Source organism: Streptomyces africanus, assembly GCF_030816955.1.
Taxonomy (GTDB): domain Bacteria; phylum Actinomycetota; class Actinomycetes; order Streptomycetales; family Streptomycetaceae; genus Streptomyces; species Streptomyces africanus.
Genome location: NZ_JAUSYP010000001.1, coordinates 1,645,084 through 1,700,945, shown reverse-complemented (window position 1 = coordinate 1,700,945; position 55,862 = coordinate 1,645,084). Strand labels below are relative to the sequence as shown.

Annotated in this window: 52 protein-coding genes, 1 tRNA gene and 3 pseudogenes (2 of these 56 only partly in view); 27 read left to right on the top strand and 29 right to left on the bottom strand. The window is 72.0% G+C overall.

All coding sequences use genetic code 11. From position 1 onward, the window contains the following. From QF034_RS08010 to QF034_RS08000, 3 genes are all read left to right on the top strand, one after another. Positions 1-283, top strand: the final stretch of a protein-coding gene (locus tag QF034_RS08010) for an aldehyde dehydrogenase family protein (RefSeq protein WP_307174259.1). It extends 1,106 nt beyond the left edge of the window; the window shows 283 of its 1,389 coding nt (coding positions 1,107-1,389); its start codon lies off the left edge, out of view; the stop codon is at positions 281-283. 20 nt (positions 284-303) lie between these two features. Continuing rightward, on the top strand, positions 304-1,386 hold the full coding sequence (locus QF034_RS08005; protein ID WP_307174258.1) for a Zn-dependent alcohol dehydrogenase: 1,083 nt from the start codon (positions 304-306) through the stop codon (positions 1,384-1,386). Between the two features lie 193 nt (positions 1,387-1,579). Beyond that, a complete protein-coding gene (locus QF034_RS08000; protein ID WP_307174257.1) occupies positions 1,580-2,950 on the top strand; it encodes an MFS transporter in 1,371 nt (456 codons plus the stop codon). Here QF034_RS08000 and QF034_RS07995 read toward each other — a convergent pair. The 3 genes from QF034_RS07995 to QF034_RS07985 form a co-directional block, all read right to left on the bottom strand. Continuing rightward, the gene (locus QF034_RS07995) at positions 2,939-3,913 is read right to left on the bottom strand and encodes a DMT family transporter (RefSeq protein ID WP_307174256.1); all 975 of its coding nucleotides are present in this window, start codon (positions 3,911-3,913) and stop codon (positions 2,939-2,941) included. The genes QF034_RS08000 and QF034_RS07995 overlap by 12 nt on opposite strands. A gap of 377 nt (positions 3,914-4,290) precedes the next feature. Further along, on the bottom strand, positions 4,291-5,001 hold the full coding sequence (locus QF034_RS07990) for an ArsR/SmtB family transcription factor (RefSeq protein WP_307174255.1): 711 nt from the start codon (positions 4,999-5,001) through the stop codon (positions 4,291-4,293). A 58-nt stretch (positions 5,002-5,059) separates the two neighbouring features. Then, positions 5,060-5,701, bottom strand: coding sequence for a TetR/AcrR family transcriptional regulator (locus tag QF034_RS07985; protein ID WP_150479957.1), 642 nt, complete (start codon positions 5,699-5,701; stop codon positions 5,060-5,062). A gap of 77 nt (positions 5,702-5,778) precedes the next feature. On the opposite strand from QF034_RS07985, the gene QF034_RS07980 reads away from it, so the two are divergent. The 3 genes from QF034_RS07980 to QF034_RS07970 all read left to right on the top strand — a co-directional run bounded on the left by QF034_RS07980 (position 5,779) and on the right by QF034_RS07970 (position 7,958). Further along, entirely contained in the window at positions 5,779-6,930 is a 1,152-nt protein-coding gene (locus QF034_RS07980; RefSeq protein ID WP_307179830.1) for an acyl-CoA dehydrogenase family protein, read from the top strand. 60 nt (positions 6,931-6,990) lie between these two features. Further along, positions 6,991-7,251, top strand: coding sequence for a YiaA/YiaB family inner membrane protein (locus QF034_RS07975; RefSeq protein WP_086564296.1), 261 nt, complete (start codon positions 6,991-6,993; stop codon positions 7,249-7,251). A gap of 83 nt (positions 7,252-7,334) precedes the next feature. Continuing rightward, entirely contained in the window at positions 7,335-7,958 is a 624-nt protein-coding gene (locus tag QF034_RS07970; protein ID WP_307174254.1) for a TetR/AcrR family transcriptional regulator, read from the top strand. A gap of 10 nt (positions 7,959-7,968) precedes the next feature. Here the strand turns inward: QF034_RS07970 and QF034_RS07965 are convergent, their stop codons facing one another. Continuing rightward, positions 7,969-8,430, bottom strand: a complete 462-nt coding sequence (locus tag QF034_RS07965) for a MaoC family dehydratase (RefSeq protein ID WP_307174253.1) — start codon at positions 8,428-8,430, stop codon at positions 7,969-7,971. Positions 8,431-8,537: 107 nt separating this feature from the next. Between QF034_RS07965 and soxR the strand changes: the two genes are divergently transcribed. Continuing rightward, entirely contained in the window at positions 8,538-9,002 is a 465-nt protein-coding gene (gene soxR / locus QF034_RS07960; RefSeq protein ID WP_086564299.1) for a redox-sensitive transcriptional activator SoxR, read from the top strand. 306 nt (positions 9,003-9,308) lie between these two features. Here the strand turns inward: soxR and QF034_RS07955 are convergent. After that, a pseudogene (locus tag QF034_RS07955) lies at positions 9,309-10,050 on the bottom strand (3-keto-5-aminohexanoate cleavage protein). Between the two features lie 75 nt (positions 10,051-10,125). Continuing rightward, positions 10,126-10,728 (bottom strand): hypothetical protein, encoded by a 603-nt coding sequence (locus QF034_RS07950; RefSeq protein ID WP_243381225.1) that lies wholly within the window; start codon positions 10,726-10,728, stop codon positions 10,126-10,128. A 263-nt stretch (positions 10,729-10,991) separates the two neighbouring features. Between QF034_RS07950 and QF034_RS07945 the strand changes: the two genes are divergently transcribed. Then, positions 10,992-13,790 carry a penicillin acylase family protein gene (locus QF034_RS07945; protein ID WP_307174252.1) on the top strand — a complete coding sequence of 933 codons (2,799 nt, stop codon included), beginning with the start codon at positions 10,992-10,994 and terminating at the stop codon, positions 13,788-13,790. A 19-nt stretch (positions 13,791-13,809) separates the two neighbouring features. Here QF034_RS07945 and QF034_RS07940 read toward each other — a convergent pair whose 3' ends face one another. Both QF034_RS07940 and QF034_RS07935 read right to left on the bottom strand, forming a co-directional pair. After that, positions 13,810-15,126 (bottom strand): serine-threonine protein kinase, encoded by a 1,317-nt coding sequence (locus QF034_RS07940; RefSeq protein ID WP_307174251.1) that lies wholly within the window; start codon positions 15,124-15,126, stop codon positions 13,810-13,812. Positions 15,127-15,232: 106 nt separating this feature from the next. After that, positions 15,233-16,468: an exo-beta-N-acetylmuramidase NamZ family protein gene (locus tag QF034_RS07935; protein ID WP_307174250.1), complete on the bottom strand. Its 1,236-nt coding sequence runs from the start codon at positions 16,466-16,468 to the stop codon at positions 15,233-15,235. Between the two features lie 174 nt (positions 16,469-16,642). Here QF034_RS07935 and QF034_RS07930 point away from each other — a divergent pair, with 174 nt between their 5' ends. The 3 genes from QF034_RS07930 to QF034_RS07920 are packed head-to-tail and all read left to right on the top strand — an operon-like array spanning position 16,643 to position 19,699. Then, positions 16,643-17,416, top strand: a complete 774-nt coding sequence (locus tag QF034_RS07930; protein ID WP_307174249.1) for an SDR family oxidoreductase — start codon at positions 16,643-16,645, stop codon at positions 17,414-17,416. Then, entirely contained in the window at positions 17,413-19,077 is a 1,665-nt protein-coding gene (locus tag QF034_RS07925) for a class I adenylate-forming enzyme family protein (RefSeq protein ID WP_307174248.1), read from the top strand. Before QF034_RS07930 ends, QF034_RS07925 begins: the two co-directional genes overlap by 4 nt. A gap of 28 nt (positions 19,078-19,105) precedes the next feature. Continuing rightward, entirely contained in the window at positions 19,106-19,699 is a 594-nt protein-coding gene (locus QF034_RS07920) for a TetR/AcrR family transcriptional regulator (protein ID WP_306968385.1), read from the top strand. Positions 19,700-20,263: 564 nt separating this feature from the next. Here QF034_RS07920 and QF034_RS07915 read toward each other — a convergent pair. Beyond that, positions 20,264-21,478: an acyl-CoA dehydrogenase family protein gene (locus tag QF034_RS07915; protein WP_307174247.1), complete on the bottom strand. Its 1,215-nt coding sequence runs from the start codon at positions 21,476-21,478 to the stop codon at positions 20,264-20,266. 5 nt (positions 21,479-21,483) lie between these two features. After that, positions 21,484-22,507 (bottom strand): annotated as a pseudogene (locus QF034_RS07910) (phosphotransferase family protein). Between the two features lie 198 nt (positions 22,508-22,705). On the opposite strand from QF034_RS07910, the gene QF034_RS07905 reads away from it, so the two are divergent. Continuing rightward, positions 22,706-23,650, top strand: coding sequence for an NADP-dependent oxidoreductase (locus tag QF034_RS07905; protein ID WP_307174246.1), 945 nt, complete (start codon positions 22,706-22,708; stop codon positions 23,648-23,650). Positions 23,651-24,528: 878 nt separating this feature from the next. Here QF034_RS07905 and QF034_RS07900 read toward each other — a convergent pair. The 4 genes from QF034_RS07900 to QF034_RS07885 all read right to left on the bottom strand — a co-directional run bounded on the left by QF034_RS07900 (position 24,529) and on the right by QF034_RS07885 (position 26,874). Continuing rightward, positions 24,529-24,864 (bottom strand): DUF202 domain-containing protein, encoded by a 336-nt coding sequence (locus QF034_RS07900; RefSeq protein WP_307174245.1) that lies wholly within the window; start codon positions 24,862-24,864, stop codon positions 24,529-24,531. Next, entirely contained in the window at positions 24,861-25,253 is a 393-nt protein-coding gene (locus QF034_RS07895) for a YidH family protein (RefSeq protein ID WP_307174244.1), read from the bottom strand. Before QF034_RS07895 ends, QF034_RS07900 begins: the two co-directional genes overlap by 4 nt. A gap of 91 nt (positions 25,254-25,344) precedes the next feature. Further along, on the bottom strand, positions 25,345-25,860 hold the full coding sequence (locus tag QF034_RS07890; protein WP_307179829.1) for an NUDIX hydrolase: 516 nt from the start codon (positions 25,858-25,860) through the stop codon (positions 25,345-25,347). A 90-nt stretch (positions 25,861-25,950) separates the two neighbouring features. Beyond that, entirely contained in the window at positions 25,951-26,874 is a 924-nt protein-coding gene (locus QF034_RS07885; protein ID WP_307174243.1) for a DMT family transporter, read from the bottom strand. 348 nt (positions 26,875-27,222) lie between these two features. On the opposite strand from QF034_RS07885, the gene QF034_RS07880 reads away from it, so the two are divergent. The 4 genes and pseudogenes from QF034_RS07880 to QF034_RS07865 all read left to right on the top strand — a co-directional run bounded on the left by QF034_RS07880 (position 27,223) and on the right by QF034_RS07865 (position 31,182). Next, entirely contained in the window at positions 27,223-28,173 is a 951-nt protein-coding gene (locus QF034_RS07880) for a hypothetical protein (RefSeq protein WP_307174242.1), read from the top strand. A 37-nt stretch (positions 28,174-28,210) separates the two neighbouring features. Beyond that, positions 28,211-29,747: pseudogene (locus tag QF034_RS07875) on the top strand (APC family permease). A gap of 111 nt (positions 29,748-29,858) precedes the next feature. Continuing rightward, the gene (locus QF034_RS07870; protein ID WP_307174241.1) at positions 29,859-30,584 is read left to right on the top strand and encodes a molybdopterin-dependent oxidoreductase; all 726 of its coding nucleotides are present in this window, start codon (positions 29,859-29,861) and stop codon (positions 30,582-30,584) included. Then, positions 30,568-31,182, top strand: a complete 615-nt coding sequence (locus QF034_RS07865; protein WP_307174240.1) for a cytochrome b/b6 domain-containing protein — start codon at positions 30,568-30,570, stop codon at positions 31,180-31,182. Before QF034_RS07870 ends, QF034_RS07865 begins: the two co-directional genes overlap by 17 nt. A gap of 70 nt (positions 31,183-31,252) precedes the next feature. Here the strand turns inward: QF034_RS07865 and QF034_RS07860 are convergent, their stop codons facing one another. Genes QF034_RS07860 through QF034_RS07845 form a run of 4 tightly spaced genes read right to left on the bottom strand, consistent with a single transcriptional unit; the run spans position 31,253 to position 35,050 of the window. Further along, on the bottom strand, positions 31,253-32,284 hold the full coding sequence (locus QF034_RS07860) for an L-idonate 5-dehydrogenase (protein ID WP_307174239.1): 1,032 nt from the start codon (positions 32,282-32,284) through the stop codon (positions 31,253-31,255). A 20-nt stretch (positions 32,285-32,304) separates the two neighbouring features. Further along, positions 32,305-33,069 (bottom strand): SDR family oxidoreductase, encoded by a 765-nt coding sequence (locus QF034_RS07855; protein WP_307174238.1) that lies wholly within the window; start codon positions 33,067-33,069, stop codon positions 32,305-32,307. A 13-nt stretch (positions 33,070-33,082) separates the two neighbouring features. Next, complete coding sequence (locus QF034_RS07850) at positions 33,083-34,480, bottom strand: GntP family permease (RefSeq protein ID WP_307174237.1); 1,398 nt, start codon at positions 34,478-34,480, stop codon at positions 33,083-33,085. A 51-nt stretch (positions 34,481-34,531) separates the two neighbouring features. Beyond that, positions 34,532-35,050 carry a gluconokinase gene (locus QF034_RS07845; RefSeq protein WP_307174236.1) on the bottom strand — a complete coding sequence of 173 codons (519 nt, stop codon included), beginning with the start codon at positions 35,048-35,050 and terminating at the stop codon, positions 34,532-34,534. 137 nt (positions 35,051-35,187) lie between these two features. On the opposite strand from QF034_RS07845, the gene QF034_RS07840 reads away from it, so the two are divergent. After that, complete coding sequence (locus tag QF034_RS07840) at positions 35,188-35,889, top strand: FadR/GntR family transcriptional regulator (RefSeq protein WP_307174235.1); 702 nt, start codon at positions 35,188-35,190, stop codon at positions 35,887-35,889. A 6-nt stretch (positions 35,890-35,895) separates the two neighbouring features. Here the strand turns inward: QF034_RS07840 and QF034_RS07835 are convergent, their stop codons facing one another. Beyond that, positions 35,896-36,270, bottom strand: coding sequence for a YchJ family protein (locus tag QF034_RS07835; protein WP_307174234.1), 375 nt, complete (start codon positions 36,268-36,270; stop codon positions 35,896-35,898). Positions 36,271-36,332: 62 nt separating this feature from the next. Beyond that, positions 36,333-36,417 (bottom strand) — tRNA-Leu (locus QF034_RS07830). Positions 36,418-36,612: 195 nt separating this feature from the next. Here QF034_RS07830 and QF034_RS07825 point away from each other — a divergent pair. The 3 genes from QF034_RS07825 to QF034_RS07815 all read left to right on the top strand — a co-directional run bounded on the left by QF034_RS07825 (position 36,613) and on the right by QF034_RS07815 (position 39,316). Beyond that, positions 36,613-37,938: a M20/M25/M40 family metallo-hydrolase gene (locus tag QF034_RS07825; protein ID WP_307174232.1), complete on the top strand. Its 1,326-nt coding sequence runs from the start codon at positions 36,613-36,615 to the stop codon at positions 37,936-37,938. 150 nt (positions 37,939-38,088) lie between these two features. Continuing rightward, positions 38,089-38,322, top strand: coding sequence for a chaplin ChpH (gene chpH / locus QF034_RS07820; RefSeq protein WP_086563975.1), 234 nt, complete (start codon positions 38,089-38,091; stop codon positions 38,320-38,322). A 130-nt stretch (positions 38,323-38,452) separates the two neighbouring features. After that, the gene (locus tag QF034_RS07815) at positions 38,453-39,316 is read left to right on the top strand and encodes a chaplin (RefSeq protein WP_307174231.1); all 864 of its coding nucleotides are present in this window, start codon (positions 38,453-38,455) and stop codon (positions 39,314-39,316) included. Between the two features lie 117 nt (positions 39,317-39,433). Here QF034_RS07815 and QF034_RS07810 read toward each other — a convergent pair whose 3' ends face one another. After that, positions 39,434-39,622 carry a DUF5703 family protein gene (locus QF034_RS07810; protein ID WP_010045410.1) on the bottom strand — a complete coding sequence of 63 codons (189 nt, stop codon included), beginning with the start codon at positions 39,620-39,622 and terminating at the stop codon, positions 39,434-39,436. 47 nt (positions 39,623-39,669) lie between these two features. Between QF034_RS07810 and QF034_RS07805 the strand changes: the two genes are divergently transcribed. Further along, positions 39,670-40,362 (top strand): hypothetical protein, encoded by a 693-nt coding sequence (locus tag QF034_RS07805; RefSeq protein WP_307174230.1) that lies wholly within the window; start codon positions 39,670-39,672, stop codon positions 40,360-40,362. 60 nt (positions 40,363-40,422) lie between these two features. Here the strand turns inward: QF034_RS07805 and QF034_RS07800 are convergent, their stop codons facing one another. Both QF034_RS07800 and QF034_RS07795 read right to left on the bottom strand, forming a co-directional pair. Next, positions 40,423-42,702 (bottom strand): helix-hairpin-helix domain-containing protein, encoded by a 2,280-nt coding sequence (locus QF034_RS07800; protein ID WP_307174229.1) that lies wholly within the window; start codon positions 42,700-42,702, stop codon positions 40,423-40,425. Continuing rightward, entirely contained in the window at positions 42,699-43,685 is a 987-nt protein-coding gene (locus QF034_RS07795; RefSeq protein ID WP_306968421.1) for an aldo/keto reductase, read from the bottom strand. The genes QF034_RS07800 and QF034_RS07795 overlap by 4 nt, the downstream gene beginning before the upstream one ends. Before the next feature lie 168 nt (positions 43,686-43,853). On the opposite strand from QF034_RS07795, the gene QF034_RS07790 reads away from it, so the two are divergent. Together QF034_RS07790 and QF034_RS07785 are read left to right on the top strand one after the other, a co-directional pair. After that, positions 43,854-44,909, top strand: coding sequence for an LLM class F420-dependent oxidoreductase (locus QF034_RS07790; protein ID WP_307174228.1), 1,056 nt, complete (start codon positions 43,854-43,856; stop codon positions 44,907-44,909). 285 nt (positions 44,910-45,194) lie between these two features. Continuing rightward, positions 45,195-45,983 carry a ferritin-like domain-containing protein gene (locus QF034_RS07785; RefSeq protein ID WP_307174227.1) on the top strand — a complete coding sequence of 263 codons (789 nt, stop codon included), beginning with the start codon at positions 45,195-45,197 and terminating at the stop codon, positions 45,981-45,983. Between the two features lie 32 nt (positions 45,984-46,015). Here QF034_RS07785 and QF034_RS07780 read toward each other — a convergent pair whose 3' ends face one another. Continuing rightward, positions 46,016-47,011 carry a magnesium and cobalt transport protein CorA gene (locus QF034_RS07780; RefSeq protein ID WP_307174226.1) on the bottom strand — a complete coding sequence of 332 codons (996 nt, stop codon included), beginning with the start codon at positions 47,009-47,011 and terminating at the stop codon, positions 46,016-46,018. Positions 47,012-47,072: 61 nt separating this feature from the next. On the opposite strand from QF034_RS07780, the gene QF034_RS07775 reads away from it, so the two are divergent. The 4 genes from QF034_RS07775 (at position 47,073) to mshC (ending at position 50,546) form a co-directional block, all read left to right on the top strand. Beyond that, positions 47,073-47,759, top strand: a complete 687-nt coding sequence (locus QF034_RS07775) for a histidine phosphatase family protein (RefSeq protein ID WP_307174225.1) — start codon at positions 47,073-47,075, stop codon at positions 47,757-47,759. A 78-nt stretch (positions 47,760-47,837) separates the two neighbouring features. Beyond that, positions 47,838-48,428: a DUF3090 domain-containing protein gene (locus tag QF034_RS07770; protein WP_307174224.1), complete on the top strand. Its 591-nt coding sequence runs from the start codon at positions 47,838-47,840 to the stop codon at positions 48,426-48,428. After that, positions 48,392-49,222, top strand: a complete 831-nt coding sequence (locus QF034_RS07765) for an SCO1664 family protein (RefSeq protein WP_307174223.1) — start codon at positions 48,392-48,394, stop codon at positions 49,220-49,222. Before QF034_RS07770 ends, QF034_RS07765 begins: the two co-directional genes overlap by 37 nt. A 94-nt stretch (positions 49,223-49,316) precedes the next feature. After that, positions 49,317-50,546 carry a cysteine--1-D-myo-inosityl 2-amino-2-deoxy-alpha-D-glucopyranoside ligase gene (mshC, locus tag QF034_RS07760; RefSeq protein WP_307174222.1) on the top strand — a complete coding sequence of 410 codons (1,230 nt, stop codon included), beginning with the start codon at positions 49,317-49,319 and terminating at the stop codon, positions 50,544-50,546. 65 nt (positions 50,547-50,611) lie between these two features. On the opposite strand, the gene QF034_RS07755 is transcribed toward mshC, so the two are convergent. The 5 genes from QF034_RS07755 to QF034_RS07735 form a co-directional block, all read right to left on the bottom strand. Further along, on the bottom strand, positions 50,612-51,595 hold the full coding sequence (locus QF034_RS07755) for a PAC2 family protein (RefSeq protein ID WP_307174221.1): 984 nt from the start codon (positions 51,593-51,595) through the stop codon (positions 50,612-50,614). 157 nt (positions 51,596-51,752) lie between these two features. Then, positions 51,753-52,424, bottom strand: coding sequence for a FadR/GntR family transcriptional regulator (locus QF034_RS07750; RefSeq protein WP_307174220.1), 672 nt, complete (start codon positions 52,422-52,424; stop codon positions 51,753-51,755). 172 nt (positions 52,425-52,596) lie between these two features. After that, on the bottom strand, positions 52,597-54,213 hold the full coding sequence (locus QF034_RS07745; RefSeq protein WP_307174219.1) for a glycerol-3-phosphate dehydrogenase/oxidase: 1,617 nt from the start codon (positions 54,211-54,213) through the stop codon (positions 52,597-52,599). A gap of 8 nt (positions 54,214-54,221) precedes the next feature. Next, the gene (gene glpK / locus QF034_RS07740; RefSeq protein WP_193504432.1) at positions 54,222-55,760 is read right to left on the bottom strand and encodes a glycerol kinase GlpK; all 1,539 of its coding nucleotides are present in this window, start codon (positions 55,758-55,760) and stop codon (positions 54,222-54,224) included. A gap of 84 nt (positions 55,761-55,844) precedes the next feature. Beyond that, positions 55,845-55,862 carry the 3' portion of an MIP/aquaporin family protein gene (locus QF034_RS07735; RefSeq protein ID WP_307174218.1) on the bottom strand. It continues 774 nt past the right edge of the window, so the window shows 18 of its 792 coding nt (coding positions 775-792); its start codon lies beyond the right edge, outside the window; it ends in the stop codon at positions 55,845-55,847.

Genomic DNA, 55,862 nt, shown 5'->3' with positions numbered 1-55,862 from the left:
GATCTTCGGCCCGGTCCTGTCGATCCTGAAGTACGAGGACGAGGAGGACGCCCTGCGGATCGCCAACGGCACGGTGTACGGCCTGGCCGGCGCCGTATGGGCCGGTGACGAGGCCGAGGCGGTGGCCTTCGCGCGCCGGATGGAGACCGGCCAGGTCGACATCAACGGCGGCCGCTTCAACCCCCTCGCCCCCTTCGGCGGCTACAAGCAGTCGGGCGTGGGCCGCGAGCTCGGCGTGCACGGCCTGGCCGAGTACCTCCAGACCAAGTCCCTCCAGTTCTAGTCAGGGGAGTCCCTTCCGTCATGGCTGTCCGTGCCGCCGTCCTGCCCGCCGTCGGCTCCCCGCTGGAGATCACCGGCATCGACCTGCCCGACCCCGGACCCGGACAGGTCCGCGTCCGGCTCGCCGCCGCCGGGGTCTGCCACTCCGACCTGTCCCTGTCCAACGGCACCATGCGCGTGCCCGTCCCCGCCGTCCTCGGCCACGAGGGCGCCGGCACGGTCGTCGCCGTCGGGGAGGGCGTCACCCAGGTCTCGCCCGGCGACGGGGTCGTCCTCAACTGGGCCCCGTCCTGCGGCACCTGCCACGCCTGCTCGCTCGGCGAGGTCTGGCTGTGCGCCAACGCCCTGAGCGGCGCCGCCGACGTCTACGCCCGCACCACCGAGGGCACCGACCTCCACCCCGGCCTGAACGTCGCCGCGTTCGCCGAGGAGACGGTCGTCTCCGTGTCCTGCGTCCTGCCCGTGCCGGACGGCGTCCCGCTCACCGACGCGGCCCTCCTCGGCTGCGCCGTCCTCACCGGCTACGGCGCCGTCCACCACTCGGCCCGCGTCCGGCAGGGCGAGACGGTCGCGGTGTTCGGCGTCGGGGGAGTGGGGCTCGCCGCCCTCCAGGCGGCCCGGATCGCGGGCGCCTCGAAGATCATCGCGGTGGACGTCTCCCCGGCCAAGGAGGAACTGGCCCGGACCGCCGGAGCCACCGACTACCTCGTCGCCTCCGACACCACGGCCAGGGAGATCCGCGGCCTCACCGGCAAGCAGGGCGTCGACGTCGCCGTCGAGTGCGCCGGCCGCGCGGTCACCATCCGCACCGCCTGGGACTCCACCCGGCGCGGCGGCCGCACCACGGTCGTCGGCATCGGCGGCAAGGACCAGCAGGTCACCTTCAACGCCCTGGAGATCTTCCACTGGGGCCGCACCCTCTCCGGCTGCGTCTACGGCAACTCCAACCCCGCTCAGGACCTCCCGGTACTCGCCGGACACGTCCGGGCGGGCCGCCTGGACCTGACCGCCCTGGTGACCGAACGCATCTCCCTGGACGGCATCCCGGCGGCCTTCGAGAACATGCTGGCGGGCAAGGGCGGCCGCGCGCTGGTCGTCTTCTAGCCCGTTCCCACCCGCACCCCGGCCTCCGCGCGAGGCCGGGGTCCGAGGCGTGCCCGCACGCACACTGAGTGCCCCGTACAAGCAAAAGTCCTGGTGTGCGACCCGTTGACGCCCATACCGTCCGGTCAGTACGTTCCCCGGACCATCGAGCCACCCCCCGTTCCGTCCCCGCACCCACCGGAGCGTGCACCATATGGACACGGCCCCTTCCGCTCAGCCGCACACCTCCACCGCGCCCGCCGCGGGCAACCGCCGCCGCGTGGCCACCGCCGCGGCCCTCGCCTCGGCCGTCGAGTGGTACGACTACTTCGTCTTCGGCATCGCCGCCGCCCTCGTCCTCGGCGACCTCTACTTCCCCGCAGGCAGCTCCAGCGCCGGCGTGCTGGCGTCCTTCGCCACGTTCGCCGTCGGCTTCCTCGCCCGCCCCCTCGGCGGCATCGTCGCCGGCCACCTCGGCGACAAGCGCGGCCGCAAGCCGATGCTGGTCCTCGCGCTCACGCTGATGGGCGTGGCCACCACCGGCATCGGCCTGCTGCCGACGTACGACACGATCGGCGTCGCCGCCCCGATCCTGCTGGTCCTGCTCCGCGTCGCGCAGGGCGTCGCCGTCGGCGCCCAGTGGGGCGGCGCGATGCTCCTGGCCACCGAGTACGCCCCGGAGGGCAAGCGCGGCGTCTACGGCAGCGTCGTCCAGCTCGGCGTCCCCATCGGCGTGGTGACCGCCAACACGGTCTTCCTGGTCGCCGGCGCGTTCACCACCGACTCGGCGTTCGCGGCCTGGGGCTGGCGCGTGCCGTTCCTGGTCGGCCTGCTCGTCCTCGCCCTCGCCTGGTACATCCACACCCGCGTCGAGGAGACCCCGGCGTTCCGGGAGGCCGAACGCGCCCTCGCGGAGCGCGAGAAGACCGAGCAGACCTCGCCGCTGCGCACGATCCTGCGCGGCCACCTCGGCACGGTGCTCCTCGCCGGCGGCTCCTTCGCCGTGAACACCGCGACCTTCTACATCCTCATCACCGGCGTCCTCGACTACACGACGCGTGAGCTGGACATGAAGAAGGGCCCGGTGCTGATGGTCTCGCTCTGCGTCAGCCTCACCCAGCTCGTGCTGATCCCGGCCGCCGCCGCGCTCTCCGACCGCGTCGGCCGCATCCGGATCTACGCCTTCGGGGCGGCCGGCATCGCGCTGTGGGCCGTGCCGCTCTTCCTGCTGATCGACACCGGCTCGCTGCTGTGGCTCGCGGTCGGCACGTTCGTCGCCAGTTGCTTCCTGAGCATCATGTACGGCCCCCAGGCCGCCCTGTTCGCGGAGCTGTTCACGCCCGAGATGCGCTACACCGGCGCCTCCCTGGGCTACCAGATCGCGGCCGTCGCGGGCGGCGGTCTCGCCCCCTTCGTCATGGTGCTGCTGCTGGAGGCGACGGGCACGTCGATGGCGGTGTCCGGCTACATCATCGCGCTCTCGGTGATCGCACTGCTCTCGATCAAGGTCCTCGCGGGCCGGGTGCGTTCGGCGGAAGCCGGGGCCGGACCGGAGGCCGCGTCCCCGGCCACGTCAGCGAGCTGAGTCCGAGGCCTGCTCGGGCCGGGGCTCCGGAGCCGCTCCCGGATCCCCGGCCCGAGCCACCGCCCTGGACCGCGACCGCGACCGGGACACCGCGACACCCGCCAGGCACAGCGCACCACCGACCAGGGTGAGCAGCCCCGGCACCTCGCCGAGGAACAGCCAGGACATCAGCACGACCAGCGCGGGCGCCGCGTACGTCGTCGCGCCCATCCGGCTCGCGGTCGTCCGGGACAGCGCGTACGCCCACGTCGTGAAGGCCAGGGCGGTCGGGAAGACGCCCAGGTACACCATGTTGAGCGTCGCGGAGGCCGGCGCCTCGGCGGCCTCCTTCACGAGCTGCCCGGCGAACGGCAGACAGACCACCGCGCCCACCAGGCAGCCGAACGTGGTCACCTGCAACGGACTGGCCGTGCCCAGCGCAGGCTTCTGCGCCACGACACCGGCGGCGTACGTGACCGCCGCCAGCAGGCACAGCACCACCCCGAGAACGGAGGAACCGCCCTCGCCGGACATCGACAGACCCACGGTCACCGCACCGGCGAACGACACCGCCATCCCCGCCAGCAGTCGCGGCGGCATCGGATCGCCGAGCAGCCGGGCACCCAGCAGCGCGATGAGGATCGGCCCGGTGTTCACGACCAGGGCGGCCGTACCCGCGTCGACCTGCTGCTCGCCCCAGTTGAGGGCGACCATGTAGACGCCGAACCACAGCAGGCCCGATATGGCGATCCCACGCCAGGCCGAGCGCGGCGGCCACCCTTCCCGCCGCAGCAGACAGATCACCCCCAGCGTCAGCGACCCGGCCAGCAGCCGCCCGAGTGCCAGCGCGCCCGGCGAGTACGCCTCCCCCGCACTGCGGATCGAGACGAAGGCGGAGGCCCACAGCACGACGGTCACCGCGGCCGCACCGGCGGCCAGCAGCTCGGCCCGGCGGGCGGGGCGGGGAGGGGTGTGGTTCATCATGATCCCGAGGCTAGGAGGGGAAAGGGCAGGCACGCTCGCGAATTTCGGACGGGGCGGGGGTCTGTCGGGTGGGGTGGTCGGGGTCCGTCGGGCAGGTGGTCGAGGTGCGTCGGGTGGGGCAGAGACGCGGTCCGTTGGGCGGGTGGTCGGGGTCCGTTGGGCAGGGTGGTCAGGGCCTGTCGGGCGAGGCGGCCGCGGCCCGTCGGGCGAGGCTTCGGGGTCTGTCCGGTGGGGTGGTCGGTGTCTGTGGGCTGGGTGGTCGGGGCCCGTCGGGTGAGGCGTCGGGGTTCGTGGGGCGAGGCTTCAGGGCCTGTCGGGCGGGGCGGTCCGGGTAGGTCGGGCGGGGCGGTCACGGGTCGTCCGGCGCGGCTGCGAGGTCAGCGCAGTTCCGCGGCCTCCACGCCCAGCAGGTCGAACAGGGCCCGCTCACCGGCCGCGGTCACCTTCACGGCCCGCTCGGAGCCGATGCGCACGCACCACCCGGTGTCCAGGGCGTGCCGGCACAGAGCCGCGCCCGCGACGCCCGCGAGGTGGGGCCGGCGTTCGGTCCAGTCGAGACAGGCACGGGCCAGAGGGCGCCGGCCACGCCGGTCGAGGCCGATTCCGGCCGACTCGAACCACGCCAGCCCGGCGTCGGTGAGCGCGAACCCGGTCTCCTGCTGCAGCAGCCCGCGCGCCGTCAGCGCATCCGTGACCGCGATGCCGAGCCGCCCGGCGAGATGGTCGTAGCAGGTGCGGCCCCGGGCCATCGCCGAACCGGCGCTGGACTCCCGCAGGTTCCGCGGCCGTACGGCCCTGCCCGGCGCGACCTGCGCCGCCAGGTCCTCCACCAACTGCGCGACCCGCGCGTCGGCCAGCCGGACGTACCGGTGCCTGCCCTGCCGCTCCTCGGCGAGCAGCCCGCCCGCGACGAGCCTGCCGAGATGCTCGCTCAGCGTCGACGCGGCGACACCCGCGTGCCGCGCCAGTTCGCTCGCGGTCCAGGCCCGTCCGTCGAGCAGCGCCAGCAGACACGCCGCCCGGGTCTCGTCCGCGAACAGCGCGGCGAGCCGGGCCAGAGCCGTGGCCTGCGGGTCTTTCGTCGTCATGCCCCCAGCATGGAACACGGATACTTCGGCCGCCGCCGAACCGTGTGACCCAGTGTCGCTACGCGGTCCGCCGCACCTGCTCGTACTGCCGTGCCAGCCCGTCCAGCAGGGCCGTCAGCCCGGTCTCGAAGGCCCGCTCGTCGATCTTCTCCTGCTGTTCGGCGAGCCGATGGGCCTGCTGGAGATGGGGGTAGTCGGCGGGGTCGTAGGCGCTCGCGTCGTCCACGAAGCCCCCGGCGAAGGAGCCGAGCGCGGAGCCCATCACGAAGTAGCGCATCAGCGCGCCGATGGACGTGGCCTGCGCCGGCGGCCAGCCCGCCTCGACCATGGCGCCGTAGACGGCGTCCGCGAGCCGCAGTCCGGCCGGGCGGCGGCCGGGACCGCGGGCCAGCACCGGGACGATGTTCGGGTGGTCGCGCAGCGCGGCCCGGTAGGAGACGGCCCAGTCGTGCAGCGCGGTCCGCCAGTCCCGGCCGTCCTGGAACATCGTCAGGTCCACCTGGCCGCTCACCGAGTCGGCGACCGCCTCCAGGATCTCGTCCTTGGTGCGGAAGTGGTTGTAGAGCGAGGGCCCGCTGACCCCGAGTTCGGCGGCGAGCCGGCGGGTGGAGACGGCCGCGAGGCCCTCCGCGTCCACGAGCGCGCGGGCCGTCTCGACGATCCGGTCGGTGCTGAGCAGGGGCTTGCGCGGTCGGGCCATGGCGCACATAGTAGGGCTGCCGATAGAAACTAGCAGTGCTAATTTAAATGTACGGCTTTCAAGTGGAGTGGCTTGTGGTGAACCTGGAGCTCAGCGAGGAGCAGACCGCCGTACGGCAGCTCGCCCGGGACTTCGTCGAGCGCGAGATCGCCCCGAACGCCGTCGCCTGGGACCGCGCCGAGGAAGTCGACCGCGCGATCGTCAAGAAGCTCGGCGAGGTCGGCTTCCTCGGCCTGACGATCGACGAGGAGTACGGCGGCTCGGGCGGTGACCACCTGGCGTACTGCCTGGTCACGGAGGAACTCGGCCGGGGCGACTCGTCCGTGCGCGGGATCGTCTCCGTCTCGCTGGGGCTCGTCGCGAAGACCGTCGCCGCCTGGGGGAGCGAGGAGCAGAAGCGGCGCTGGCTGCCGGGGCTCACCTCCGGCGAGGCGGTCGGCTGCTTCGGCCTGACCGAGCCGGGCACGGGCTCGGACGCGGGCAACCTCGTGACGCGGGCCGTGCGGGACGGGGACGACTACGTCATCAACGGCACCAAGATGTTCATCACCAACGGCACCTGGGCCGACGTCGTCCTGCTCTTCGCCCGCTCCACGGACGCCCCCGGCCACAAGGGCGTGTCCGCCTTCCTGGTCCCCACCGACACGCCCGGCCTGACGCGCCGCACGATCCACGGGAAGCTGGGGCTGCGCGGCCAGGCCACGGCCGAGCTCGTGCTGGAGGACGCGCGGGTGCCCGCCTCGGCGCTGCTGGGGGAGGAGGGCAAGGGCTTCTCGGTCGCCATGTCCGCCCTCGCCAAGGGCCGGATGTCCGTCGCCGCGGGCTGTGTCGGCATAGCCCAGGCCGCGCTGGACGCGGCCGTGCGGTACGCGGGCGAGCGCGAGCAGTTCGGGAAGACCATCGCCCGTCACCAGCTGGTCCAGGAGCTGATCAGCGACATCGCCGTGGACGTCGACGCCGCGCGGCTGCTGACCTGGCGGGTCGCCGACCTGATCGACCGCGGCCGGCCGTTCGCCGTCGAGTCGTCCAAGGCCAAGCTGTTCGCCTCCGAGGCGGCCGTCCGCGCCGCGAACAACGCGCTCCAGGTCTTCGGCGGCTACGGCTACATCGACGAGTACCCCGCGGGCAAGCTGCTGCGGGACGCCCGCGTGATGACCCTCTACGAGGGCACGAGCCAGATCCAGAAACTGGTCATCGGGCGTGCGCTGACGGGGGTTTCGGCGTTCTGAGTACGCCCCTGAGTACTTCAGCGGATGTGGCGCGGGCCACGTCCGCCCGAAGCTTCCCCCATGAGTGAGACACCGGGTAGCAAGCAGAACACGGCCGCCTTCTACGGCCAGGCCGTCGCCTCCTTCGCCGTCGCCATGGCGGCCACCGCGATCGGCATCTACCAGCTGAGCGCCGACGCCTGGGTGCGGGGCTTCCTCGCCATCGCCGTCCTCTACCTGGTCACCTCCTCCTTCACCCTCGCCAAAGTGATCCGGGACCGGCAGGAGGGGGCGGCGGGTGCGGTGCCCTCGCCCTCGTACGGCCCCTTCGAGAAGCACTGAGCGGGCGGGCCGGGCGGTCGCACTAAGCGCTCGCTCACCTTCGGCGGTATGGTGTTGTCCCTGTCGGTGGAGAGGGGCGAGTGATGAGTACGGCGGAGGAGAGGGCCGGCGGCGAGGCGCAGGCGTGGGGCGAGGTCACGCCCGACGCGGCGCGACGGCTGCTGGTCGCCGCGGTGGAGGCCTTCGCCGAGCGCGGGTACCACGCCACGACGACCCGGGACATCGCGGGTCGCGCCGGGATGAGCCCGGCCGCGCTCTACATCCACTACAAGACCAAGGAAGAGCTGCTGCACCGCATCAGCAGGATCGGGCACGAGAAGGCCCTGGAGATCCTGCGGACGGCGGCCCGGCGAGAGGGCACCGCCCGTGAGCGCCTGGCCGGCGCGGTCAGCTCCTTCGTCCGCTGGCACGCCGGCGGACGCACCACCGCCCGGGTCGTCCAGTACGAGCTGGACTCGCTCGGTCCGGACGCCCGCGCCGAGATCCTCGCGCTGCGGCGGCAGTGCGACGCCGAGGTGCGGGCGATCATCGAGGACGGCGTCGCGGCCGGTGAGTTCGACGTGCTGGACGTCAAGGGCACGACCCTGGCCGTGCTCTCGCTCTGCATCGACGTGGCCCGTTGGTTCAACGTCGACGGGCCGTGGACGCCGGACGAGGTCGGCGCGCTGTACGCCGACCTCGTGCTGCGGATGGTGGGGGAGAAGTAGCCCGCCGGGTTCAGAAGTAGTAGCGGGCGACGGACTCGGCGACGCACACGGGCTTGTCGCCGCCCTCGCGTTCCACCGTGAAGGCGACGGTGACCTGGACGCCGCCGGTCACGTCCTCGGCGCCGGCGATGGTGGCGGTGGCGCGCAGCCGGGATCCGACCGGCACGGGTGCGGGGAAACGCACCTTGTTCGTCCCGTAGTTGACGCCCATCTTCACGCCCTCGACGGAGATCAGCTGCGGTCCGAAGAGGGGCAGCAGCGACAGGGTGAGATAGCCGTGGGCGATGGTCGTGCCGAAGGGGCCCGCGGCGGCCTTCTCCGGGTCGACGTGGATCCACTGGTGGTCGCCGGTGGCCTCCGCGAAGAGGTCGATCCGCTTCTGGTCGATGTCGAGCCAGTCGGTGTATCCCAGTTGCTCGCCCACCGCCGACTTCAGGTCGTCGACGGACGTGAAGATCCTCGGCTGTGCCATGTCCCGGCCTCTCGCGTCAGGAAGTCTGCGTGCACTTGAATCTCTAAGCGACTGCTTAGCATGGTCGGCTGCGGGGGCTGTGTCAACGGACTGGGTAGGGTCGCGGGGTGCCCCAGATTTCAGAGAAGATCCACGAGCTCACGGTCGGCCAGCTGGCGGCGCGCAGCGGGGCCGCCGTTTCCGCCCTGCACTTCTACGAGTCGAAAGGCCTGATCAGCAGTCGCCGGACCGCCGGCAACCAGCGCCGCTACGCGCGGGACACGCTGCGCAGGGTCGCCTTCATCCGGGCCGCGCAACGGGTCGGCATCCCGCTGGCGACGATCCGCGAGGCGCTGGCGGAGCTTCCCGAGGAGCGGACGCCGACCCGGGAGGACTGGGCGCACCTGTCGGAGGCCTGGCGCTCGGAACTGGACGAACGCATCAAGCAGCTGAACCGCCTCCGCGACCACCTCACCGACTGCATCGGCTGCGGCTGCCTCTCCCTCGACACGTGCGTCCTCTCCAACCCGGGCGACGTGTTCGGCGAGCGCCGGGCGGGGTCCCGCCTGATGGTGGACAAGGGGCGCGGGTAGCGCCTGCGGCCGGCTTGTGGGTCGGGGCCGCGCCGGGGGGTGTCCGTCCTCGGAACGGCGCGTTGGGGTCGGACACCGACTAGCTCTCCGTTGACGCGCCAACCGCTGCGGGCGGACACCCCCCGACACGTCCCCTTCTCGCCGTCGGCGACTGCGGGCGCGTGGTGGTTTGCTCAGCCGTCCGCAGGCCGCCGCTGCGGGCAGTCGTGCCTCCCCCAGTGCCTCAAGGGCCTGGGAGGTACCCCCAGGGCGGCACGGGTGGGCGCAGCGGCACCCCGCTCCGCCGGGCTGCGGACCCACCCGGCCTCAGCGACGACGCCGAGCACCTCGCTGACCTGCCTCGTACTCCACCGACCCCGCCGCGACCAACTCCGCGTTGGCCCCGGCTCGCCTCCCATCAGGCAGGACCAGCACATCCTCCACCCCGACCCGCGTGGGCCAACCCCAGCTCGCCCGCAAGCCGCAGCACCGGCCACGCACCCCCGTCCTCCCCGTGCAGCAGGACAGGACGCCCATGCGCGGCACCAAGGTCGGACAACAACCCCCGCGCAGCAGCCACCGCACCGGAAGGGTCCGTGTCCGTCACCTCGGCCAAGACCCGCAGCACCCTCGACCCCAGCGGTGAGTCGGCAAACCGCCCCGCACCATCCGTCCCGGACCAGATGCCCGCCTCCACACCCACCCCGAGATCCAGGAGCAGGGCGGCAACCTCCTCCGCACCGGGCTCATGCCAGTTGACCGACGCGTGGTCGGGCAGGACGGTCCAGCTCCGTATCCGCTCCAACCGGGCGGCAGGGTCCGGCTCGGCCCATGCCCCCGTGGTCACACCCACCGGCACCCGCACGCGCGAGCGAATCGCCGACAGCGTCTCCGCGAGCACCCGGGGCGACAACGTGTCCCGCCCGCACGGCGTCTTGGGATGGACATGGATGTCCGTGGCCCCGGCCGCGACGGCCTCCGCGGCGGAGTCGGCCATGGACCCGGGCGTCAGCGGCACCGCCGTACCGTCGGCGGCGGTCCGCGGACCGTTCAGACACACCTGCACCATGTCGACGATGGTGTCAGCACCCACTGACAGTGGGGGTGCGGCATCCCCGGCGCACCCCCCGCGCACCCGCATTCGTCAAGCCGACACCAACAGCCTCGCCCGCCTGGCGTCCGCCAGGGACTCGGGCGTGAGCACCGGACGCGGTACGAGAATTCCGCAGTCCGTGCAGACAGGACCCGCCGAGGGCTCGTGGTCCAGGTCGTACTTCCAGGCGAGTTGCTCCCCGCCGCACACCGGGCACGTCGAGCCCGGTTCGCGCTCCAGCGCGGCGATCAGCCGGCGCAGCACCTCGGCCAGCGGTTCACGGGGATGGACCGCCGGATCGTCGCACCACGCCACGCCGAAACCGCCCCAGGTCAGCCGGTGCCAGTCGTCCACACTGCCCGGCCGGCGCAGTCCGTCGTGCTTCTCCTTCTTGCGGCGCTCGGCGAACTCGACCTCGTAGGCCAGCCAGACCGCCCGCGCCTCCTCCAGTTCGTCCAGTGCGGCCACGAGCCGCACCGGATCGGGGGACCGGTCCTCGGGACCGAACCCGGCCCGGGAACACAGATGGTCCCAGGTCGCCCTGTGCCCGTAAGGGGCGAACCTCTCAAGGCATTTGCGCAGCGAATAGCGCCGCAGTGCCAGATCGCACCGCGGATCGCGGACCTGTCTCGCCAGACTCCGGAAACCGGCCATCGTCCTGCACCTCCGTCACACCTGCACCTAATTCGGTCACTTCGGCGTCGTCGTAAGGACGTCGCCGAATAGACGTATCGACAAGCGAATCGGCTCCATCCGATTTCAAATGGCCTCCATAAGCGGTCCGACGAGGCCTCGAGTCGACTGCCGTGGTCCGTGTGCCTGTTGTGCTGACTCCAAAAAGTGACGCCTGTTCATCTTCAATCCCGGGGATACCGGCGGTAACATCCCGCGCACCCCCGTCGGGAGGAGCCCCCCACATGCCACGGCGTAACCCACGCACCGTCCTCGACAGAATGAGAACTCCCCGCGGAATCCCCGGGTTCCTGAAGACCGCATCGGTATGCGCGCTGATCGCGGGTCTTTTGTCGCCGTTGTCACAGGCGGCCGCCTCGGAGACGGGGACCGCGCAGGCCACGGCGGCGGCGAACGACCACTGCGGCAACCAGTGTTCGGACATCCTCCCGCCCGGCCAGAACGGCAACGCCACCCTGGCCCAGGTCCTCCTGAACCAGGCCTTCGGCACCCAGCCCGAGCACGCCGAGGACCAGCTCGGGCCCTATGCCGACCTCGCCAAGGGGTACACCGGCCTCACCAACGACAAGATCAACAACTTCTTCAACGACGCGTCGTTCGGGGTCCCGGCGGATCAGGTCGCCTCCACCGTCAAACCCGCCGGGCGCGGTGACGTGACGATCGTCCGGGACAAGAAGACCGGTGTGCCGCACATCACCGGTACCACCCGGTACGGCACGGAGTTCGGGGCCGGCTACGCCGCCGCCCAGGACCGGCTGTGGCTGATGGACGTCTTCCGGCACGTCGGACGGGGACAGGTGACCTCCTTCGCGGGCGGGGCGCCCTCCAACCAGGGCCTGGAACAGCAGTTCTGGCGGCACGCGCCCTACAGCGAGGCCGATCTCCAGGCGCAGATCGACAACGCCGTCGCCACCAACGGCGAGCGCGGCAAGCAGGCCCTCGCCGACGCCGACGCCTATCTCGACGGCATCAACGCCTACATCGACGCCTCCGACAGCGGCCGGTACTTCCCCGGTGAGTACGTCCTCACCGGGCACAAGGACTCAGTCACCAACGCCGGGAAGATCGAGCACTTCAAGATCACCGACATGGTCGCGCTCGGGTCCGTCATCGGCGCGCTGTTCGGCTCCGGCGGAGGCGGCGAGGTCAACAACGCGCTCTCCCTGCTCGCCGCCCAGGAGAAGTACGGCGTGGCGGAAGGCACCAAGGTCTGGGAGTCGTTCCGGGAGCGCAACGACCCGGAGGCCGTCCTCACCGTCCACGACGGCAGCTTCCCGTACGCGACCAAGCCGGACGACCCGCAGGGCACGGCCCTGCCGGACGCCGGTTCGGTGAAGCCGGAGCCGCTCGTCCACGACCGCACCGGCAGCGCCGCCACGGCCAGTGCCACCGGCGCGTCCGGCGAGGCGGCCAAGTCGGCCCTGTCGTCCGCCAGACGCGGCATGTCCAACGCCCTCGTGGTGGGCGGCGAGCACACCGCCGGCGGCCACCCGGTCGCCGTGTTCGGCCCGCAGACCGGCTACTTCGCCCCTCAGTTGCTGCTCCTCCAGGAGCTCCAGGGCCCGGGCATCAGCGCCCGCGGCGCCTCCTTCGCGGGCCTGAGCATGTACGTCGAACTCGGCCGCGGCCAGGACTACTCGTGGAGCGCCACCACCTCCGGCCAGGACATCATCGACACGTTCGCCGTCGAACTGTGCCAGGACGACCACCACTACCTGTACCGCGGCACCTGCACGCCGATGGAGAAGATCGAGCAGAAGAACGCCTGGAAGCCGACGGTCGCCGACGGCACCGCGGCCGGCTCGTACACGATGCGCGTGTGGCGCACGAAGTACGGACCCGTCGAGTACCGCGGCACGGTCGGCGGCAAGAAGGTCGCCTACACCACCCTGCGCTCGTCCTTCATGCACGAGGCCGACTCCATCATCGGTTTCCAGATGCTGAACGACCCGGACTACGTGAAGGGCCCGGAGTCGTTCCAGAAGGCGGTGCAGCACATCAACTACACCTTCAACTGGTTCTACGTCGACTCCGAGCACACCGCGTACTACAACAGCGGCGACAACCCGGTGCGCGCCAACGGCGTCGACGCCGAGTTCCCGGTGTGGGCCCGGCCGGCGTACGAGTGGCGCGGCTGGGACCCGGCGGCCAACACGGCCGACTACACCCCGCCCTCCGCCCACCCCAACTCCATCGACCAGGACTACTACATCTCCTGGAACAACAAGCAGGCCAAGGACTACACGACCGCGCCCTGGGGCAACGGCTCCGTGCACCGCGGCAACCTCCTGGAGGACCGGGTGCGGAAGCTGGTCCGGCAGGGCGGGGTGACCAGGGCCTCGCTGGTGAAGGCCATGGCCGACGCGGCCACGGCCGACCTGCGGGCGGAGGACGTCCTGCCCGACCTGCTCAAGGTCGTGAACAGTTCGCCGGTCACCGACCCCACCGCCGCGGCCGCCGTCAGCAAGCTCCAGGCGTGGGTCGCCGCGGGCGGCAAGCGCACGGAGACCTCGGCCGGTTCCAAGAAGTACGCCGACGCCGACGCGATCCGCATCCTGGACGCCTGGTGGCCGCTGCTGGTGAAGGCCGAGTTCGAACCGGGCCTCGGCAGCAAGCTGTTCGAGGCGATGACCGCCAACCTCCCCGTCGACGAGTCACCGTCCGCCTCCCACGGCCCGACCGGGTCGCACGCCGGAAGCTCCTTCCAGTACGGCTGGTGGAGCTACGTCGACAAGGACATCCGAACCGTGCTCGGCGAGCAGGTGCGGGGGCCGCTGGCCCGCGAGTACTGCGGCGGCGGAGACCTCGGCGCCTGCCGTGACACCCTCGTCAGCACCCTGAAGGAGGCGGCCGGCAAGACCGCGGCCCAGGTCTACCCCGGCGACGACCAGTGCTCGGCGGGCGACCAGTGGTGCGCCGACTCGGTCATCCACCGCACCCTCGGCGGCATCAAGCACGGCAAGATCAGCTGGCAGAACCGGCCGACCTACCAGCAGGTCGTGGAGTTCACCTCACACCGGTGACCCAAGCGCAGGCGGCGGGTCAGCGAATGCGGCCCGCCGCCAGCACCAGCCGGGCCAGTTCCTCGTGCAGGATGTCGCTGTGCGCGCCGGCGGGCGGACCACCGCGTCTGACCACCGCCGCCGCGTCGACGTTCACGCATCCCGAGCCGGGCAGCTTCGCCCGCAGGGCCTCGGCGAGGGTGTACGCGCGCGTGCCCGGCACCGCCTGCACCCCGTCGTAGCCCATCGCACCCCACTTGGCGCCCAGGACCCGCCCCATGTCGAGGCCGGCGACGGACCGGCTGTCGCCCGCCATACGGGAGGCGAGCGGATACATCGTGCCCAGGGCCGAGTCGTGCCGGGAGTGGCAGCACACGAGAGGACCGTCGACGCGGTTCTGCTGCCCCTGGAGCACCCCTCCGGCACGCGCGTCGTGCGGCAGCCGGGCCGCGAACGCGTAGTGCGAGAACGCCCCTTGGAGCAGCGTCACCGACTTCACCGAACGCACGCCCTCGGGGAGGCCGCGCAGCGCGAACGACACCAGCCGCGCGCCGAAGCTGTGCCCGACGAGGTGCACGCGCACGTCCGGCGCCGCCTTCGCGAGCTGCCCGACCATCCGCCCGAGACCGCGCTCGCCGACGGTTCCAGCACGCCGCTTCATCGCGTAGTACGTCGCCTGCCGCAGCAGCTCGTGCGCCCCGTCCCAGGGGTTGGGGAGGCCGAATCCCCGCCGCGCGCCGGGCGCGTCGAGCTCCGCCAGCGCCCGCGCGAACTCCGCGCAGGCCGCCGCCGAGGATCCGGCCAGCATCTCCGGCTCGCTCTGCGGCACGCCCTCCGCCACCGTGTCCGCCGCGAACAGCGCCTGCGGCCCGGGTGCCACCACCTCCACCAGCAGCCGCACCAGCCGCCCGAACTCCTCCAGCTCGGCCCCCTCCGGCGGCTGCTGCTCCAGCAACCGGGCGATCTGTTCGACTAGGATCGCCCGGCCCGGGAAGGACTCCAGCAGCGCGTGCCGCGTGTCCTTGTCGAGCACCGGGCGCCTGGGGGCCTCGGCAGCCACGGCCCGGGGAAAGTCCGGGATCGGTTCGTCGGAGAAGCGCATCGCCGGCCAGAGCACCCCGACGTATCCGATCCGGGCCGCCGGAGCCAGCCGCGGAATCGGCGCGAGGAAGCGGTCGTAGAGCCGGGTCGCGCCCGAGCGGTCGTTGTTCCAGCCGTGCGCGAAGACGACCAGGTCGCGCACCTTCCGTTCGGTCGCCCCGGCGAGCAGCCGGTCGAGCCCGTGGCCCGCCGGGTCCCCGTCCGCGTCGAAGGTCAGCTCCCAGTAGGGACTCACACTCATCGCCGGATCCGCCATGACAGGCCCCCTGTTCCCCCGGGTTGCGCCGCGATGTGGCGCATCGTCCTGCCAACGGGGGAGCTTGGCCATACGTCACGGGCGCATGAGGCGCGCGACGCCGTGCTCAGCGGTAGAGGAGGTACTCCCGCCGCACCCTCCGGAACGCCTTCAGCTCCTCCTGCCACCCCGCCACGACCTCGTCGGTGTCCGCGCCCGCGTCGATCATCGTGCGCACGCGCGCGGAGCCGGTGAGTTTGTCGATCCAGTTGTCCGGGCGCCAGGCGAATCCGCTCCAGACCTCCCTGGCGGTCACGAGCAGGGCGATCCCCGTCCGTACGGGATCGAAGACGCCCCGGTCGTGCACATGGACCTGCACACCGCCGATCGTCCTGCCCTGGAACTTGGAGAACGTGGGCGCGAAGTACGCCTCCCTGAAGCGCACGCCGGGCAGGGCGAGTTCGTTCGCGGCGGCGGCCCAGCGCCGGTCGATGCCCTCGGCGCCGAGCAGCTCGAACGGCCGGGTCGTGCCACGCCCCTCCGACAGGTTCGTGCCCTCGAACAGACACGTCCCCGAGTAGACCAGGGCCGTCTCCGGCGTCGGCATGTTCGGGCTGGGCGGCACCCAGGGCAGCCCGGAGGCGTCGTGGAAGTCCGAGCGTTTCCAGCCCGACATCGTGACGGTCTCCAGCGGTACGGGGGCGGTCAGGAACTCCCCGTTGAACAGCCGTGCCAGCTCCGCGACGGTCATTCCGTGGGCCTGGGCGATGGGCTGCCGTCCGACGAACGTGGCGAACTCCTTGTGCAGGACGGGCCCCAGGGCCGCCCGGCCGGTCACCGGGTTGGGCCGGTCCAGGACGACGAATCGCCTGCCCGCGAGCTGGGCGGCCTCCATGCAGTCGTACAGCGTCCAGATGTACGTGTAGAAGCGGGCGCCGACGTCCTGGATGTCGAAGACGACCGTGTCCACGCCGGACGCGGTGAAGATGTCGGCGAGCGGGCGGCCGCTCTTGAGGTACGTGTCGTAGACGGGCAGGCCGGTCGCCGGGTCGGCGTAGCGGCCCTCGGAGCCGCCGGCCTGGGCGGTGCCGCGGAAGCCGTGTTCAGGGCCGAAGACGGCCCTGAGATCCACTCGGGTGTCCGCGTGCATGACGTCGACGATGTGGCGGACGTCGCGGGTTGTGCCGGTGGGGTTGGTGACGATGCCGACCTTTTGGCCGTCGAGCAGGGCGTAGCCGTCGTGGGCGAGTCGTTCGAAGCCGGTGCGGAGTTGCCTGTGGCGTCGGGCGGCTGCTGCGGTTGTCGCGGGCAGCGACACAGCTGCCGTGGCTGTGGCTAACAGACCTCGTCTGGACAGGTGCATGGGTGGCCTCCGTGATCCGTTGTGTGCCGCTTTCGTTGTGGCTGGTCGCGCCCACGCGGCGGAGCCGCATATCGGTACGGCCCCGCGCCCCTTAAGTGCTGCGCCACCCCCTTCCTTGAAACATACCGACCGGTTAGTCTGGCGCCGTTGCTGAGCCGCGTTTTGAGGAGACCGATGGTGGGAGCCTTTCAAGGGGCCGGAGTCGTTGTCACGGGGGCCGGTGGCGGGATCGGGGCCGCGCTGGCCCGGCGGTTCGCCGCCGAGGGGGCCCGGGTCGTCGTCAATGACCTGGATGCCGAGCGGGCCAAGCATGTCGCGGACGAGGTCGGCGGGATCGCCGTGGCCGGGGACGCCTCGGCGATCCTCTCCGACGCCAGGGACGCGCTCGACGGGACCGTCGACGTGTACTGCGCCAACGCCGGTGTCGCGTTCGACGGCATCGATGCCGGTCAGGCGCTGGACGAAAAGGCCTGGGCGACCTCCTGGGACGTGAACGTCATGGCGCATGTCCGGGCCGCTCAGGAGCTGCTGCCCGCCTGGCTGGAGCGGGGCAGCGGCCGGTTCGTGTCCACCGTCTCCGCCGCCGGGCTGCTCACCATGATCGGCGCCGCGCCCTACGCCGTCACCAAGCACGGCGCCCTCGCCTTCGCCGAGTGGCTGTCGCTGACCTACCGCCACCGGGGTGTGAAGGTGCACGCCATCTGCCCGCAGGGCGTCCGCACCGACATGCTGGCCGCCACCGGCAGCGCGGGCGACCTGGTGCTCCAGCCGACCGCGATCGAACCGGAGGCCGTGGCGGACGCCCTGGTCAAGGGCATCGAGGAGGACCGCTTCCTGATCCTGCCGCACCCCGAGGTCGCCGCGTACCACCAGGCCCGGGCCGGGGACCCCGACCGGTGGCTGACCGGCATGAACCGCATCCAGCAGCAGTGGGAGGAGAACCGGTGACCGAGTCCCGTTACGCGGCCAAACCCTGGCTGGACCTGCTGAACGACGCCCAGAAGGGCGCGATAAGCCCCGACGGCTCCCTCGTGCACGCCCTGCGCCGGGCCGTGACCGAGACGCCGGACAGCGACGCCCTGGCCTACTTCGACGGTCGCCTGACCTACCGGGACGTCGACGAGCTCAGCGACTCCGTCGCCGGGCATCTCGCCGCGCGCGGACTGGAGCGCGGCGACCGGGTCGCGGTACTGCTCCAGAACTCCCCGCACTTCGTGCTCGCCTTGCTGGGCGCCTGGAAGGCGGGCGCGATCGTCGTACCCGTCAACCCGATGTACAAGTCGGGTGAGGTGTCCCACGTCCTGCGCGACGGCGAGGTCGCCGCGTTGATCTGCTCGGACCGGGCGTGGGAGTCGTATCTGCGCGCGACGGCGGCGGACTCGCCCGTGCGGATCGTGCTCACCGGGTGCGAGCTGGACTTCCAGACGCGGGGCGACGCCCGCGTGCTGACCTTCGAGCGGCTTCCGCAGGCCCCGGACGCCGACGACCTGGTGACCGTGGCGCGGGCCGGGCACAAGGCGCCCCAGGACCGGGACCCCGAGCCCTCCGACATCGCGCTGATCAGCTACACCTCGGGCACCAGCGGCACGCCCAAGGGCGCCACCAACACGCACGGCAACATCATGTACAACGCCGAGCGGCAGCGGACCGGCCTGGGGCTGCCCGAGCGGCCGGTCTACTTCGCGCTGGCGCCGCTGTTCCACATCACCGGCATGGTCTGCCAGTTCGGCGCCTGCCTGAGCAGTGCGGGCACGCTCGTGCTGGCGTACCGCTTCGAGGCGGGAGTGGTCCTCGACGCGTTCGCCGAGCACCGTCCGCACTACACCGTCGGACCGTCGACGGCGTTCATGGCGCTGGCCGCGCACCCGTCCGTCACCCGCGACCACTTCTCCTCCTTCCGGGTGATCTCCTCCGGCGGCGCCCCGCTGCCGCCCGCGCTGGTGGAGAAGTTCCGGGCCGGCTTCGGGCCGTACATCCGCAACGGCTACGGGCTCACCGAGTGCACCGCGCCGTGCGCCTCCGTGCCGCCCGGTCTGGAGGCGCCCGTCGACCCGGTCTCCGGGACCCTCGCGGTCGGCCTGCCCGGCCCCGACACGGTCGTCCGGATCGTCGACGACAACGGCGACGAGGTGCCGTTCGGCGAGCAGGGCGAGATCGTCGTCCGGGGTCCGCAGGTCGTGCCCGGCTACTGGCGCCGCCCCGACGCCACCGCCCAGACGTTCCCCGGCGGCGAACTGCGCACCGGCGACATCGGCTTCATGGACGAGCGGGGCTGGCTGTACGTCGTGGACCGCAAGAAGGACATGATCAACGCGTCCGGCTTCAAGGTGTGGCCGCGCGAGGTCGAGGACGTGCTCTACACGCACCCGGCGGTGCGCGAGGCCGCCGTCGTGGGCGTGCCGGACGGGTATCGCGGGGAGACCGTCAAGGCGTACATCAGCCTGCGTCCGGACGCCGACACGGACCCGGATGCACTCGCCGCCTACTGCAAGGAGAGACTGGCCGCCTACAAATACCCGCGCCAGGTGGAGATCCTGCCGGACTTGCCGAAGACGGCCAGTGGGAAGATCCTCCGTCGGGAACTGCGTTCCCGGACGCAAGGCAACTGACAGCAGGACGGAAAGGCAGGTGGCGGCAGTGCCCAGGACGACGGACTCGGACGGCACCCCCGTACCTCAGCGGCTCCTGGCCGCCGCCACCCGGCTCTTCGCCGAGCAGGGCTACGACCGCACCTCGGTGCAGGAGATCGTGGAGGCGGCCGGGGTCACCAAGGGGGCGCTGTACCACTACTTCGGCTCCAAGGACGACCTTCTGCACGAGGTGTACGCGCGCGTGCTGCGCATCCAGCAGGAGAGACTGGACGCCGTCGCGGGCGCCGACGAGCCCGTGGAGAAGCGGTTGCGGGCCGCGGCCGCGGACGTGGTGGTGACGACGATCGACAACCTCGACGACGCGATGATCTTCTGGCGGTCCATGCACCATCTGAGCCCCGAGAAGAACAAGCAGGTCCGTGCCGAGCGCCGCCGCTACCACGAGCGCTTCCGCGCGCTGGTCGAGGAGGGCCAGGAGGCGGGCGTCTTCTCCAAGGCGACGCCGGCGGACCTGGTCGTCGACTACCACTTCGGCTCGGTCCACCACCTGTCGACGTGGTACCGCCCCGAGGGCCCGATGAGCCCCCAGCAGGTAGCCGACCACCTGGCGGACTTGCTGCTGCGCGCCCTGCGCCCATAGCTGACTCGGGCTGGTCCCACTCAGCCCGTCCGGCGCTTGAGGACGAGGCCGTCCAGGCCGAAGCGCGGTCCGGGGCGGCAGCCCCGGTGGGGGTGTAGGGGGCGAAGCCTGCGCGGGGGTCCGGGTCCGGGATGGCAGCCCCGGTGGGGGTGCAGGGGGCGAAGCCTGCGCGGGGGTCTGGGTCCGGGATGGCAGCCCCGGTGGGGATGCGGGGGGGGGCGAAGCCTGCGCGGGGGTCTGGGTCCGGGATTGCAGCCCCGGTGGGGGTGTAGGGGGCGAAGCCTGCGCGGGGGTCTGGGTCCGGGGCGGCAGCCCCGGTGGGGGTGTAGGGGGCGAAGCCTGCGCGGGGGTCTGGGTCCGGGATGGCAGCCCCGGTGGGGATGCGGGGGGGCGAAGCCTGCGCGGGGGTCTGGGTCCGGGGCGGCAGCCCCGGTGGGGGTGCAGGGGGCGAAGCCCCCGCGGGGGTCTGGGGGCGCAGCCCCCAGCGGGGTCGAAGGGGCGGAGCCCCTGGGGATGGGACGGGTAGGGGCGGCGGGGGCGAAAACCCTCCGCCGCCCCGCCGCGTCACACGTACCGCTTCAGCTCCCGCCGCGCCAGCGACCGCTGATGCACCTCGTCCGGCCCGTCCGCGATCATCAGCGTCCGCGCCCCCGCGTACAGCTCCGCCAGCGGGAAGTCCTGGCTCACACCCCCCGCACCGTGCAACTGGATCGCCCGGTCGAGAATGTCCACCACCGCCCGGGGCGTAGCGATCTTGATCGACTGGATCTCGGTGTGCGCCCCCTTGTTCCCCACCGTGTCCATCAGCCACGCGGTCTTCAGCACCAGCAGCCGCAACTGCTCCACGGTCACCCTCGCGTCCGCGATCCAGTTGTGCACCACACCCTGCTGGGCCAGCGCCTTCCCGAAGGCCGTCCGGGACACCGCCCGCCGGCACATCAGCTCGATCGCCCGCTCCGCCATCCCGATCAGCCGCATGCAGTGGTGGATCCGGCCGGGTCCGAGCCGGGCCTGCGCGATGGCGAAGCCGCCGCCCTCCTCGCCGATGAGGTTCGACGCCGGCACGCGCGCGTGGTCGAAGATCACCTCGGCATGGCCGCCGTGGTAGTGGTCCTCGTAGCCGAAGACCTGCATCGCGCGCTCGATCGTCACACCCGGCGTGTCACGGGGGACCAGGATCATCGACTGCTGACGGCGGATGTCGGAGCCCTCGGGGTCCGTCTTGCCCATCACGATGAAGATCTTGCAGTCCGGGTGCAACGCCCCGGAGATGTACCACTTGCGGCCGGTGACGACGTACTCGTCGCCGTCCCGCTCGATGTGCGTGGTGATGTTGGTGGCGTCCGAGGAGGCCACCTCCGGCTCGGTCATCGCGAACGCCGAGCGGATCTCGCCGGCCAGCAGCGGCTCCAGCCACTGCTTGCGCTGCTGCTCGTCGCCGAACTGGGTGAGCACCTCCATGTTGCCCGTGTCCGGTGCCGCACAGTTCGTCACCGTCGGGGCCAGCTGCGGGGAGCGCCCCATGATCTCGGCGAGCGGCGCGTACTGGAGGTTGGTGAGCCCGGCGCCGTACTCGGAGTCCGGCAGGAAGAGGTTCCACAGGCCCTGCCTGCGCGCCTCGGCCTTCAGCTCCTCGACCACCGCCGGGGTCTCCCAGGGCGAGGCGAGCCGGGCCCGCTGCTCGTGCGCGACGGACTCCGCCGGATAGACGTACTCGTCCATGAAGGCCAGCAGCTTGCCGCGCAGCTCCTCGGTGCGCGCGTCGAACGCGAAGTCCATGACCGTCAGCCTTCCTGAAGGGTGGTGAGACCGTGCTCGATGAAGACGGGGACCAGGCCGCCGATGCGGTCGAAGCCGCGCCCGACCGTCTGGCCCAGGGTGTAGCGGTAGTGGATGCCCTCCAGGATCACGGCGAGCTTGAACCAGGCGAACGCGGTGTACCAGGAGACCGCGGAGACGTCGCGCCCCGAGCGCGCGGCGTACCGCTCGATCAGTTCCGCCGGGTCCGGGTGCCCCGCCGCCTCGGCCGTCGTGGAGACGGGGGAGTCAGGGGCGTCGAGCGGCAGGCTGTACATCGCCAGCAGGCCCAGGTCGGTGAGCGGGTCGCCCAGGGTGGACATCTCCCAGTCGAGGATCGCCTTGATGCGGTCGTCCTCGCCGATCAGGACGTTGTCCAGCCGGTAGTCGCCGTGCACCACGGCCGGGGCGGGGGAGGAGGGCAGCCGCCGTCCGAGCGTGGCGGTGCAGCTCGTCGATCCCGGCCAGCTCGCGGTTGCGCGAGGCGTCCAGCTGCTTGCCCCAGCGCCGCAGCTGCCGGTCCAGGAAGCCCTCGGGCCGGCCGAAGTCGGCGAGTCCCACCTCGGCCGGGTCCACCGCGTGCAGCTCCACCAGCGTGTCCACCAGGTTCAGCACCGCGCCCCGGGTGCGCTCCGGGCCGAGCGGGGCGAGCTGGTCGGCCGTGCGGTACGGGGTGCCCTCGACGAACTCCATGACGTAGAACGGCGCGCCGAGCACCTCCTCGTCCTCGCACAGCAGCACCGGCCGCGGCACCGGCACGGCGGTCGGGTGCAGCGCGCTGATCACCCGGTGCTCGCGCTTCATGTCGTGCGCGGTGGCCAGGACGTGACCGAGCGGGGGCCGCCGTACGACCCACCGGGAGGTGCCGTCGGAGACGGAGTAGGTGAGGTTCGACCGTCCGCCCTCGATCAGCCGGCCGGACAGTGCGCCGCTCACCAGGCCGGGCCGCTCGCGGTCGAGCAGGCCGCGCAGCCGGTCGAGGTCGAGTCCGGGCGGGTGGTCGGGGCTCATGCGTCGCTCCTACGGGCAGGTGAACAGTTACCGACTCATGATGCCGACCGGTCGGTATGTCGTCCAGAGGGGGGCCGAAACGTGATCGGAGCCACGATAGGCCGACGACTCCCCCCATGGGGCGCCGGGGAGGTTTAGGCCGCTTCGTTCAGGCCATCCGGCTTGCGTGCCGCGCGGCGAGCCCGGAAGGTCGGATTCATGAAGGCGATCAGCTACTCACGGTACGGCGGACCCGAGGTCCTGGCGTTCGGAGAGGTCCGCGATCCCAAGGTCGGCCCGGACTCCGTCCTGGTGAAGGTGCGGGCGGCGGCCGTGAACCCCGTCGACTGGAAGGCCCGCGAGGGCTACCTCGACGGGCTCTTCGAAGCCGCGTTCCCGGTGGTGCCCGGCTGGGACGTCTCGGGCGTCGTCGTACGCCCCGGCGTCGCCGTGGCGGAGTTCGACGTCGGGGACGAGGTCATCGGGTACGTACGCGAGGACTTCCTCTCCCGCGGCACCTTCGCCGAGTACGTGGCCGCGCCCGTGCGCACCCTCGCGCGCAAGCCGCGCAACCTCTCCTTCGAGGAGGCGGCCGGACTGCCGCTGGTCGGGCTCACCGCCTACCAGGTGCTGCTCAAGGTGCTCCAGGTGAAACGGGGCGAGACGGTGCTGGTGCACGCCGCGGCCGGCGGGGTCGGCTCCGTCGCCGTGCAGCTCGCCGCCCACCTCGGCGCCCGGGTGATCGGCACGGCGAGCGAGGCCAACCACGACTTCGTGCGCGGCCTCGGCGGGGATCCGGTGGCGTACGGCGAGGGCCTGGGCGAGCGCGTGCGCGGGCTGGCGCCCGAAGGCGTGGACGCGGTGTTCGACACCGTCGGCGGGGACACGCTGAAGGTCTCGGCCAACCTGCTGGCCCCCGAGGGCCGCCTGGTGTCGATCACCGACGTCGACGTGGTGACCTACGGCGGCCGCTACTACTTCGTCCGCCCCGACGCCGAGGACCTCCGGCGGCTGTCCGAACTGGCGGAACAGGGCGTGGTGAGCGTGCACGTCTCCGAGACGTTCCCCCTGGACCGAGCGGCGGACGCCCACCGGCTGAACGAACAGGGCCGGACGCGCGGCAAGATCGTGGTGACGGTGGACTGGGAGCCGGAGGACACGTAGCCGCGGGCCTGTGCCTTGGCGCGGCGGCCGGCGCCCGGCGCCCGGCGCCCGGCGCTCCGGCGTCATAGTGTCCGACATGCAACGCGCGCTGCCCCGACGGCCGGCGTCCTGGCGCGCGGAGCCCTGCGAGGGGGTGCGTCGTGCGCTCGCGGCGCGCGAATGTCCTGGTGGGTGCGCCTTGGCGTGCGGTGCACCGGCGCGCAGCGTCTGGGCGTCCGATGCCGGCGGGCACTGGCGTGCCGCCCGGCGGGCGACGCCCGGCCGTGCGGCGCCCCACGTCCGGTGGGCGGCGCCCCTTGAGTGCCGCGTACGGTTCCACGACGCCCGCGGGTCGGCGGCCGACGCCCGGGTGGTCGGCGCTTGCGGCTCGCGCGGCGTGCGGCCGCTCCGGCGTCCGTCCCTTTGGCGTCCCGGCGCTCGGCGCCCGGTTCCCCGGCCGGTGCTCGCGGGGTGCAGTACCCGGCGCCCGGGTGCGGTCCCCGGCGGTCGGCCACACGCGGTGCGCGGTCCCCGGCGCCCCGTCCCGGCGGCCGGCCGCACGTAGGGCGCGGCCTCGGCGCTCGGAGTCCCGGCGTCCGGTTCTCCGGCCGGTGCTCGCGGGGTGCAGTACCCGGCGCCCGGGTGCGGTCCCCGGCGGTCGGCCACACGCGGTGCGCGGTCCCCGGCGCCCCGTCCCGGCGGCCGGCCGCACGTAGGGCGCGGCCTCGGCGCCCGGAGTCCCGGCGCCCGGGTTCCCCGGCCGCGCCGGCCACACGCGGCGCGCGGCCCCCGGCGCCTCGTCCCGGCAGCCAGCCGCACGTAGCGCGCGGCCCCGGCGCCCGGTTCCCCGGCCGGCGCCCGCGGCCCCCGGCGGCAGCAACCCGCTGGGTGTCCCTGCCCTAGAGGACGAGCGCCGCCCCGCACACCGCCGTCGCCAGTGTGCACAGCACCGCGGCCGTGGCGTGGCGCGGTGCGAACGCCGTGGGGCTGGCGGTGGCCGCGAGCGTGCGGATGCGGTGGTGGGCGATGGTCAGGAAGCCCAGCCACAGGACGCAGCACAGCGCGCACGCGACGATCCCGGGCGTCGACGCCCCGCCGTGCAGCGCGGTCTTCACGGCGAGCACGGCGGAGACCGTGCCCGACAGCGTCGTACGCCGCCACGCGAGCCGGGTCCGCTCGGGCTGCAGCCCCGGGTCGCGGTCGGGGTCCTGCCGACGGGCCGCCGGCGCGTTCACCCCTCCCACCCCACGAGCACCACGACGACCATGGCGAGGGCCACGACCGCGACGACGACGCTCAGCACGGCCGGGAACCGGGACACGGGCAGGTCCTCGCCCCGGCGCATGGCCCGCTCACAGCGGACCCAGTGGTTGACCGCCCGCAGCGCACACAGCACGCCCGCGCCCAGCAGCGCGAGCGCCAGCCCCACCCGCCAGCCCCAGCGCAGGTCCGGCAGGAACTGGTCCACGGCGAAGCCGCCACCGATCAGCGCCATGGCGGTGCGCAGCCAGGCCAGGAAGGTGCGTTCGTTCGCCAGCGAGAACCGGTAGTCCGGCGTCTCGCCGTCCCGCCGCACCTCCGCCGGCGCGAACCACAAACGGACGTTCCGTACGAACTCGATCACGTGCGCGACCCTACCGGGGACACCGTCACCGGGCGCTGCCGGTGTCGGCCCGCCTCGCGGCGCCCCGCCTCGCGGCAGCCCGTCAGCCCCCTCAGCCCGTCGACCGGAACGCCACGAGCCGCTCGTACGCCGCCAGCCCGTCCGGCACCCACTCCCAGTCGCCCAGCCGTCGCCGTACCTCGTCCTCGGGCAGGAAGTCGTGCCAGGCCACTTCCTCGGCCTGCGGCCGCACCGGCAGGTCGCAGCGGACCTCGTACACCGCCGACCACCAGGTTTGCCCGGCGCCGTTGTCGTAGAGGAACTTGAAGAGGTACCGGGGGAGCGGCAGACCCGTCACGCCCAGTTCCTCCTCGGCCTCGCGCAGGGCCGCCGTGTCGTAGGACTCGCCCGCGCCGACCACTCCGCCGACGAACATGTCGTACAGGGAGGGGAAGACCAGCTTGGCCGGCGTCCGCCGGTGCACGAAGATCCTGCCCTCGCCGTCCCGGGCCTGGATGAACACACAGCGGTGCCGCAGCCCCCGGGCGTAGGCCTCGCCCCGGGGCGACTGCCCGATGACCCGGTCGTTCTCGTCGACGATGTCGAGGATCTCGTCGGCCGGGCTCATGCCCTCGCCGGCAACGGTCCCGCCCTCGTCCGCGGCACTCACGCCCTCGCCCCAAGCACTCATGCCCTCATCCAAGCAGGGCGCGAGGCCTCACTGTGCCTGCGGCTGCGGCTGAAGCTGCCCCGCGCGTGCCCGCGCCGTCGCCCCCGTCGGCATGGCCGGATGCAGACCCAGCAGCACGATGCCGGCCACCACGGCCAGGAGACCGCCCGCCTCCCAGGTCAGGGCCACGCTGTCGGTCCGCAGCCGGTCGCCCAGGAAACCGACGCCGCAGATGATCCCGGCGATCGGCTGGGCCGCGGTCAGGGCGGGCAGCGACTTGCGCAGGGACGCGGTCTCGAAGGCGCTCTGCACGAGGACCAGCCCCGTGACGCCCAGCGCGAGGACGGCGTACGGCTGCCAGCCGGTCAGCAGCTCGGCGAAGCCGCCCGCGGAGAACTTCTCCCCGCTCACCCGCGTGAGCGCGTCCTGCACGCCGTAGAGGAGCCCGGCGCCCAGGGCCAGCAGCACCGGCCCGGAGCTCAGCCGGGAGCGCTTCGCATGCGCGGTGAACAGCAGGGCGAGCCCGATCATGGCCCCGATGATCAGCCACTGCCGCGTCGGATCGGCTGTCGCGGAGCCGCCCTGTGGCTCGCCCGCGACGATGAACGCGCTCACTCCGCCCGCCAGCAGCAGCAGGCCCGCCCAGCCCTGGCGGCCGAGCGGCTGCCGGGTCTGCCGGCGGGACAGCGCGAGGGCGAACAGCAGGTTCGTCGCCAGCAGCGGCTCCACCAGGGACAGCTCGCCCTGCCCCAGCGCGGCCGCGCCCAGCGCCATGCCGACCACCATCAGCGCGATGCCGCCGAGCCAGCGCGGCACCTTCACCAGGTCGACCAGCAACCGGAAGGACAGGAAGTCGTTGAGCGGGGCGCGCTGGGCCGCGTTCTGCTGCAGCACGAAACCGAAGCCCAGACAGCAGGCGGCGCTCACGGCGAGCACCAGTACCAGAACCGACACGCGGTGTACCTCGATCATCAGGTCGGGTTCACGATGGCGTAGGGGCCGACTGTACCGGCCGGCTCCGCCCGGCGCGCCCGTACGTCATGCCATGGTGCGCGGTGGTGACCGCCCAGCACTATGACGCACGCCACAAAGGGCGAAACGGGAAAATCGGATCCCTGCCTCATCTTCCTCTGGAACCTCGATGATCACAAAAGCCTCACAAGTGGCAGTGGTTGACGCGTGTAACGCCCTTGCGGCCCTTGACGTCAACCGTTGGCTGGGGGTTGGCTGTGCGTGATCAGCTCATGGCGAAGCGCACACACGCGCTCCATCGACCGCCCTGAGCCGAAACACAAGAAGAGCGCGTGAGGAAGTTCCGCGGTGCCCCCACCCCCGCCTCCCCTCGGCCGTGGCCGCAGACGTGCGTCTCAGGCCTTCGACGAGGCCCTCGACGACGCCGACCTCGTGGCCGCGCGCGCCGCCCTGGCGCAGGGCCGCTGGCAGAACGCCCGTTCCCTGCTGGTGCACACCGGAGACGACTGGGACCGGCGCGGCCACCGCGTCACGGTCCTCGCCCGGGAGTCCTACTGCGCCGCATGGGCCCGTGAGTGGCTGCTCGCCGAACCCGAGTCCGCCGACGCCTGCGTCCTGCTCGCCCTCGCCCAGGTCCGGCGCGCCCTGCACGGCAAGGGCAAGCCGGCCCGGGCCCGCGAGGCCTGCGCGACCGCCGCCGCCCGAGCCCCCGCCGACCCCACCCCCTGGCTCGGCCTGCTGCTGCTGGAGTGCGCGGTCGGCACCGACCAGGACGTGGTCCGCACCTTCGAGCAGGTCCGCGCCCGGTACGCCGACCACCACCACGCCCACCACCTGATGGTCGCCCGGCTCGCCGGCCGCCGCACCGAGTCCGGCCCGGACCCGCTGCACGAGGTCTACGACTTCGCCAACTGGGCCGCCGAACAGGCACCCGCCGACTCCCCGCTCGCGATCCTGCCGGTCATCGCGCACGCCGAGCGCTACCGCGCGCTCGCCGCCGCCGGGCACGAACCCGCCGACCCGGCCGCCTCGGGCCACTGGACCGGCCGCCGCGCCCGGCAGGTCATGAAGGCCGCCTTCGACTGGTGGCTGGAGTGGGAGCTGGAGGGGCACCCGCGCCGGCTGATCGACCTGAACTTCCTCGCCCACGCCAAGTTCTGCGAGGGGCGCGGCGCCGAGGCCGCCGCCCTGTTCCACCGGATCGGCCGGTACGCCACCCCGGCGCCCTGGTCGTACCCGGACCGCGACCCGCACACCGCCTTCGCCGCCGCCCGCGCCGGCGCGCTCGGCACGGCCTGACACCCCCGGAAATCCAAAAAGTGAGGACGCTCTCCCGATGACCACGGACAGTTCGAGCACGAGCACATCCGCCCCCGGCGGCATCAGTACGTTCAAGGGGCAGGAGCGCGCCCTGCGCGCCGACCGGCTCGGCACCGGGGGCCTGCTGCTCTCCGTCCTGGCCGCGACCGCCCCGCTCATGGTGGTCGCCGGTGTCATGCCCACTACATTCGCGGTGATGGGCATCGTCGGGCAGCCGCTGCTCTTCGTCGTCCTCGGCGTCGTCCTGATCCTCTTCAGCATCGGGTACGCCGAGATGAGCCGCCACGTCCACAACGCGGGCGCCTTCTACGCCTACATCTCCCGCGGCCTCGGCGGCACGGCCGGCGCGGGCGCCGCCCTGGTCGCCCTCGTCGCCTACAACGCGCTCCAGATCGGCATCTACGGCATCTTCGGCTTCGAGGTCTCCGGGCTCCTCGCCACCTACGCCGACGTGGAGATCGCCTGGTGGATACCGGCGCTCGTGGCCGCGCTCGCCGTCGGCCTGCTGGGCTGGCTGAAGATCGACGTCAACGCCCGCGTCCTCGGCGTGCTGCTCGTCATCGAGGTGCTCCTGGTCGTCGTCTTCGACGTCGCCGCCCTCGCCGATCCCGGCACGGAAGGCCTCTCGCTGCACGCCTTCAACCCGGACACCCTCACCGGCGCGGGCGTCGGCACCGCGCTGTGCTTCTGCATCGCCGCGTTCCTCGGCTTCGAGCAGGCACCCGTCTACGCCGAGGAGACCAGCCGCCCCGCACGTCCTGGTGCCGCGCGTGATGTTCCTCGCCGTCGGCGGGGTCGCCGTCTTCTTCGCGCTGAGCAGCTGGGCCCTCACCGTCGCCACCGGCCCCTCCGCGATCGTCGGCACGGCCCAGAAGCAGAGCGCCGGGTTGCTGTTCTTCCTCACCGAGTCCCGCCTCGGCGGCACCTTCACCGACGTCCTGCACGTCCTGTTCGTCACCGGCATGTTCGCCGCGCTCCTCAGCTTCCACAACGTCGTCGCCCGGTACGCCTTCGCCATGGGCCGCGAGGGCCTGCTGCCCGCCGCCTTCGGCCGCACCAGCGGCACCAGCGGCGCTCCCGGCACCGGCTCGCTGCTCCAGACCGTCGTGGCCGTCGTCGTCGTGGTCGCCTTCGCGATCGCCGACGACAAGCCGGTCGGCGACCCGACCGCACCGGTCCTGCAGCTGTTCACCTGGTTCGGCAACATCGGCGCCCTCGGCGTGATCGTGCTGATGGCGGCGGCCTCCCTGTCGGTCGTCGTCTTCTTCGTCCGCCGGGGTGCCGCGGGCGCCCAGGCCTGGCGGCTGGCCACCTCCGCCCTGGCGGGCCTCGCCCTGCTGGTGATCGCCGGCTACACGGTGAAGGACTTCGAGGTCCTCGTCGGCGCCGGCCCGGACTCCTCGCTGAGCTGGGTGCTGCCCGGCATCATCGGCCTCGCCCTGGCCGCCGGCCTGGTCCTGGGCCTGGTGCTGCGCGCCCGCGCCCCCGAGAAGCACGCCCGGATCGGGCTCGGCAACGAGGCGTTCCAGCTGGACAAGGCGGCGTCGTCCTGACCCCGGCCGCGTAAGAAGTGGTTACGGAACTCTGACGAGCACCCGCGATCCCTGTCCTGACGGGGCCGCGGGTGTTCGAATGAGAACGTGAACGAGGACGTACCTGAAGGCGTGAACGACGAACACCCCCCACAGCGGGGCACCCCGGTCGGCCGCCGCGTCTTCCTCGGCACCCTCGGCCTGGGCGCGCTCGGCGTGGTCGCCGCGCCCCGGCTGCAACGCGGCCTGGAGAGTTTCCTCGGTGGCGCCGCCGACAAGGACCCCACCGGCCTGACCGGACTGCTCCCGAACGGCGGCGGCTTCCGCTACTACTCGGTCGCCTCGTCCGTCCCCCGCAAGAACGCCGACAGCTACCGCCTCACGATCGACGGCCTGGTCGACCGCCCCACCACCTACACCCTGGCCGACCTCAAGGCCCTGCCCCAGACCCGCATGGTCCGCGACGTCCAGTGCGTCACCGGATGGCGCGTCCCCGACACCCCCTTCGAGGGCGTACGCCTGTCCCGCCTCCTCGACACCGCCAAGGTCCGCCCCACGGCCAAGGCCATCCGCTTCACCTGCTTCGACGGCACCTACACCGAGAGCCTCACCCTCGACCAGGCCCGCCGCGCGGACGTCCTGGTCGCCCTGCGCATGCAGGACAAGGACATCGGCCACTCCCACGGCGGCCCGGTCCGCCTCTACGTGGCGCCCATGTACTTCTACAAGTCCGCCAAGTGGCTCTCCGGCATCACCGTCACCGACGAAGTCCGGCCGGGCTACTGGGAGGAGCGCGGCTACGACGTCGACGCCTGGGTGGGCCGCTCGAACGGACGCGACGATGAGCCTACGAGCTGACGCCCCGGCCGGTGTCCGGCGCTTCAGCCCGACCGAGCGCTGGGTGCACCGCACGACGGCCGCGCTCATGGGCGTCTGCGTCCTGACGGCGGCCTGCCTCTACGTCCCCCAGCTCGCCGAACTCGTCGGCCGCCGTGAACTGGTCGTCCGCATCCACGAGTGGGCCGGCCTCGCCCTGCCCGTCCCGGTCCTGGCCGGCCTCGCCTCCCGCGCCTTCCGTGCCGACCTGGGCCGGCTCAACCGCTTCGGCCCGCACGACCGGACCTGGCTGCGCGCCGCCCTGCACCGCGACAAGCGCCCCGCGTCCCGCCCCGCCGGCAAGTTCAACGCCGGCCAGAAGCTCTACGCGTCCTGGATCGCCGGCGCCACCCTCGTCATGCTCGGCACCGGCCTGATGATGTGGTTCACCCACCTCACCCCACTCGTGTGGCGCACCAGCGCGACGTTCGTCCACGACTGGCTGGCCCTCACGATCGGCATAGTCCTGGCCGGCCACATCGGCATGGCCCTGGCCGACCCGGAATCCCGCAGAGGCATGCGCACGGGTTCGGTGAGCAGAGAGTGGGCGGACAGGGAGCACCCTCTGTGGCGCCAGTAGGTTCTTCAGGGGCGCGGGGAACTGCGCGACAAGCCACTACGCACCCGCAGACGCGCGACGACAGAACCCGCTACGGCGACTGGGCGAAATCCAACAGCACCTTGCAAGACCGACTCCGATCAGCCGCCAGGGCAAAAGCGGACTCGGCATCCGCCACAGGCACCACCGCACTGACCAGCCCGTCGAACGCCGACTCCACCGCCAGCAGCTCCAGCGCCTGATCGAACTCCCCGTCGAACCGGAACGCCCCCCGCAGCTCGATCTCCCGGCTCACCACAAGGTTCCCCGCGAACGGACTGTGTCCCGCCGGCAGCATCCCCAACTGCACGACGACCCCACCCCGCCGCACCCGCCGCAGACAGGTATCGAGCCCGGCAGCCACTCCGGACGCCTCGATCGCGACGTCCACTTCGGAAGGCCACCCCGGGTCGTCAGGATCATCGGCCCGGACCAGAGTTCCGGCACCGGCGATCCGCGCGTACTCCAGCGCCTCGGGCAGCAGATCCGTGACGGTCACCTCCGCCGCCCCGGCCGCCCTCGCCGCCGCGACGACGAGACAGCCGATGGGCCCGGCACCGGTCACCAGGACATGCCGCCCGGCCACCTCGCCGGCCCGCCGCACCGCGTGCAGCGCGACGGACAGCGGTTCGGCGAGCGCCGCCCGGCGCAGCTCCAGACCGTCCGGCAAGGCCCGCAGCTGCTCGCAGGGCACGACCACCTGCGCCGCGAATCCCCCCTGCACATGCGGAAAACGCGCCGCACTGCCCAGATACCGCGTGTCCCGGCAGATGTTCCGCCGCCCGTCCGAGCACTCGGGACACACCCCGCACGGGGTCGCCGGATGCACGGCGACGGCGGTACCCGGCGCCGGCCCCGACGCGCCGGCACCGTACCCGACCACCGTCCCGACGACCTCGTGCCCGAGCACCATCGGCTCCCGGAGCCGGAAGTCACCGACCCCGCCGTGCCGCCAGTAGTGCAGATCGGACCCGCACACCCCGCCGTACCGCACGGCGACCAGCGCCTGCCCCGGCCCGGGCGCGGGAACCGGCAACTCCGCCACGCGCAGGTCACCCTGACCGTGGATCACACAACCCAGCATCACAGCCTCCCGGCAGGTGGTCACAGCACGCTCGTCATACCGCCGTCGACGTACAGCACCTGCCCGCTGACGAAGTCGGCCGCGGGGGAGGCGAGGAACAGCACCCCGCCCACCAGATCCTGGGTGCGCCCCCAGCGGCCGGCCGGGGTGCGCCGCCGCACCCAGGCACTGAACTCCTCGTCCTCGACCAGCGGCCGCGTCAGCTCGGTCTCGATGTAGCCCGGGCCCAGCCCGTTGACCTGCACACCGCTCGGACCCCAGTCCGCGCACATGCCCTTGGTGAGCATCTTCAGCGCACCCTTGGTGGCGGCGTACGGCGCGATCCCGGGCCGCACCACCTCGCTCTGCAGGGAGCAGATGTTGATGATCTTTCCGTGGCCGCGTTCCGTCATCCGGCGCGCCGCCTCCCGGCCGACCAGGAAGGCACTGGTCAGATTGGTGTCCAGGATCCGGTGCCAGTCGGAGTCGGTGAACTCCAGCAGTGGGGCGCGCAGTTGCATGCCCGCGTTGTTGACGAGGATGTCGAGCGGGCCCACCCGCTCCTCGACGTCCGCGATCCCGTCCGCCACGGACGATCCGTCGGTCACGTCGAACGCCGCCGTGTGCACCCGGTCGCCGGGCAGCCCGGCGGCGGCCGCGGCGAGCCGGTCCTTGTCGCGGCCGTTCAGGACGACCGTGCAGCCGGCCTCCGCCAGACCACGGGCGAGCGCGAGTCCGATGCCCCGGCTGGAGCCGGTCACCAGCGCCGTACGGCCGCTGATGTCGAAGAGGGGGTGAGCCGTCATGGCCGTGGCACTCCTAGATCACGAGGGACAACAGCAGGACGATGCCGCCGGCGACCACCGAGATGATCGTCTCCATGACCGACCAGGTCTTGATGTTCTGGCCGACACTCAACCCGAAGTACTCCTTCACCATCCAGAACCCGGCGTCGTTGACATGGCTGAAGAACAGCGAGCCGGCGCCGATGGCGAGGACCAGCAGGGCCGCGTGCGTGGTCGACATGTCGGCCGCGAGCGGGGCGACCAGACCGGCGGCCGAGACCGTCGCCACGGTCGCCGAACCGGTCGCCAGCCGGATCACCACCGCGATCAGCCAGGCCAGCAGCAGCGCGGGGATCGACCAGTCCTTGGAGATGTCCAGGACCATCTGGCCCACCCCGGTGTCGATCAGGGTCTGCTTGAAGCCGCCGCCCGCGCCGACGATCAGCAGGATGCCCGCGATCGGCGCGAGGCTCTTCTCGACGAGCGGCGAGATCCGCTCCTTGGAGAACCCGGCGGGCCGCAGCAGCGTGAAGATGCCGACCAGCACCGAGGCGAGTAGCGCGATCATCGGGGCGCCGATGACGTCGAAGACCCGCTGGACCAGGTTCTCCGGATCGTCGATGACGATGTCGACGAGCGCCTTGGCCAGCATGAGGATCACCGGCAGCAGGATCGTGAACAGCGTGGCCCCAAAACCGGGACGCTTGTCCAGGTCCTCCGAAGTGCGCTGCGGAATCATCCGGTCCGGGGCGGGCACGTCCACCCAGCGGGCCGCGTACCGAGAGAACACCGGGCCGGCGATGATCACCGTGGGTATCGCGACGAGGACACCGAGGGCCAGCGTCACCCCGAGGTCGGCCTTGACCGCCTCGATCGCGACCAGCGGACCGGGGTGCGGCGGCACCAGCCCGTGCATCACGGACAGGCCCGCGAGCGCCGGGATGCCGATCCGCATCAGCGAGTAGTTGCCGCGCTTGGCGACCATCAGCACCACCGGGATCAGCAGCACGATGCCGACCTCGAAGAACAGCGGCAGCCCGATCACGGAAGCGATGAGCACCATCGCCCACGGCATCGACCGCCCGCCGGCCTTCGCGAGGATGGTGTCGACGATCTGGTCGGCGCCCCCGGAGTCGGCGAGCATCTTGCCGAGGATGGCACCGAGGGCGATCAGTACGCCGACGCCGGCCACCGTGGTGCCGAGGCCGGTGCTGAAGCTGGTGAGGACCTTGTCCAGCGGCGCTCCGGCGATCGCGCCGAGCGCCAGTGACCCGATGGTCAGCGCCAGGAAGGCGTGCAGCTTGGACTTGGTGATGAGCAGGACGATGACGGCGATGCCCGCCAGGACGGCGATGCCCAGCTGAGCGTGGCCGGCCGAGGTGATCGGCTCGGGTGCGTCCGCTGCCAGCATCTCGACGCTGAGTCTGGTCACGGGGTGGGTTCCCTTGCGTTGGAGGGGAGTAGGGGACGGAACCGTCAGGGGCTACTGGACGGGCTCGGGGAGGTCCTCCAGGGCGAGCGCCGCCCGCTCGGTGATCTCCTCCGGGCTGCCTGAGACGTCCACGTCGACCCCGGCCTCCTCCGCCTCGAGGGGCTGGAGCGTGGCGAACTGGGAGTCGAGCAGCGCCGTGGGCATGAAGTGCCCCTGCCGGTGCGACATCCGGTCCTCGATGAGCGCGCGGTCACCCGTGAGGTGCACGAAGACCACGCCGGGCGCGGCGGCCCGCAGCCGGTCGCGGTACGACCGCTTCAGCGCCGAGCAGCTGACCACCCCGCCGAGCCCGGCCCGCCCGTGCGCCCACGTGCCGATGGCGTCCAGCCAGGGCAGGCGGTCCTCGTCGGTGAGCGGGGTACCGGCCGACATCTTGGCGATGTTGGCCTGCGGGTGGAAGTCGTCGCCCTCGGCGTACGGAACGCCGAGTCGGGCCGCGAGCAGGGGACCGATGGTGGTCTTGCCGGTGCCGGCGACGCCCATGACCACGACGACGTGGGGGGTGTTCATCGCTGCCTCACTGTCTGCTGTCTCCGTCGACACGTGATGTCGACGCAACTGAAACCCATTAGGTACGACGAATTCAAGAGGTCGTGATGAATAAGTCTGACTTTTTGTCTCCGTGATCTACCCCGTACGCTGAGTGCATGAGCACACCGGGCCGGGGGCTGCACGGCCATGTTCTGGACACCCTCGGCCCCGAGATCACGGCGGGTGAGTACCCGCCGGGCAGCGTGCTGCGCACGGACGAGCTCGCCCAGCGTTTCGACGTGTCACGCTCGGTGATGCGTGAGGCGGTCCGTGTCCTGGAGTCCATGCACCTGGTCGAGTCCCGCCGCCGCGTGGGCGTGACCGTGCGCCCGAAGTCGGAGTGGAACGTCTACGACCCGCAGGTCATCCGCTGGCGCCTGGCCGGCAAGGACCGCGCTCCCCAGCTGCGCTCGCTCACGGTGCTGCGTTCGGCGATCGAACCGGTCGCCGCGGGCCTCGCCGCCCGGCACGCCACCGCCGAGCAGTGCGCCGAACTCACCCAGTGCGCCCTCGGCATGGTCGCCAACTCGCGGGGCCAGAAGCTGGAGCAGTACCTCGTCCACGACATGGCCTTCCACCGCGTCATCCTGGACGCCTCCGGCAACGAGATGTTCGCCCGCCTCGGCGATGTCGTCGCCGAGGTCCTGGCCGGCCGTACCCACCACGACGTGATGTTCGAGGACCCCGACCCGGCCGCCGTCACCCTGCACGTCCAGGTCGCCGAGGCGGTCCGGGCCGGCGACGCGGCCCGCGCGGAGGAACTGACCCGCGAGATCACGGTCGGCGCCCTCCAGGAACTCGACATCCTGGCGCCGTAACACCCGCTACCGCACGAACTCCCCGTCGACGTACACCCAGGCCCCGTCGACCCGCTCGAACCGGCTCCGCTCGTGCAGCGAGCCGCCCCGGTACGACGCCCGGAACTCCACGGTCCCGACGGCGTGGAACGCCGACCCGTCCGTCGTCTCCAGGATCTCCAGCCCGGTCCACCGCATCCGCGGATCCAGCTCCAGCGTCCCGGGCCGCGTCCGCGGATGCCAGGTCCGCAGCAGATACCCCGCGTCCCCCTTCACGAAGGCGCAGTACCGCGACCGCATCAGCGCCTCGGCGGTCGGAGCGGCGGCGGAGCCGGAGTGGTAGCGACCGCAGCACGCCTCGTAGGCCTGGGGCAGCCCGCACGGGCAGGAACGGCTGGTCATGGTCACCCTTCCGCGACAACGCCTGAGGGCCGTGACCTCGCGGTCACGGCCCTCAGCTTCTGTGTCCGAGGGGGGACTTGAACCCCCACGCCCGATAAAGGGCACTAGCACCTCAAGCTAGCGCGTCTGCCATTCCGCCACCCGGACAAGGTGTCTGTCGCGCGGGTTCTCCCCGCGGCGACGACGTAAACATTACCAGGCTCTCAGGGGTGGCCGATCACCCCCCGCCCGCACCCGGCCGGGCGTGAACGGCGTGTGACGGGCCGGGACCGGCCTTGGGGTGCGGGCCGTGGAGAGGGAGGATGAGGAGGACCCACCAGCAGTGACAGCGGGAGGAAGCACGTGAGCGAGACGGACACGGCCAGGAGCGTCACCGGCGAGGACGAGGTCGTGGACCTCTGCCGCGAGCTGATCCAGATCGACACCAGCAACTACGGCGACCACTCGGGTCCGGGCGAGCGCAAGGCGGCCGAGTACGTCGCCGAGAAGCTCGCCGAGGTGGGGCTCGAACCGCAGATCTTCGAGTCGCACCCGGGCCGCGCCTCCACGGTGGCCCGGATCGAGGGCGAGGACCCGTCCCGGCCCGCGCTCCTCATCCACGGGCACACCGACGTCGTACCGGCCAACGCCGACGACTGGACCCACCACCCCTTCTCCGGCGAGATCGCCGACGGCTGCGTGTGGGGCCGCGGGGCCGTCGACATGAAGGACATGGACGCGATGACCCTCGCGGTCGTCCGGGACCGGATGCGCAGCGGGCGCAAGCCCCCGCGCGACATCGTCCTCGCGTTCCTCGCGGACGAGGAGGCGGGCGGCACCTACGGCGCCAAGCACCTCGTGCGCCGTCATCCCGAGCTGTTCGAGGGCGTCACCGAGGCGATCAGCGAGGTGGGCGGGTTCTCGTTCACCGTGAGCGAGGAGCGGCGGCTGTACCTGATCCAGACGGCCGAGAAGGGCATGCACTGGATGAAGCTCACCGTGGCCGGCACGGCCGGGCACGGGTCGATGATCCACCGGGACAACGCGATCACCGAGCTGTCGGAGGCCGTCGCGCGGCTGGGGCGGCACAAGTTCCCGGTGCGGGTCACCAAGACCACCCGCGCCTTCCTCGACGAGCTCGGTGACGCGTTCGGCACCGAACTCGACCCGGAGGACATGGAGTCGACCCTCGCGAAGCTCGGCGGTATCGCCAAGCTCATCGGCGCGACCCTGAGCAACACGGCCAATCCCACCCAGCTCGGCGCCGGCTACAAGGTCAACGTCATCCCGGGCGAGGCGACCGCCCACGTCGACGGGCGGTTCCTGCCCGGCCACGAGGAGGAGTTCCTCGCCGACCTCGACCGGATCCTCGGCCCGAAGGTGCGGCGCGAGGACGTCCACGCCGACAAGGCCGTCGAGACCACCTTCGACGGGGCGCTCGTGGCGGCCATGCAGTCAGCGCTGCTGGCCGAGGACCCGACCGCCAAGGCGATCCCCTACATGCTCTCCGGCGGGACGGACGCGAAGTCCTTCGACGACCTGGGCATTCGCGGCTTCGGCTTCGTGCCGCTGAAGCTGCCGCCGGAGCTGGACTTCGCCGGCATGTTCCACGGCGTGGACGAGCGGGTTCCGGTGGAGGGCCTCAAGTTCGGCGCGCGGGTGCTCGACCGGTTCATCGACGCGTCCTGAAACAGTCCATACGTAACAGCGCTATTCGGTCGGGCGTGCGAGATCGACTGGGAAGGGTGAATGCGACCATAATCTCGTAGCCTCATTACTCCCTCCTCGTTACAGGTAATGCGATCGCAAGATGGGTCGCTTTGCCAACTAGGAGGAATAATGATCAAGAAGGTCGTCGCTGCTGCGGCTGCCACCGGTGGGCTGGTTCTCGCGGGCGCGGGCCTGGCCGTCGCCGACTCGGGTGCCCAGGGTGCCGCCGTGCACTCCCCGGGCGTCGTGTCCGGCAACGTCATTCAGGTGCCCGTTCACGTCCCGGTGAACGTCTGCGGCAACACGGTCTCCGTGATCGGCCTGCTGAACCCCGCCTTCGGCAACACCTGCGTCAACAAGTGACGCTTCCCCCTCTTTGAGGGGATTTCCAAAGCCATCGGTCCCGGAGCGCATGCCATGCGCTCCGGGACCGAACGCTTCTTTCGAGGAATTCGAGAAGAATTCGAGACAGGACGAAGGCAGGTATTCAGGAATGCGACAGGTCACCCGCAAGGGTCTGATGACCGTGGCGGCCGCGACCGGCGTGATCGCCGCCGCGGGCGGCTCCGCGCACGCCGACGCGGGCGCACAGGGCGCCGGCTCGGGCTCGCCCGGCGTGCTGTCCGGGAACACGGTGCAGGCACCGGTGCACGCGCCGGTCAACGTGTGCGGCAACACGGTCAACGTCATCGGTGTCCTCAACCCGTCGGTGGGCAACTCGTGCGCCAACCAGGGCGGTGGATCGTCGCCGGGGGGATACGGCGATTCGGGCGGCAACGGCGGCTCGCACGCCGGCGGCCATGCCAGTGACTCGCCCGGCGTCGGCTCCGGCAACCACGTCGAGGCGCCGATCCACGTGCCGGTGAACGTCTGCGGCAACAGCGTCGACGTCATCGGCGTCGGCAACTCCAGCACGGGCAACGACTGCGCGAACGGCGGCTCCGGCGGCCACCACACCGACCCGCCCGGCGGCGGCCACGAGAACCCGGGGCAGCCGGGAGACCCGGGCAACCCCGGAAACCCCGGTGATCCGGGTAACCCCGGTGATCCGGGCAACCCCGGAAACCCGGGCAACCCCGGTGACCCCGGCGGCCCGGGCGGTCCCGGAAACCCGGGCGAACCCGGCAACCCCGGAAACCCGGGCGACCCCGGCACCCCGCCCGGCGCGGAGGGCAAGACGCCGGGCGGCTCCTCGCACGGCAACGAGCCGGGCGGCCAGTTCGTCACCCAGCCCAAGGGCGACGCCCAGCTCGCCAGCACGGGCAGCGACCTGCCGCTCGGCCTCGCCCTGCCGGCCGGCGCGGGCGCGCTGCTCGCGGGCTCGATCCTCTACCGCAAGGCGCGCACCTCGGCCTGACGGCCGCGGAAAGGCCTGACACGCCGGGAACGGCCTGACACCCGCGGAAAACGGAGCGGGCCCCGCCGATGCGGGGCCCGCTCCCGTGTGTGCCTTCTCCCAGTGCCCCGTCTCAGCTCACCACGTGGCCCGCACCTGACGGATGATCCGCCGGCGCAACCGCACCTTGCGGCTGCCGTCGCGCAGCAGGCTCAGACGGTGCAACTCCCAGTGTCCGTACTCGGCATGGTCCGTCAGCAGACGTGCCGTCTCCTTGCGGGAGACCCCGCGCGGCACGTACACGTCGACAAATTCGTATTCCGGCATCGCATCTATTGTGCGGTCTGGGGCCTGGTACGGATAGCGTCTGCACTATGTCTGATGCTGCGCAGCCCACCGCTGCCGAGGTACGCGCCGCCGCCGAGGCGGTCAAGACCGCGCTCGACCGCCACCTGGCCGCGGTCGAACGCAGGTCGGGGGAGGACGACCCGGCCGTCTACGAGGCGTTCAACCAGCTGGCCGCGGCCGCAGAGGTGTACGACGAACTGCTCTACGACCGTTACGACGAGGTCACACCCTTCGAGATCCCCGGTACGGAGGACGCGCTGCCCCCGTACACCGGGCCCGAGGAACCGAACGCGCTGAGCGTACTGATCCGCCGCGACTACGCGGTGGCGGAGCCACAGCGGCTGCTCGCCCACGCGCAGCGGATCGAGGTCGCGGAGGGCGAGGACGGCCCGGCCGCCTCCGGGACGATCCACGGTGCCCTCGGCCTCCTCTTCGGCGAGTTCGAACCCGACGAGATCGCCTCCCGGCACAAGGAGTTCGGGCTGGAGGAGGGCGACTCCACGCTCTGGGTGACGGCGGCGGAGGAACCGGCCGACCCCGGCGAGTGGCTGGAGGCGCCGTTCGAGCAGGTCGATCCGCAGAGTGTCGTCTGCCGCTTCGACGTCAGCGCCGTGTTCGACGACGTCGACGACGATGACGACGACGAGGTGGAGGACGACCTCGACACCGACCTGGACGAGGACGAGGACCTGGAGCCGCTCGACGCGGACCGCCGCTGAGCGCACGCGTCAGCCACCCGACGGCGGTGGTCACGGGCCGCCCCGTGACCACCGCCGTCGTCAGCTGCTGATCTGCGGGGCGAGCAGCACCGGAAGCCGGGTCGTCCGGGGCTTCGCCGGAACCTCGGCCACGGCCCTCGCCAGCGCCTGTTCCACCCCGTGCACGACGGACAGATGGCGGTCGGCCCGCCCGAACGCCGTGTACACCCACGGCCGGCTGAGGGCCTGCGCGGCATCGCCGGGCAGCACCACGACCACCGCGGACCACCGGCTCCCCACCGCCTGGTGCGCGGTGAGCGCCCAGCCGTGCCGCACGGACTGCTCCACCCGCTCCTTCGGCACGACGACGTCCTCGCCCTCGCACGACAGGTGGAGCCCCTCGGCATCCGCCTTCACCACGCGGCCCGGCAGCGCACGGCCCGGCACGGGGGAGTGGACGACCCGGTCACCGGGGTCGAAGCCGCCGAAGCGGCCCGGGCCCGGATTGAGTCGCTCCTTCAACGCCGCGTTGAGCACACGCGTGCCGACCGCGCCGCCGTGTCCCGGCGTGATCACCTGTGTCTGCTCGGCCGGTACGCCGATCGCCCGCGGCACGGAGTCCACGACGAGCTGGACCGTCCGGTGCACGGCCTCGCCCGCGTCCCGCACCGGCACGATCACGACCTCCTTGCCGGGGGCCTCGACCTGGTTCAGCTCGCCGACGCCGATACCGGAGACCAGCTCGCCCAGCGGCCCGGGATCAGGCTGCCGCGAAGCGATCTGCGGGCAGATCCGTGCCGCGAGCAGATCCGCGAACACCCGGCCCGGACCCACGGACCACAGCACCGCCGGATCCCCGGCCAGCACCAGCCGAGCCCCGTCCGGCAGCGACTCCGTCAGCAGTGTCGCCGTCTCGACATCCAGCTGCGGCGCGTCGAGCACGACGAGCAGATCGAGATCCAGCGCCCCGTCCGCGTCCCGGCCAGGTCCTTCGGCCCCGGAGAGCAGCCCGGCGACGGTGGCGACGGGGGAGGGGGCGCCGGGCGCGGCGGCGGTGGTCTCGGCCTGGTCGTCGGGGGCGGCCTGCCCGGGGACGGCCGCCGCCTGGTCCGCGGCCGGGCCCGACGGGTGGCCGGACCGGCGCAGCAGGGCCGCGAAACGCGTGCGGCCGATCGGGCTGTGGGTGGCGGCCCAGGCGCGCAGGCCGAGGGTGTGCGCGGCGGTCAGCAGTGCGGCGGGCTCGGTCAGGGAGGCCTCGCCGCCGGTGTGCAGGACCAGGCCGTGCGCGGCGACCGCGCGGAGCAGCTCGGCCGTCGAACCCCGGGTCGCGGCGGCGGCCCGCTCCCAGTCCTCGGCCGAACCGTCCTGCTTGGGCACCGAGTTCACCAGGCGGGCCAGACCGTCGGCCAGGCTCTCCTCCGCGAGCGCGTACCGCTCCAGGCCGACCAGGACACGGACCGGACGTTCCTCGTCCTCCTCCGTGCCCTCCTCCTCGGCCCGGGCCGGCGCGCCGCCGGTCTCCTCCAGGGCGTCCTGGAAGACCAGTGCCTCGCCCTCCGCGATCGCGTCCTGCACGGCGCTGTCGGGGTCCGGCACGCCCCGCTGGGCCAGGGCCGCGAGGAGCGCCGGCATCTCCAGGGCGGTGTGCCCGGCCAGTGCGGCCTGCTCAAGGAGCCAGACGGTGACGGCCCGGCCCCGCCGCTCGTCGTCCGGGCCGCACTCGGCGCCGAGCAGGGCCCGGGCGAACCCGTCGGCCTGCTCGGGCCGCACGCCGGCGACCCGCAGCAACTGCCAGGGATCGGCCCGCAGCAGCTCGTCCGCGCCTTCGCCGAGGGCGGCGGCCACCTGCGGTGCGAGCGCCTCGGGGGCACCGCCCTCGCCGAGTACCTGCCGTACGGCCTGGACCGCCGCCGGCGCGGGAGCCGTCGGGGCGGGGACAGCCCCGGCCGCCACCGGCTGTGGCCGTCGTACCGGCTCCGGGGCGGAGCGGCGGGGGGCGGGCCCGGGCTCCGCGAACACCGCCGCGACCGGCTTCTCGCCGCTCTCCACGGCCCGTACGGCCGCGAGCAGATCGGCGGCCGTGCCGCTCAGCTTGGTGCCGGCCTCGATCGGCGCCTTCTTCCCGGCCTTGCGCTGCTCGATACGCTCCCGCTCCAGCCGCTGGGCCCGCAGCTCGGCCTCGGCCTCGGACACGTCACCGGAACCGGCGGCATCCGCATCGGTCGCCCCGCCCTCGGGCACCTCACCGGAACGGGCGGCATTCCCCTCGGCCCCCTCGGCCCGCTCGGCCCCCTCGGTCTCCGCACCACCGGTCGGCGTCCCCGGCTCGGCGCCCTCCGTGGTCTCCGGCTCCGTGCTCACAGCGTGCTCCAGTCGTGATCGGGATAGCGGTGCACAGGCGCCGACACGTCGTCGAGCGCCCGGCAGATCTCGTCAGGAAGACTAAGGGTCTCCACTGACAACGCCGCCGTGAGCTGCTGCGCGTTGCGCGCGCCGACGATGGGCGCGGCCACCCCCGGCCGGTCGCGGACCCAGGCCAGCGCCACCTGGAGCGGTGTCACCGCGAGACCGTCGGCCGCGGTCGTCACGGCGTCAACGATGCGCCTCGCGGTGTCGTCCAGGTAGGGCGCGACGAACGGCGCGAGGTGCTCCGAGGCGCCGCGCGAGTCCGGCGGCGTCGTGTCACCCCGGTACTTGCCCGTCAGCACCCCGCGCCCCAGCGGCGAGGACGGCAGCAGCCCGATGCCCAGGTCCAGCGCGGCCGGCAGCACCTCGCGCTCGACGCCCCGCTGGAGCAGCGAGTACTCCAGCTGCGTGGCCGCCAGCCGGGTCCTTGTGCCGGGGGCCGCCAGCTGCCAGGTCGCGGCCTTGGCGAGCTGCCAGCCGCAGAAGTTGGAGACGGCGGCGTACCGGGCCCGGCCGCTGGCGACCGCGAGGTCGAGGGCCTGGAGGGTCTCCTCCAGCGGGGTGTCCGGGTCGTAGGCGTGCACGTGCCACAGGTCGACGTAGTCGGTGCCGAGCCGGGAGAGCGAGGCGTCCAGCGCGGAGAGCAGATGGCCGCGGGAGGTGTCGAAGCGGCGGTCGGGGTCCGGCACGCTGCCGGCCTTGGTCGAGATGACCAGGTCCCGCCGGGCCACCAGACCGTCCATGAGCCTGCCGAGCAGGTACTCGGCGTCTCCGTCGCCGTACACGTCCGCGGTGTCGACGAGGGTCCCGCCCGCTTCCCAGAACGTCTTCATCAGGTCCGCGGCGTCGTGCTCGTCGGTGTCCCGTCCCCAGGTCAGGGTGCCGAGCCCGATCCGGGACACACGCAGGCCGGTGCGGCCGAGATGCCTCTGCTCCATGAACGCCGAGATTACTGGCCACAGCCTTCCCTGTGGTGGGCTGTGGACGGCCGATTTCGGGGGTCCGACCATGAGTTGTCCGGCATGACTGCCACCCCCTAGGTCCCCGCCGGGCCGCACGCTAAGGTCTCCGCACGTGCACGTTACTGATCGGTAAGGGGATTCGGCATGCAGCTCGGTATCAACCTCGGCTACTGGGGTGCCGGAATGGACGCGGACAATCTGGCCGTCGCCCAGGAGGCCGACCGGCTCGGATACGCCGTCTGCTGGGCCGCCGAGGCCTACGGCTCCGACGCCGCCACCGTACTGACCTGGGTCGCCGCCCAGACCGAACGTATCGACGTCGGCTCCGCCATCTTCCAGATCCCGGCCCGCCAGCCGGCGATGACCGCCATGACGGCGGCCACCCTCGACTCCCTCTCCGGCGGCCGCTTCCGCCTCGGCCTCGGTGTCTCCGGCCCGCAGGTCTCCGAGGGCTGGTACGGCGTCAAGTTCGACAAGCCGCTGGCACGCACGCGTGAGTACGTCGAGATCGTCCGCAGGGCCATGACGCGCGAGCGCCTGTCCTACGAGGGCGAGCACTGGACGCTGCCGCTCCCGGGCGGCCCGGGCAAGCCCATCAAGCTGACCGTGCACCCGCAGCGCGAGCACATTCCGCTGTACATCGCCGCGATCGGCCCGAAGAACCTGGAGCAGACCGGCGAGATCGCCGACGGCGCCCTGCTGATCTTCCCCTCCGCCGACCACCTGGAGGAGACGACGATCAAGTACCTGCGCGCCGGCCGCGAGAAGGCCGGCAAGACGCTCGACGGCTTCGAGGTCTGCCCGACCGTCCCGCTCGCCGTCGGCGACGACAAGGACATCGCCGCGCTCGCCGACACCTTCCGCCCCTACACCGCGCTGTACGTCGGCGGCATGGGCAGCCCCAAGCAGAACTTCTACAACCAGCTCGCCCAGCGCATGGGCTACGAGAAGGAGGCCGCCGAGATCCAGGGCAAGTACCTGTCCGGCGACAAGCAGGGCGCCGCGGCCGCCGTCCCGCACGAGCTGATCGACAAGACCACACTGCTGGGGTCCGTCGACCGGATCGCGGACCGGATGAAGGCGTACGCGGAGGCCGGCGTCACCACCCTGAGCCTCGCCCCGGCGGGCTTCACCCTCGACGAGCGGCTCGCGTCCCTCCGCGCCGGCACCGAGGCCCTGGAGCGCGCCGGGCTCGCCTGACGGGGCGCCACCGGCGGAGTTGTCTGCGGCCGTGGTGGGGGCTCGGGGGTCTTCCCCGCCACGGCCGTCACGCAGAACAACGCCCCGCGCCTCCCGTGGTTACGCCGGGATCTCCCCGCCCCGGCGGCCAAGACCCCTGCGGGCCTGCCGGATTCACCTGTCCTCCATTTGGCGGAGTTGTCCGTCGCACCTGTTGCAGCGCCTTTCGTCCCGCACTTGACTCGTTCTTTGCGGAAACCTGCGGAATCACGCAGCACGCGCACGTGCGCGGGAGAGGTGCTCACGATGCTTTCGGCCAAGAGTGTGTTCCAGGAGATCCTCGCCCACGACGAGGCCTTCGCCCTGTTCTGCTCCATCGCCGCGAGCGGCGAGTCCCAGGGCGGCTGGGAGAACGCCCGTATCGCCGCGCTCGTCCCCGACAGCGAGCGGGAACTCGCCCCCAAGATCACCCGGCACGGCGCCGACGAGGACAAGCACGGCCGGATCTTCAGCGCCCTGATGAAGAAGCGCGGCCTCGACCCGGTCCCGGTCCCGCCGGAGACCGACTACACCATGCTCCTGGAGAAGAACGGCATCGGCCTCGCGCACGAGCAGCTGGGCCGCGACGAGCGGCTCACGGTCCAGGACATCGTCACGTATCTCTCGCACAGCAGGGTCACCGAACAGCGCGCCTCCGAGCAGATGCAACTGCTGCGCAAGCACTTCGCCGACCACCCCGACATCGGCCGCGCGGTCAGGCAGATCTCCAACGACGAGGACAACCACCTCGCCTACTGCCACGAGGAACTGCTGCGCTTCGCCCACGCGGGCCACGGCCGGGCCATCCAGCGCACCCTGCGCGCGTGCGCGCTCGCCGAGATCCGGATCTACCGGGACGTCAGCCTCGCGGTCATGGCGCACATGGGGGGCATCCTCGGCTGGTCCAGGGCCAAGTCGGCGGTGCTCGCGGCGGGCATCCACGCGATGTACGCCTACGAACGGCTGGGTGGCTGGCGCCGGATGGTGTCGCTGAAGATGCCGGAGCGCCGCGACGCCCTCGGCGGACCCGCGTCCGCGGCACCCGAGTTCGCCTGAGCCGGCCCGCCCGCAGCCGGCCCCGGCCCGCCCTACAACCAGCCCCGGCGCTTGAACAGCCGGAACACCAGCACCTCGAGAACGCCCATCACCGCGACCAGCGCCGGATAGGACCACACCCAGCGCAGCTCGGGCATGTGCTCGAAGTTCATGCCGTAGATCCCCGCGAGCATCGTGGGAATCGCGGCCATGGCCGCCCACGCGGAGATCTTCCGCATGTCGTCGTTCTGCCGGACGCTCATCTGCGCCAGATGCGCGTTGAGGATGTCCGACACCAGCCGGTCCAGGTTCTCCACGGACTCGTTCACGCGTGTGAGGTGATCGCTGACGTCGCGGAAGAACGGCCGGGCCCGGTCGTCCACGAACGGCACGGTCACACCGGACGGTGCCGTGCCCGCCAGCCGGCTCATCGGCAGGGCCAGCGGCCCGGTCGCCCGGCGGAACTCCAGGACCTGCCGTTTGAAGTTGTAGATCCGGGACGCGGTGTGCCGCGAGCCCCCGTCGTCCGGTGAGAAGACCTCCGCCTCCAGCCCCTCCAGGTCGGCCTGCAGCTCGGTCGCGACCTCCAGGTAGTGGTCGACGGCGGCGTCGGCGACCGCGTAGAGGACCGAGGTGGGACCGGTGCCCAGCAGGTCCGGCTCCTGCTCCAGGCGGTGCCGTACGGCCTTGAGCGGGGCGCCCTCGCCGTGCCGGACGGTGACGACGAACGCGTCGCCCAGGAAGATCATGATCTCGCCGGTGGAGACGGTGTCGCTCTGCGGCTCGTACGCCACCGGCTTGAGCACCACGAAGAGCGAGTCGTCGTACACCTCCAGCTTGGGCCGCTGGTGGGCCTTGAGGGCGTCCTCGGCGGCGAGCGGATGCAGCCCGAACTCCTGGGTCACGAGCTCGAACTCGCGCTCCGTCGGCTCATGCAGCCCGATCCACACGAAACCGCCCGCCGCCCGGGCCTCACCCAGGGCGTCGGAGAAGTCCTCCGGCCCTTCCGACCGGTGTCCCTCGCGGTAGATGGCACAGTCGACGATCACGAAGCGAGTCTCCCGTCACTCGAACGACACCGTACGCGCGCGTGCGCCTACGCTGGACCGCATGCCCACGTTGATCCTGGTCCGGCACGGACGTTCCACCGCCAACACCGAGGGACTGCTCGCCGGCTGGACGCCCGGTGTCGCCCTCGACGAACGCGGCACGGCGCAGGCCGCCGCGCTGCCCGGGCGGCTCGCCGAACTGCCCCTCGCCGAGATCGTCACCAGCCCGCTCCAGCGCTGCCAGGAGACGATCCGGCCCCTTCTCCAGGCCCGGCCGCAGCTCAGCCCGCACACCGACGAGCGCATCGGCGAGTGCCACTACGGCGACTGGTCGGGGCGCAAGCTCGACGAGCTCAAGGACCAGCCCCTGATGGAGGTCGTGCAGGCGCACCCGTCCGCGGCGGCGTTCCCCGGCGGGGAGTCGATGCGGGCCATGCAGACACGCGCCGCCGAGGCCGTACGCGAGTGGAACGCGCGCGTGGAGCGCGACCACGGCGCCGACGCCGTCTACCTCATGTGCTCGCACGGCGACGTCATCAAGTCGCTCGTGGCGGACGCACTCGGACTTCATCTGGACCTCTTCCAGCGGATTTCCGTTGAACCGTGTTCCATCACCGCGATCCGCTACACCCGGCTGCGTCCGTTTCTCGTCCGCCTCGGCGACACCGGCGACTTCACGTCCCTGGTGCCGCGCGAGGAACCGCCGGGCGACGAGGCCCCCGTCGGGGGTGGTGCGGGCGCACCGTGATCGTCGGCCGCAGTAGGGTGAAGCGGTCGCAGCAGTGCCGTAGTCACACGGTTCCCACGATTCCAATGGAGACAGGACGTGTCCCGTCAGGTGTTCCTCTACGACCATCCGGAGCGTTTCGTGGCCGGTACGGTCGGACTGCCCGGGCGCCGTTCATTCTTCCTCCAGGCCTCCGCCGGCTCCCGGGTGACCAGCGTGGCACTGGAGAAGACCCAGGTCGCCGCACTCGCCGAACGCATGGACGAACTGCTCGACGAGGTCGTACGCCGTAGCGGAGGCAGCGCCTCCGTCCCCGCCGTCGCACCGTCGGACATCACCGACACCGCCCCGCTGGACACCCCCGTCGAGGAGGAGTTCCGGGTCGGCACGATGGCCCTCGCCTGGGACGGCGAGGAGCAGCTGATGATCGTCGAGGCGCAGGCGCTCGTCGAGCTCGACGCCGACACCGAGGAGGACCTCGCCGAGGCCGAGGAGCGGCTGCTCCAGGACGAGGAGAACGGCCCCCCGATGCTGCGGGTCCGGCTCACCGGCGCGCAGGCCAGGGCCTTCGCCAAGCGCGCCCTCGACATCGTCAACGCCGGGCGGCCGCCGTGCCCGCTGTGCAGCCTCCCGCTCGACCCGGAAGGACACGTATGTCCGCGCCAGAACGGATACCGCCGCGGAGCGTGACGCCTCCTCCGGACGCCGCCGACCTGCTCGCCCGGGGCGAACTCACTGTGCGCGGACGCATCCGTGAGGCCTCGAACGCGGCCCTGTACTGCACGGTCTCGTACGACGGCCAGGACGCGGCCTGCATCTACAAGCCGGTCGCCGGGGAGCGGCCCCTGTGGGACTTCCCCGACGGGACGCTCGCCCAGCGCGAGGTCGCCGCGTACGAGGTCTCCGAGGCGACCGGCTGGAGCCTCGTCCCGCCCACCGTGCTGCGGGACGGCCCCTACGGCGAGGGCATGTGCCAGCTGTGGGTCGAGGCGGCGCCGGAGGCGGAGCTGCTCGCGCTCGTCGACGCCGAGGAACCGGAGCCGGGCTGGAAGGCGATCGGCTTCGCCGAGGTCGGCGAGGGCCGCACCGCGCTCCTCGTGCACGCCGACGACGAGCGGCTGCGGCGGCTCGCGGTGCTGGACGCCGTGCTCAACAACGCCGACCGCAAGGGCGGGCACCTGCTGCCGACCGGCGAGGGGCGGCTGTACGGGATCGACCACGGGGTCACCTTCAACGTCGAGAACAAGTTGCGGACCCTGCTGTGGGGGTGGGCGGGGGAGCCTCTCACCCAGGAGGCCGTCGACGTCCTCGAGGGCCTCCGGAAGGACCTGGCGGACGGCGGTCCCCTCACCGCCCGGCTCCAGCCGCTGATCACCGGCGCGGAGATCGACGCCACCCGCGCGCGGGTCGCCGCGCTGCTCGCCTCGGGTAAGCATCCCGAGCCGAGCGGGGAGTGGCCGGCGATCCCCTGGCCACCCGTGTAGCAGCACAGACGCCGGGCTCCCGCAAGAGCGCCTTCTCGGCCGTCCGGTCCGCTCCCATTCGTATATGGAACTTCAGTCCGGTTAGGCTCAGGGCATGCATGCCTGGCCCGCTTCCGAGGTCCCCGCCCTGCCTGGTCAGGGCCGCGACCTGAGGATCCACGACACCGCGACCGGCGGTCTGGTCACCCTCGACCCCGGTCCCGTCGCCCGTATCTACGTCTGTGGCATCACCCCGTACGACGCCACCCACATAGGACACGCGGCGACCTACAACGCGTTCGACCTCGTGCAGCGCGTGTGGCTCGACACCAAGCGGCAGGTTCACTACGTCCAGAACGTCACCGACGTCGACGACCCGCTCCTGGAACGCGCACAGCGCGACGGCCTCGACTGGGCCGCGCTCGCCGAGCAGGAGACGGCCCTCTTCCGCGAGGACATGACGGCCCTGCGGATGCTGCCGCCGCGCGAGTACATAGGCGCCGTCGAGGCCATACCCGGGATCGTCCCGCTCGTCGAGCGGCTGCGGGACATGGGCGCCGCCTACGAACTCGACGGCGACGTCTACTTCTCCGTCGAAGCCGACCCGCACTTCGGCAAGGTCTCCGGACTGGACGCCGCGGCGATGCGGCTGCTGTCCGCCGAGCGCGGCGGCGACCCGGACCGGCCGGGCAAGAAGAACCCGCTCGACCCGATGCTGTGGATGGCGGCCCGGGAGGGCGAGCCCAGCTGGGACGGCGGATCGCTCGGGCGCGGACGCCCCGGCTGGCACATCGAGTGCGTGGCCATCGCCCTCGACCACCTCGGCATGGGCTTCGACATCCAGGGCGGCGGCTCCGACCTGGCCTTCCCGCACCACGAGATGGGCGCCTCGCACGCCCAGGCCCTCACCGGCGAGTTCCCCATGGCCACGGCGTACGTGCACGCCGGCATGGTCGCCCTCGACGGCGAGAAGATGTCCAAGTCCAAGGGCAACCTGGTCTTCGTCTCCACGCTCCGGCGCGACGGCGTCGACCCGGCCGCCATCCGGCTCGCGCTGCTGGCTCACCACTACCGCGCCGACTGGGAGTGGACCGACCAGGTCCTCCAGGACGCCGTAGCCCGGCTCGGCCGCTGGCGGGCAGCTGTGTCCCGGCCTGACGGGCCTCCGGCGGAGGCGCTCGTGGAGGAGATCCGCGAGGCCCTCGCGAACGACCTGGACGCCCCGGCCGCGCTCACCGCGGTCGACCGCTGGGCCGCGCTCCAGGAGCGCAGCGGCGGCACGGACGAGGGCGCCCCCGGGGTGGTCTCCCGGGCGGTGGACGCGCTGCTGGGCGTCGCCCTGTAGCCGCAGAGCACGCGAAGGGGCGCCTCCCGGCCGGGAGGCGCCCCTTCTCCTGTCCTCGGTCCCGCTCAGTCCTCCGACGACTCCTCGTCGTCCGTGCCCGGCTTGGGCGGCTTCGGAGGCCGCGTACGGCCGCTGGGATTGTCCCGCAGGTACGACGAGCTGTCGCTGCCGTCCGCCGTGGCGTGCCCGCCGGAGGCGGTCGGTCCGCCGCCGTCCCGGCGCCGCAGATAACGCTCGAACTCGCGGGCGATCGCTTCGCCGGACGCCTCCGGCAGCTCGGCGGTGTCCCGGGCCTCCTCCAGCGACTGGACGTACTCGGCGACCTCGCTGTCCTCGGCGGCCAACTGGTCCACGCCGACCTGCCAGGCGCGCGCGTCCTCGGGCAGCTCGCCCAGCGGGATGCGCACGTCGATCAGGTCCTCCAGCCGGTTCAGGAGGGCCAGCGTGGCCTTCGGGTTCGGCGGCTGCGACACGTAGTGCGGCACGGCCGCCCACAGCGAGACGGCCGGCACGCCCGCGTGCGTGCAGGCCTCCTGGAGGACGCCGACGATGCCCGTGGGCCCCTCGTACTTGGTCTCCTCCAGGTCCATGCGGCGGGCCAGGTCCGGGTCGGACGTCGTCCCGCTGATCGGAACCGGGCGGGTGTGCGGGGTGTCACCGAGCAGGGCGCCCAGGACGACCACCAGTTCCACGCCGAGTTCGTGTGCGAAGCCGAGCAGTTCGTTGCAGAACGACCGCCATCGCATGGACGGTTCGATACCCCGGACGAGGACGAGATCGCGTGGCTTGTCCCCGCCGACCCGGACCACCGACAGTCTTGTCGTCGGCCAGGTGATCTTGCGGACGCCGGCTTCCAGGAACACCGTGGGGCGGTTGACCTGGAAGTCGTAGTAGTCCTCGGCGTCCAGCGCCGCGAAGACCTCGCCCTTCCACTCCCTGTCCAGATGCGCGACCGCGGTGGAGGCGGCGTCGCCGGCGTCGTTCCAGCCCTCGAACGCGGCCACCATGACCGGGTCGACCAGCTCGGGAACCCCCTCGAGCTCGATCACCCAGCGCCTCCTTCCGACGTGCCCTCGCGTACCCCCCAACCTTACGGCGTGCCAAGGGGGCGCCCGCAGCCCCCTCGCAGGGGGAGTGACCCCATCACTGCCCCGCGATCCACCCCTGAACACCCCGGACTCATCCGAGCTGTCCGTGAGGCCCTGGTCACAGCGTGGAGCGCAGCCACTGCTCCACGCTCGCGATGTGCACCGTCGCCCAGGAGCGCGCCGCCTCGGCGTCCCGGTCCCGCAGGGCCGCGAGGATCGCCCGGTGCTCGCGCAGCGTGCGGCCGACCGCGTCCTCCTGGGTCAGGCCGCGCCAGACCCGGGCCCGGGTGGTGGGGCCCGACAACCCGTCGAGCAGTGAGCACAGCACGGAGTTGCCCGAGCTCTGCACGATGCCCCGGTGGAACTCCAGGTCGCAGGCGACGAGGTCCTCGACGGACGGGGCGTCACCGAGCTTGTCCAGCTGGGCCGTGAGCGCGTCGAGCTGCTGTTCGCTGATCCGCAGGGCCGCCATCGCCGTCGCCGCCGGCTCCAGGATGCGGCGCACGGCCAGGAACTCCAGGACCGTGTCGTCGCGGTGGAAGTCCACGACGAAGCTCAGCGCCTCCAGCAGGAGTTGCGGGTCGAGACTGGTGACGTAGGTGCCGTCGCCCTGCCGGACGTCCAGGATCCGGATGAGGGAGAGCGCGCGCACGGCCTCCCGCAGGGAGTTGCGGGACAGGCCGAGGTCGGCGGCGAGCTCGCTCTCCTTGGGCAGCCGGTCGCCCGGCCGCAGCGCGCCGGAGACGATCATGTCCTTGATTTTCTCGATCGCCTCGTCGGTCACTGCCATGGCCGACCTCCCTGTCCCTCAAGACCTCCGACGTATCAGGTCATTATGGGGGCCGGGAACGCGGAAGGGGCGGCTCCGTCGCCGTGGAACCGCCCCTTCCGGGAACAGGAGCCCCCGGTCCCGGTAACGGGATCCCCCCGTCCCCCTGATGGGATCCCCTCCCGGGCCGTGCCTACTTCTTGTCGAGCAGGTCCTGGACCTTGGCGCGGACGTCGTCCGTGGCCAGGCCGCGGATCGTCAGCGTCGTGCGGCGGCGCAGCACGTCGTCCTGCGTCTCGGCCCACTCGTGGTCCCGGGCCCAGACGACCTGCGCCCAGATCTCCGGGGCGTCCGGGTGGACCCGCTCGGCGAGCTCGGGGCTCTCGTTGGCCAGGCGGGCGATGTCGAAGGCGAGCGAGCCGTAGTGCGTGGCCAGGTGCCTGGCGGTGTCGGCCGCCATGCGCGGGCCGGGCGCCGGGCGGTCGGTCAGCAGCCGGTGGGCGACCGCGCGCGGGTTGGCGATGCCGGGCAGCGGCAGCTTCTTCGGCAGCGAGCTGATGGGCTCGAAGTCGTCGCCCAGCGGGTGGCCCGGCAGCGACTCCAGCTTCTGCATGATGGTCCGGCCGATGTGGCGGAAGGTGGTCCACTTGCCGCCGGCGACGGACAGCATGCCGCCCTTGCCCTCGGTCACCACCGTCTCCCGCTTGGCCTTCGCGGTGTCGCCGGGGCCGCCCGGCAGGACGCGCAGACCGGCGAAGGAGTACGTGATGAGGTCGCGGCTGAGCTGCTGGTCACGGACCGAGAAGGCGGCCTCGTCGAGGATCTGGGTTATGTCCTGCTCGGTGACCGAGACGTCCGCCGGGTCGCCCTCGAACTCCTCGTCGGTGGTGCCGAGGAGCAGCATGTCCTCCCACGGGAGGGCGAAGGTGATGCGGTACTTGTCGATCGGGGTGGCGAGCGCGGCCTTCCACGGGGAGGTGCGCTTGAGGACCAGGTGCGCGCCCTTCGACAGGCGGATGGACGGGGCCGCGTTCGGGTCCTCCATCTTCCGCAGGTGGTCGACCCACGGGCCGGTCGCGTTCAGCACCAGCCGGGCGTTGACGCCGAACTCGTCGCCGGAGAGACGGTCCCTGAGCTCGGCGCCGGTGACACGACCCTGGGTGAAGCGCAGGCCCGTCACCTCGGCGTGGTTGAGGACGACCGCGCCCGCCTCGACGGCCCCGCGGACCGTCATCAGCGCCATGCGCGCGTCGTTCATCTGGTCGTCGCCGTACACGGCCACGGCCTTGAGGTTCTCGGTGCGCAGCTCGGGCACGTCCTGCGCGGCCTTGGCCGGCGAGAGCAGATGCCCGACGCCGTCGCCGAAGGCCGACAGGGCGGAGTAGGCGAAGACGCCCGCCCCGAGCTTCGCCGCGCCGTGCGGCCCGCCCTTGTACACGGGGAGGTAGAACGTGAGCGGGTTCGCCAGGTGGGGAGCCACCTGGCGGGAGACCGCACGGCGCTCGAAGTGGTTCTCCGCCACCAGCTTCACCGCGCCGGTCTGCAGGTAGCGCAGACCGCCGTGGAGCAGCTTGGAGGAGGCGGAGGAGGTGGCACCGGCGAAGTCACCGGCGTCGACCAGAGCCACCCTGAGGCCGGACTGCGCGGCGTGCCAGGCGGTGGAGATGCCCAGGATGCCGCCGCCGATCACGAGAAGGTCGTACGACGCCTTGGCGAGCTGCTCCCTGGTCTCGGCTCGGCTCGGGTTCGAGCCGGAGGCCGGGTGCGTCCCCAGGGCAGGCACGGACTTCAGGGTGGACTGAGTGGTCATGCTGTTTCTTACTCCTCGTCCTCGAGCCAGCCCATGGTCCGCTCGACGGCCTTGAGCCAGTTCTTGTACTCACGGGCGCGGGTGTCCGCGTCCATGCGGGGGGTCCACTCGGCGGCCCGGCGCCAGTTGGCGCGCAGGTCGTCGGTGCTGTTCCAGAAGCCGACGGCGAGGCCGGCGGCGTAGGCGGCGCCGAGGCAGGTGGTCTCGGCGACCATCGGACGCACCACGGGGGCGTCCACGAAGTCGGCGAGGGTCTGCATCAGCAGGTTGTTGGAGGTCATGCCGCCGTCGACCTTGAGGGCGGCCAGCTCCACGCCGGAGTCCTTCGTCATGGCGTCGGCGATCTCCCGCGTCTGCCAGGCGGTCGCCTCCAGGACGGCACGGGCCAGGTGCGCCTTGGTGACGTACCGGGTCAGGCCGGCGATCACACCGCGGGCGTCGGAGCGCCAGTACGGGGCGAACAGGCCGGAGAAGGCCGGCACGAAGTAGGCGCCGCCGTTGTCCTCGACCGACAGCGCGAGCGTCTCGATCTCGGCGGCCGTGGAGATCAGGCCCATCTGGTCGCGCATCCACTGCACCAGCGAACCGGTGACGGCGATCGAGCCCTCCAGGGCGTAGACCGTGTCCTGGTCGCCGATCTTGTAGCCGACGGTGGTCAGCAGGCCGCTGTACGAGTTGATGATCTTGTCGCCGGTGTTCATCACCATGAAGGTGCCGGTGCCGTACGTCGACTTGGTCTCGCCCTCGGCGAAACAGGTCTGGCCGAACAGGGCCGCCTGCTGGTCGCCGAGCGCGGAGGCGACCGGGATGCCGCCGAGCAGGTCGCCCAGCTTCCCGCCCGTGATCTCGCCGTAGACCTCGGCGGAGGAGCGGATCTCGGGGAGGATCTGCTTCGGGACGCCGATCGACTCGCAGATCTTGTCGTCCCACTCCATGGTGTGGAGGTTCATCAGCATCGTGCGGGAGGCGTTGGTGACGTCCGTGACGTGCTTGCCGCCGTCGGTACCGCCGGTCAGGTTCCAGATGACCCAGCTGTCCATGGTGCCGAAGAGGATGTCGCCCGCCTCGGCGCGCTCCTTGAGCCCGTCGACGTTGTCGAGCAGCCAGCGGGCCTTCGGACCGGCGAAGTAGGAGGCGAGCGGCAGGCCCGTCTCGCGGCGGAAGCGGTCCTGGCCCACGTTGCGGCCGAGCTCGCGGCAGAGGGCGTCGGTGCGGGTGTCCTGCCAGACGATGGCGTTGTGGACGGGCTCACCGGTGTTCTTGTCCCACAGCACGGTCGTCTCGCGCTGGTTGGTGATGCCGATGGCCTTGATGTCGTCGCGGGTGATGCCGGCCTTCTCGATGGCCCCGGCGACGACCTCCTGGACGTTGGTCCAGATCTCGGTGGCGTTGTGCTCCACCCAGCCCGGCTTCGGGAAGATCTGCTCGTGTTCCTTCTGGTCGACGGACACGATCCGGCCGTCGCGGTCGAAGACGATGCAGCGGGACGAGGTGGTGCCCTGGTCAATGGCGGCGATGAAGGGGCCGGCGGTGTGCGCGTCGGTCACTGTGTGCTCCTGATAATTCCGGGTTTAAGGGGCTTTACGTACGGCGCGTGCTGGAAGTTTCGCGACGGGCGCGAGGATTGCTTCTTAAGCGAATGCGACGTT

What these genes read in the sequence shown, in the direction of transcription:
- QF034_RS07970 (WP_307174254.1), top strand. Translation starts at nt 7,335, where the DNA reads ATGAGTACGGCGGAGGAGAGGGCCGGCGGCGAGGCGCAGGCGTGGGGC.
- QF034_RS07935 (WP_307174250.1), bottom strand. Translation starts at nt 16,468, where the DNA reads ATGCACCTGTCCAGACGAGGTCTGTTAGCCACAGCCACGGCAGCTGTG.
- QF034_RS07840 (WP_307174235.1), top strand. Translation starts at nt 35,188, where the DNA reads ATGAGCACACCGGGCCGGGGGCTGCACGGCCATGTTCTGGACACCCTC.
- QF034_RS07985 (WP_150479957.1), bottom strand. Translation starts at nt 5,701, where the DNA reads ATGGCCCGACCGCGCAAGCCCCTGCTCAGCACCGACCGGATCGTCGAG.
- QF034_RS07930 (WP_307174249.1), top strand. Translation starts at nt 16,643, where the DNA reads ATGGTGGGAGCCTTTCAAGGGGCCGGAGTCGTTGTCACGGGGGCCGGT.
- QF034_RS07855 (WP_307174238.1), bottom strand. Translation starts at nt 33,069, where the DNA reads ATGACGGCTCACCCCCTCTTCGACATCAGCGGCCGTACGGCGCTGGTG.
- QF034_RS07905 (WP_307174246.1), top strand. Translation starts at nt 22,706, where the DNA reads ATGAAGGCGATCAGCTACTCACGGTACGGCGGACCCGAGGTCCTGGCG.
- QF034_RS07860 (WP_307174239.1), bottom strand. Translation starts at nt 32,284, where the DNA reads ATGCTGGGTTGTGTGATCCACGGTCAGGGTGACCTGCGCGTGGCGGAG.
- chpH (WP_086563975.1), top strand. Translation starts at nt 38,089, where the DNA reads ATGATCAAGAAGGTCGTCGCTGCTGCGGCTGCCACCGGTGGGCTGGTT.
- QF034_RS07810 (WP_010045410.1), bottom strand. Translation starts at nt 39,622, where the DNA reads ATGCCGGAATACGAATTTGTCGACGTGTACGTGCCGCGCGGGGTCTCC.
- QF034_RS07950 (WP_243381225.1), bottom strand. Translation starts at nt 10,728, where the DNA reads ATGGCCGGTTTCCGGAGTCTGGCGAGACAGGTCCGCGATCCGCGGTGC.
- QF034_RS07795 (WP_306968421.1), bottom strand. Translation starts at nt 43,685, where the DNA reads ATGGAGCAGAGGCATCTCGGCCGCACCGGCCTGCGTGTGTCCCGGATC.
- QF034_RS07765 (WP_307174223.1), top strand. Translation starts at nt 48,392, where the DNA reads ATGTCCGCGCCAGAACGGATACCGCCGCGGAGCGTGACGCCTCCTCCG.
- QF034_RS07975 (WP_086564296.1), top strand. Translation starts at nt 6,991, where the DNA reads ATGAGTGAGACACCGGGTAGCAAGCAGAACACGGCCGCCTTCTACGGC.
- QF034_RS07835 (WP_307174234.1), bottom strand. Translation starts at nt 36,270, where the DNA reads ATGACCAGCCGTTCCTGCCCGTGCGGGCTGCCCCAGGCCTACGAGGCG.
- QF034_RS07750 (WP_307174220.1), bottom strand. Translation starts at nt 52,424, where the DNA reads ATGGCAGTGACCGACGAGGCGATCGAGAAAATCAAGGACATGATCGTC.
- QF034_RS07990 (WP_307174255.1), bottom strand. Translation starts at nt 5,001, where the DNA reads ATGACGACGAAAGACCCGCAGGCCACGGCTCTGGCCCGGCTCGCCGCG.
- QF034_RS07995 (WP_307174256.1), bottom strand. Translation starts at nt 3,913, where the DNA reads ATGATGAACCACACCCCTCCCCGCCCCGCCCGCCGGGCCGAGCTGCTG.
- QF034_RS07845 (WP_307174236.1), bottom strand. Translation starts at nt 35,050, where the DNA reads ATGAACACCCCCCACGTCGTCGTGGTCATGGGCGTCGCCGGCACCGGC.
- QF034_RS07775 (WP_307174225.1), top strand. Translation starts at nt 47,073, where the DNA reads ATGCCCACGTTGATCCTGGTCCGGCACGGACGTTCCACCGCCAACACC.
- QF034_RS08005 (WP_307174258.1), top strand. Translation starts at nt 304, where the DNA reads ATGGCTGTCCGTGCCGCCGTCCTGCCCGCCGTCGGCTCCCCGCTGGAG.
- QF034_RS07865 (WP_307174240.1), top strand. Translation starts at nt 30,568, where the DNA reads ATGAGCCTACGAGCTGACGCCCCGGCCGGTGTCCGGCGCTTCAGCCCG.
- QF034_RS07805 (WP_307174230.1), top strand. Translation starts at nt 39,670, where the DNA reads ATGTCTGATGCTGCGCAGCCCACCGCTGCCGAGGTACGCGCCGCCGCC.
- QF034_RS07745 (WP_307174219.1), bottom strand. Translation starts at nt 54,213, where the DNA reads ATGACCACTCAGTCCACCCTGAAGTCCGTGCCTGCCCTGGGGACGCAC.
- QF034_RS07915 (WP_307174247.1), bottom strand. Translation starts at nt 21,478, where the DNA reads ATGGACTTCGCGTTCGACGCGCGCACCGAGGAGCTGCGCGGCAAGCTG.
- QF034_RS07790 (WP_307174228.1), top strand. Translation starts at nt 43,854, where the DNA reads ATGCAGCTCGGTATCAACCTCGGCTACTGGGGTGCCGGAATGGACGCG.
- QF034_RS07890 (WP_307179829.1), bottom strand. Translation starts at nt 25,860, where the DNA reads ATGAGCCCGGCCGACGAGATCCTCGACATCGTCGACGAGAACGACCGG.
- QF034_RS07885 (WP_307174243.1), bottom strand. Translation starts at nt 26,874, where the DNA reads ATGATCGAGGTACACCGCGTGTCGGTTCTGGTACTGGTGCTCGCCGTG.
- QF034_RS07815 (WP_307174231.1), top strand. Translation starts at nt 38,453, where the DNA reads ATGCGACAGGTCACCCGCAAGGGTCTGATGACCGTGGCGGCCGCGACC.
- QF034_RS07785 (WP_307174227.1), top strand. Translation starts at nt 45,195, where the DNA reads ATGCTTTCGGCCAAGAGTGTGTTCCAGGAGATCCTCGCCCACGACGAG.
- QF034_RS07965 (WP_307174253.1), bottom strand. Translation starts at nt 8,430, where the DNA reads ATGGCACAGCCGAGGATCTTCACGTCCGTCGACGACCTGAAGTCGGCG.
- mshC (WP_307174222.1), top strand. Translation starts at nt 49,317, where the DNA reads ATGCATGCCTGGCCCGCTTCCGAGGTCCCCGCCCTGCCTGGTCAGGGC.
- QF034_RS08000 (WP_307174257.1), top strand. Translation starts at nt 1,580, where the DNA reads ATGGACACGGCCCCTTCCGCTCAGCCGCACACCTCCACCGCGCCCGCC.
- QF034_RS07940 (WP_307174251.1), bottom strand. Translation starts at nt 15,126, where the DNA reads ATGGCGGATCCGGCGATGAGTGTGAGTCCCTACTGGGAGCTGACCTTC.
- QF034_RS07945 (WP_307174252.1), top strand. Translation starts at nt 10,992, where the DNA reads ATGCCACGGCGTAACCCACGCACCGTCCTCGACAGAATGAGAACTCCC.